44 protein-coding genes and 2 tRNA genes are annotated in these 57,671 nt (G+C 71.3%); 38 read left to right on the top strand and 8 right to left on the bottom strand.

Annotation, left to right across the window (positions count from 1 at the left end; translation table 11 throughout):
* Positions 1 to 47 precede the first annotated feature (47 nt).
* From ACFCXS_RS11390 to ACFCXS_RS11340, 11 genes are all read left to right on the top strand, one after another.
* On the top strand, positions 48 to 1,277 hold the full coding sequence (locus ACFCXS_RS11390; RefSeq protein WP_376643010.1) for a hypothetical protein: 1,230 nt from the start codon (positions 48 to 50) through the stop codon (positions 1,275 to 1,277).
* A gap of 48 nt (positions 1,278 to 1,325) precedes the next feature.
* The gene (locus ACFCXS_RS11385) at positions 1,326 to 2,108 is read left to right on the top strand and encodes a TIGR03936 family radical SAM-associated protein (protein ID WP_376643009.1); all 783 of its coding nucleotides are present in this window, start codon (positions 1,326 to 1,328) and stop codon (positions 2,106 to 2,108) included.
* A gap of 261 nt (positions 2,109 to 2,369) precedes the next feature.
* Positions 2,370 to 6,626, top strand: coding sequence for an Rne/Rng family ribonuclease (locus ACFCXS_RS11380; protein ID WP_376643008.1), 4,257 nt, complete (start codon positions 2,370 to 2,372; stop codon positions 6,624 to 6,626).
* 269 nt (positions 6,627 to 6,895) lie between these two features.
* Complete coding sequence (gene rplU, locus ACFCXS_RS11375; protein ID WP_031130898.1) at positions 6,896 to 7,216, top strand: 50S ribosomal protein L21; 321 nt, start codon at positions 6,896 to 6,898, stop codon at positions 7,214 to 7,216.
* Positions 7,217 to 7,230: 14 nt separating this feature from the next.
* Positions 7,231 to 7,485: a 50S ribosomal protein L27 gene (gene rpmA, locus ACFCXS_RS11370; RefSeq protein ID WP_031130899.1), complete on the top strand. Its 255-nt coding sequence runs from the start codon at positions 7,231 to 7,233 to the stop codon at positions 7,483 to 7,485.
* A gap of 124 nt (positions 7,486 to 7,609) precedes the next feature.
* A complete protein-coding gene (gene obgE / locus ACFCXS_RS11365) occupies positions 7,610 to 9,046 on the top strand; it encodes a GTPase ObgE (protein WP_376643007.1) in 1,437 nt (478 codons plus the stop codon).
* Between the two features lie 131 nt (positions 9,047 to 9,177).
* Positions 9,178 to 10,668 carry a VCBS repeat-containing protein gene (locus ACFCXS_RS11360; RefSeq protein ID WP_376643006.1) on the top strand — a complete coding sequence of 497 codons (1,491 nt, stop codon included), beginning with the start codon at positions 9,178 to 9,180 and terminating at the stop codon, positions 10,666 to 10,668.
* Between the two features lie 224 nt (positions 10,669 to 10,892).
* Complete coding sequence (locus ACFCXS_RS11355; RefSeq protein ID WP_376643005.1) at positions 10,893 to 12,443, top strand: alkaline phosphatase D family protein; 1,551 nt, start codon at positions 10,893 to 10,895, stop codon at positions 12,441 to 12,443.
* Between the two features lie 569 nt (positions 12,444 to 13,012).
* Positions 13,013 to 14,509, top strand: coding sequence for a bifunctional cytidylyltransferase/SDR family oxidoreductase (locus ACFCXS_RS11350; RefSeq protein ID WP_184846305.1), 1,497 nt, complete (start codon positions 13,013 to 13,015; stop codon positions 14,507 to 14,509).
* A gap of 175 nt (positions 14,510 to 14,684) precedes the next feature.
* Positions 14,685 to 16,793: a hypothetical protein gene (locus ACFCXS_RS11345; protein ID WP_376643004.1), complete on the top strand. Its 2,109-nt coding sequence runs from the start codon at positions 14,685 to 14,687 to the stop codon at positions 16,791 to 16,793.
* A 202-nt stretch (positions 16,794 to 16,995) separates the two neighbouring features.
* Positions 16,996 to 18,204, top strand: coding sequence for a glycosyltransferase family 2 protein (locus ACFCXS_RS11340; RefSeq protein WP_376643003.1), 1,209 nt, complete (start codon positions 16,996 to 16,998; stop codon positions 18,202 to 18,204).
* Between the two features lie 24 nt (positions 18,205 to 18,228).
* Here the strand turns inward: ACFCXS_RS11340 and ACFCXS_RS11335 are convergent, their stop codons facing one another.
* Positions 18,229 to 20,262, bottom strand: a complete 2,034-nt coding sequence (locus ACFCXS_RS11335) for a hypothetical protein (protein WP_376643002.1) — start codon at positions 20,260 to 20,262, stop codon at positions 18,229 to 18,231.
* A gap of 425 nt (positions 20,263 to 20,687) precedes the next feature.
* Here ACFCXS_RS11335 and proB point away from each other — a divergent pair, with 425 nt between their 5' ends.
* From proB to ACFCXS_RS11310, 5 genes are all read left to right on the top strand, one after another.
* Entirely contained in the window at positions 20,688 to 21,794 is a 1,107-nt protein-coding gene (gene proB, locus ACFCXS_RS11330) for a glutamate 5-kinase (RefSeq protein WP_376643034.1), read from the top strand.
* A gap of 134 nt (positions 21,795 to 21,928) precedes the next feature.
* The gene (locus ACFCXS_RS11325) at positions 21,929 to 22,387 is read left to right on the top strand and encodes a hypothetical protein (RefSeq protein ID WP_362233881.1); all 459 of its coding nucleotides are present in this window, start codon (positions 21,929 to 21,931) and stop codon (positions 22,385 to 22,387) included.
* A 72-nt stretch (positions 22,388 to 22,459) separates the two neighbouring features.
* Positions 22,460 to 23,746 carry a glutamate-5-semialdehyde dehydrogenase gene (locus ACFCXS_RS11320; protein WP_376643001.1) on the top strand — a complete coding sequence of 429 codons (1,287 nt, stop codon included), beginning with the start codon at positions 22,460 to 22,462 and terminating at the stop codon, positions 23,744 to 23,746.
* A 167-nt stretch (positions 23,747 to 23,913) separates the two neighbouring features.
* Positions 23,914 to 24,516, top strand: coding sequence for a hypothetical protein (locus ACFCXS_RS11315; protein ID WP_376643000.1), 603 nt, complete (start codon positions 23,914 to 23,916; stop codon positions 24,514 to 24,516).
* Between the two features lie 89 nt (positions 24,517 to 24,605).
* Positions 24,606 to 25,676 (top strand): hypothetical protein, encoded by a 1,071-nt coding sequence (locus ACFCXS_RS11310; RefSeq protein WP_376642999.1) that lies wholly within the window; start codon positions 24,606 to 24,608, stop codon positions 25,674 to 25,676.
* A gap of 363 nt (positions 25,677 to 26,039) precedes the next feature.
* Here the strand turns inward: ACFCXS_RS11310 and ACFCXS_RS11305 are convergent, their stop codons facing one another.
* Complete coding sequence (locus ACFCXS_RS11305) at positions 26,040 to 27,188, bottom strand: M48 family metallopeptidase (RefSeq protein ID WP_376642998.1); 1,149 nt, start codon at positions 27,186 to 27,188, stop codon at positions 26,040 to 26,042.
* Positions 27,189 to 27,311: 123 nt separating this feature from the next.
* Between ACFCXS_RS11305 and ACFCXS_RS11300 the strand changes: the two genes are divergently transcribed.
* The 10 genes from ACFCXS_RS11300 (at position 27,312) to ACFCXS_RS11255 (ending at position 32,578) form a co-directional block, all read left to right on the top strand.
* Positions 27,312 to 27,470, top strand: a complete 159-nt coding sequence (locus ACFCXS_RS11300) for a hypothetical protein (protein ID WP_189588933.1) — start codon at positions 27,312 to 27,314, stop codon at positions 27,468 to 27,470.
* Positions 27,471 to 27,634: 164 nt separating this feature from the next.
* Positions 27,635 to 27,799 (top strand): hypothetical protein, encoded by a 165-nt coding sequence (locus ACFCXS_RS11295; protein WP_003990192.1) that lies wholly within the window; start codon positions 27,635 to 27,637, stop codon positions 27,797 to 27,799.
* A gap of 85 nt (positions 27,800 to 27,884) precedes the next feature.
* Positions 27,885 to 28,628 (top strand): nicotinate-nucleotide adenylyltransferase, encoded by a 744-nt coding sequence (gene nadD / locus ACFCXS_RS11290; protein ID WP_376642997.1) that lies wholly within the window; start codon positions 27,885 to 27,887, stop codon positions 28,626 to 28,628.
* Positions 28,629 to 28,644: 16 nt separating this feature from the next.
* Entirely contained in the window at positions 28,645 to 30,363 is a 1,719-nt protein-coding gene (locus ACFCXS_RS11285) for a LytR C-terminal domain-containing protein (RefSeq protein WP_376642996.1), read from the top strand.
* Positions 30,364 to 30,468: 105 nt separating this feature from the next.
* Positions 30,469 to 30,915 (top strand): ribosome silencing factor, encoded by a 447-nt coding sequence (gene rsfS / locus ACFCXS_RS11280; RefSeq protein ID WP_053669099.1) that lies wholly within the window; start codon positions 30,469 to 30,471, stop codon positions 30,913 to 30,915.
* A complete protein-coding gene (locus ACFCXS_RS11275) occupies positions 30,912 to 31,580 on the top strand; it encodes a histidine phosphatase family protein (RefSeq protein WP_376642995.1) in 669 nt (222 codons plus the stop codon). The genes rsfS and ACFCXS_RS11275 overlap by 4 nt, the downstream gene beginning before the upstream one ends.
* A gap of 98 nt (positions 31,581 to 31,678) precedes the next feature.
* Positions 31,679 to 31,751 (top strand) — tRNA-Ala (locus tag ACFCXS_RS11270).
* A 200-nt stretch (positions 31,752 to 31,951) separates the two neighbouring features.
* Entirely contained in the window at positions 31,952 to 32,122 is a 171-nt protein-coding gene (locus tag ACFCXS_RS11265) for a hypothetical protein (protein ID WP_376642994.1), read from the top strand.
* 3 nt (positions 32,123 to 32,125) lie between these two features.
* Complete coding sequence (locus ACFCXS_RS11260) at positions 32,126 to 32,359, top strand: hypothetical protein (protein WP_006136074.1); 234 nt, start codon at positions 32,126 to 32,128, stop codon at positions 32,357 to 32,359.
* A gap of 146 nt (positions 32,360 to 32,505) precedes the next feature.
* A tRNA-Ala gene (locus tag ACFCXS_RS11255) sits at positions 32,506 to 32,578 on the top strand.
* A 157-nt stretch (positions 32,579 to 32,735) separates the two neighbouring features.
* Here the strand turns inward: ACFCXS_RS11255 and ACFCXS_RS11250 are convergent.
* Together ACFCXS_RS11250 and ACFCXS_RS11245 are read right to left on the bottom strand one after the other, a co-directional pair.
* On the bottom strand, positions 32,736 to 34,346 hold the full coding sequence (locus ACFCXS_RS11250; protein WP_376642993.1) for an NADH-ubiquinone oxidoreductase-F iron-sulfur binding region domain-containing protein: 1,611 nt from the start codon (positions 34,344 to 34,346) through the stop codon (positions 32,736 to 32,738).
* Positions 34,343 to 35,608, bottom strand: coding sequence for a cytochrome b/b6 domain-containing protein (locus ACFCXS_RS11245; RefSeq protein ID WP_376642992.1), 1,266 nt, complete (start codon positions 35,606 to 35,608; stop codon positions 34,343 to 34,345). Before ACFCXS_RS11245 ends, ACFCXS_RS11250 begins: the two co-directional genes overlap by 4 nt.
* Before the next feature lie 468 nt (positions 35,609 to 36,076).
* On the opposite strand from ACFCXS_RS11245, the gene leuS reads away from it, so the two are divergent.
* From leuS to holA, 9 genes are all read left to right on the top strand, one after another.
* Positions 36,077 to 38,956 carry a leucine--tRNA ligase gene (gene leuS, locus ACFCXS_RS11240; RefSeq protein ID WP_376642991.1) on the top strand — a complete coding sequence of 960 codons (2,880 nt, stop codon included), beginning with the start codon at positions 36,077 to 36,079 and terminating at the stop codon, positions 38,954 to 38,956.
* 135 nt (positions 38,957 to 39,091) lie between these two features.
* A complete protein-coding gene (locus tag ACFCXS_RS11235) occupies positions 39,092 to 39,877 on the top strand; it encodes a hypothetical protein (protein WP_376642990.1) in 786 nt (261 codons plus the stop codon).
* Positions 39,878 to 39,949: 72 nt separating this feature from the next.
* The gene (locus ACFCXS_RS11230) at positions 39,950 to 40,795 is read left to right on the top strand and encodes a DegV family protein (protein ID WP_376642989.1); all 846 of its coding nucleotides are present in this window, start codon (positions 39,950 to 39,952) and stop codon (positions 40,793 to 40,795) included.
* A 119-nt stretch (positions 40,796 to 40,914) separates the two neighbouring features.
* Positions 40,915 to 42,174: a helix-hairpin-helix domain-containing protein gene (locus ACFCXS_RS11225; protein ID WP_376642988.1), complete on the top strand. Its 1,260-nt coding sequence runs from the start codon at positions 40,915 to 40,917 to the stop codon at positions 42,172 to 42,174.
* Positions 42,171 to 44,786 carry a ComEC/Rec2 family competence protein gene (locus tag ACFCXS_RS11220; protein WP_376642987.1) on the top strand — a complete coding sequence of 872 codons (2,616 nt, stop codon included), beginning with the start codon at positions 42,171 to 42,173 and terminating at the stop codon, positions 44,784 to 44,786. The genes ACFCXS_RS11225 and ACFCXS_RS11220 overlap by 4 nt, the downstream gene beginning before the upstream one ends.
* Positions 44,787 to 44,790: 4 nt before the next feature.
* Positions 44,791 to 45,621: an arylamine N-acetyltransferase gene (locus tag ACFCXS_RS11215; RefSeq protein ID WP_376642986.1), complete on the top strand. Its 831-nt coding sequence runs from the start codon at positions 44,791 to 44,793 to the stop codon at positions 45,619 to 45,621.
* A 173-nt stretch (positions 45,622 to 45,794) separates the two neighbouring features.
* The gene (locus ACFCXS_RS11210) at positions 45,795 to 46,676 is read left to right on the top strand and encodes a YceI family protein (RefSeq protein WP_376642985.1); all 882 of its coding nucleotides are present in this window, start codon (positions 45,795 to 45,797) and stop codon (positions 46,674 to 46,676) included.
* A 38-nt stretch (positions 46,677 to 46,714) separates the two neighbouring features.
* Positions 46,715 to 46,960, top strand: a complete 246-nt coding sequence (locus ACFCXS_RS11205) for a hypothetical protein (protein WP_248500542.1) — start codon at positions 46,715 to 46,717, stop codon at positions 46,958 to 46,960.
* Positions 46,961 to 47,029: 69 nt separating this feature from the next.
* Positions 47,030 to 48,019 (top strand): DNA polymerase III subunit delta, encoded by a 990-nt coding sequence (gene holA / locus ACFCXS_RS11200; RefSeq protein ID WP_376642984.1) that lies wholly within the window; start codon positions 47,030 to 47,032, stop codon positions 48,017 to 48,019.
* Between the two features lie 79 nt (positions 48,020 to 48,098).
* On the opposite strand, the gene ACFCXS_RS11195 is transcribed toward holA, so the two are convergent.
* The gene (locus ACFCXS_RS11195; protein WP_376642983.1) at positions 48,099 to 48,524 is read right to left on the bottom strand and encodes a VOC family protein; all 426 of its coding nucleotides are present in this window, start codon (positions 48,522 to 48,524) and stop codon (positions 48,099 to 48,101) included.
* 100 nt (positions 48,525 to 48,624) lie between these two features.
* Here ACFCXS_RS11195 and ACFCXS_RS11190 point away from each other — a divergent pair, with 100 nt between their 5' ends.
* Positions 48,625 to 49,020 carry a nuclear transport factor 2 family protein gene (locus ACFCXS_RS11190; protein ID WP_376642982.1) on the top strand — a complete coding sequence of 132 codons (396 nt, stop codon included), beginning with the start codon at positions 48,625 to 48,627 and terminating at the stop codon, positions 49,018 to 49,020.
* A 263-nt stretch (positions 49,021 to 49,283) separates the two neighbouring features.
* Here ACFCXS_RS11190 and rpsT read toward each other — a convergent pair whose 3' ends face one another.
* Positions 49,284 to 49,550, bottom strand: a complete 267-nt coding sequence (rpsT, locus tag ACFCXS_RS11185) for a 30S ribosomal protein S20 (RefSeq protein ID WP_104780628.1) — start codon at positions 49,548 to 49,550, stop codon at positions 49,284 to 49,286.
* Positions 49,551 to 49,791: 241 nt separating this feature from the next.
* Here rpsT and lepA point away from each other — a divergent pair, with 241 nt between their 5' ends.
* Both lepA and ACFCXS_RS11175 read left to right on the top strand, forming a co-directional pair.
* Positions 49,792 to 51,660, top strand: a complete 1,869-nt coding sequence (gene lepA / locus ACFCXS_RS11180; RefSeq protein WP_376642981.1) for a translation elongation factor 4 — start codon at positions 49,792 to 49,794, stop codon at positions 51,658 to 51,660.
* Positions 51,661 to 52,040: 380 nt separating this feature from the next.
* Positions 52,041 to 53,912: an AMP-dependent synthetase/ligase gene (locus tag ACFCXS_RS11175; RefSeq protein WP_376642980.1), complete on the top strand. Its 1,872-nt coding sequence runs from the start codon at positions 52,041 to 52,043 to the stop codon at positions 53,910 to 53,912.
* A 65-nt stretch (positions 53,913 to 53,977) separates the two neighbouring features.
* Here the strand turns inward: ACFCXS_RS11175 and ACFCXS_RS11170 are convergent, their stop codons facing one another.
* Both ACFCXS_RS11170 and ACFCXS_RS11165 read right to left on the bottom strand, forming a co-directional pair.
* Positions 53,978 to 54,448, bottom strand: coding sequence for a two-component system response regulator (locus ACFCXS_RS11170; protein ID WP_376642979.1), 471 nt, complete (start codon positions 54,446 to 54,448; stop codon positions 53,978 to 53,980).
* The coding region (locus ACFCXS_RS11165) for a HAMP domain-containing protein (protein WP_376642978.1) at positions 54,445 to 57,671 on the bottom strand (3,227 nt) is incomplete at its 5' end. The genes ACFCXS_RS11165 and ACFCXS_RS11170, both read right to left, overlap by 4 nt.

The raw sequence follows: 57,671 nt of genomic DNA, 5'->3' as shown, positions 1-57,671 counted from the left end.
TGTGCAGTGCGGGATCCGGACGGGGCACTGAGAGCGTCAACGACGGTATGGATCTGGAGAAGCATCCCCGCGAAGGTTCCGAGACGCGGGTCGATCTGCACAAGCGGCCGGCCGAGCCGTCCGCACGGCGCGGGCCGCAGCCGCCCGCCCCGCACGAGCCGCAGGCGCCCGAGGGGTGCCTCGCCGTCGCCGTCCGGATCCCCGTACGGATCATCGTGCTCGTCCTGGTCGTCCCCGTGCGGATGCTGTGGGACGCGCTCGTCGTCACCGGGCGGTTCCTGAACGACGCCCTGCTCCGGCCGCTCGGCCGGGCACTCCTGTGGCTCGGGCGTGCGGTGTTCGTCTGGCCGTTCGTCGGGCTGTGGCGCTACGTCGTCGTCCCGGTGGGCAAGGCCGTCGGCCGGCTCGGCAACGTCCTGATCGTCGTGCCGCTGGTGTGGCTCCACCGCTGCGTGCTGACCCCGGTGGGGCACGCGATCGCATGGGCCGCCCGGGGCCTCGGGGCCGCGATCGGCTGGGTCGCGCGCGGGGCCGGAGCGGCGCTCGGCTGGGTGTACGCGCACCTCCTCACACCCGTCGGGCACGCGGTGACGTGGGTCCTGAAGGGGCTCGGCGCCGTGATCGCCGCGCTCGGCATCGGGGTCTGGACGGTCGTGTCCTGGCTGGTCAGGCACCTCGTCGTCGTTCCGGCCGTGTGGCTGTACACGTGGGTGCTCACGCCCGTCGGCCGCGCGGTCGCCTGGTGCGGCAAGGGGCTGTTCTGGCTGGTGAGCACGGCCGTCACCGGCGTCGGCGCGGCCCTGTACTGGATCGTCCGCATCCTGCTCGTCCTGCCCGTGCTCGCCCTCTGGCGGTGGGTCCTCACGCCGGTCGGACGCGCCCTCGCCGTCGTCGGGCGGGAGGTGTGGGACGCCCTCGGTCACGCCTGGCGCGTCGCCGGGCACATCTCGCTGGCCGTCGGACGGTTCCTCGGCACCCTCCTGCGGTGGATCTTCGTCGAGCCGGTGCGGTGGGTCCACCGCAGCGTCCTGACGCCCGTCGGGCACGTCGTCCGAGACACCGTCCTGCGGCCCGCCGCCGAGGCCGCCCGCAGTGTGCGGCGGGCCACCCGGCAGGCAGTGGCCGCCGCCCGGGAATCCGTACGCCAAGCCCGCGCCGACTTCCGGCGGATGCTCTTCGGCGAGCCGCGCCCGCCTCGGCTCGCCGACCGCGGGGAACCTTCGGGACGCGAGACACGTACTCTTGGTAGCAGTACGACCGCTCTCACGAAGGACTGAACGACACTGGGCAAGCGACAGCCCGAAGGCCCGCCGCCCGCACCCGCGGTGCAGCGCATCCGACTGCGCTACACCAAGCGCGGCCGCCTCCGGTTCACCAGCCACCGTGACTTCCAGCGCGCCTTCGAGCGTGCGTTGCGCCGTGCCGAGGTGCCGATGGCCTACTCGGCGGGCTTCACACCGCACCCGAAGGTGTCGTACGCCAATGCCGCACCCACCGGCACCGGCAGTGAGGCGGAGTACCTGGAGATCGCCCTCACCGCGCCCCGCGACCCGGAGCAGCTCAGGGCCCTTCTCGACGAGTCGCTGCCCACCGGGCTCGACATCACCGACGCGGTCGAGGCCCGCACCTCGGGACTCGCCGACCGGCTGACGGCTTCCGTATGGGAGCTCCGGCTGGACGGAGTGCCGCCGGAGGAGGCCCGCCGGGCGGCGGACGCCTTCAACGCGGCCGAGACCGTCGAGGTCCAGCGCCTCGCGAAGAACGGCGTCCGTACGTTCGACGCCCGCGCCGCCGTGGCGAGCCTCGAGGTCGGCGACCTCACGGAAACGCACAGTTCGCAGGCTGATAGGCCGACCGACCAGCCCTGTGCGATACTGCGGCTGGTTGTTCGGCACGTGACGCCTGCCGTACGACCCGACGACGTCCTGTCCGGTCTCCGCGCCGTGGCCGACCTGGCGCCGCCGGTCCCCGCAGCGGTGACCAGGCTGGCGCAGGGGCTGTTCGATGAAGAGACCGGCACGGTGACCGACCCGCTCGCGCCCGACCGCGAGGCAGTCGAGGCCCCCTCAACGGCCGAACCGACTGCCACCGCGACGGCGCCGGCGTAAGGAAGGTCCCGCGAAGGGACGGACGTCGTAGCGCCGCCCTCGGACTCGGGAGCCACCTGGGTCGGGCAGCGCACCCGACCAGAAGACTTTCGCCAGGCCGTACGCATTCGGCATACGGAACCGGCGAGACAGGACACAGAGAGCTCCCGTGCGGCGCCCGCGCCCCGGACGGCGGCGAACGCGCACAGCGCGCGCCGCGGACGTCACCGGCATCGCCGGACCAGGCGCGGCGCCCGGGAGCCTGACGGGAGACCAGCCCGCATGCTCGGACCGACCGAACCCACAGAGTCCTCCACGGGCTCCGACCAGAACACCCCCAGCGACACCCTGCCGCCCCGCCGGCGGCGCCGTGCCGCGTCCCGCCCGGCGGGCCCGCCCACCGGCCCCTCCTCCGACGCGCCGGTGGAGACCGTCGCGCCGGCCATACCGCCCGCCGATGCCGAGGACCTCGCGGCCGACGTCGTGGAGACCGACGAGGCAGAAGAAGCCGCTGCCGAGGCGGACAAGGCCGTCGAGAGCGACGTGGCTGCCGCGCCCGCCCCGCCCAAGCGGCGTCGCGCCGTGCGCCGTGCCTCGGCACCTGCCGGCGCTCCGGAAGCCGCTGAGGCCGCCGAGACCGTGGTCCCCGCGACTGCCGGTGCCCCCGCCGCCGACCGGACGGCCGAGCCGTCCGAGGCCGCAGCGCCCGCCGAGGTTTCCGAGAACACCGAGTCCGCCGAGGCCGCCGCGCCCAAGCGGGCCCGGCGTCGTGCCACCCGCACCGTGACCTCGCCCGCCGCCGCTCCCGCGGAGACGGTGGAGACGGCCGCGACGGCCACCGCACCGGCCGAGGCCGAGGCCGCGCAGCCGGCGGTCGTGACCGACGGCGCCGTCGAAGAGGCCGAGGCCACCGAAGAGGCTGCTCCGCGTCGGACTCGCCGACGTGCCTCGCGGCGGGCGTCCGCGCCTGCCGGAGCCCCTTCCGCCGCGGACGCGGTGGAGGGGAACGCCGAGGAGGCGAAGGCGCCTGTGACCGAGAACCCCACCTCCGAGACCGCCGCGTCCGAGGCCACCGCCGCCGACAGCGCCCGCGCCGCCGAGACCGCCCGCGCGTCCGAGACCGCTGCCGCCGAGCCCGCACGCGCTGCCGAGGCTCCCGCCGAAGCCGCCGCCGAGCAGGCCGAGGAGACCGGTCCGCGGCGCCGCCGCCGGGTCGTGCGCCGGGCCGCCGGTGGCTTCGCCGAGCCCGCCCAGCCCGCCAAGGGCGGCAGGGCCGCGAAGGCCGCCGCCCGGGTGTCCGCGGACGCCGCCGACAGCGAGAGCGAGTCGTCCTCGCGTCCGAGGCGGCCCGCCGTCGCGCTGTTCCAGGCGCCCGTCTTCACCGAGCCCCAGTTCCAGACGCCGGAGCGGGCCGCTGCGGCTGCCGCCGCCGAGGCGGCCGGGGCCGAGGAGCCCCAGGAGGCCGAGGAGTCCGCGCCGGCCGAGGCCCAGCGCGAGGAGCAGAGCGGCGGCTCGCGCCGCCGCCGGCGTCGCCGCGGTGCCGGTGACGAGCCCGAGACGCAGGCCCCCGCCCCCGAGACCGCCGCTGCCGACACCACCGCCGAGGAGGCGGAGGAGCCCGACGACGCCGAGGACCAGGCCGACGGCGACGAGCAGGACGATTCCGAGGGCACCGGCTCGCGCCGTCGCCGTCGCCGGGGCGGTCGCCGCCGCCGGCGTGGTGAGTCCGCCGACTCCGACGGCGAGGGCGGCGAGGGCTCGGACGCCGAGTCCGACCCTGCCGCCGCCCAGGACGCCGAGGACGGCGCCGAGGAGGACGACGAGGACGCCGAGGACGCCACCGACCGCGACGAGTCCGGCGGGGGCGGCTCCAGCAGCAGCCGCCGGCGTCGCCGTCGCCGTCGCCGTGCCGGGGACTCCGGCACCGACTCCGAGGCCTCCGACGACGACCCCGAGCGCACGGTCGTCAAGGTCCGCGAGCCCCGCCCCAAGGCGGAGCCGTCCGACGAGGTGCAGTCCATCAAGGGCTCGACCCGTCTGGAGGCCAAGAAGCAGCGCCGCCGCGAAGGCCGCGAGCAGGGCCGCCGGCGCGTCCCGATCATCACCGAGGCCGAGTTCCTGGCCCGCCGTGAGGCCGTCGAGCGCGTGATGGTCGTCCGTCAGCACGGCGACCGCACGCAGATCGGCGTCCTCGAGGACGACGTGCTCGTCGAGCACTACGTCAACAAGGAGCAGGCGACCTCCTACGTCGGCAACGTCTACCTCGGCAAGGTGCAGAACGTGCTGCCGTCGATGGAGGCCGCCTTCATCGACATCGGCAAGGGCCGCAACGCCGTCCTGTACGCCGGTGAGGTCAACTTCGAGGCGCTCGGCATGGCCCACGGGCCGCGCCGTATCGAATCCGCCCTGAAGTCCGGCCAGTCGGTGCTCGTCCAGGTGACGAAGGACCCGATCGGCCACAAGGGCGCCCGCCTCACCAGCCAGGTCTCCCTCCCGGGCCGCTACCTCGTGTACGTGCCCGAGGGCTCCATGACCGGTATCAGCCGCAAGCTGCCCGACACCGAGCGGTCCCGGCTGAAGACCATCCTCAAGAAGATCGTCCCCGAGGACGCGGGCGTCATCGTGCGCACCGCCGCCGAGGGCGCGAGCGAGGACGAGCTGCGCCGGGACGTCGAGCGGCTGCAGCAGCAGTGGGAGGACATCCAGAAGAAGGCCAAGAGCGGCAACGCCCCGACGCTGCTCTACGGCGAGCCGGACATGACCGTCCGGGTCGTGCGCGACATCTTCAACGAGGACTTCTCCAAGGTCGTCGTCAGCGGTGACGAGGCCTGGTCGACCATCCACGGGTACGTCTCGCACGTCGCGCCGGACCTCGCCGAGCGGCTGTCGAAGTGGACGTCCGAGGTCGACGTCTTCGCCACCTACCGGATCGACGAGCAGCTCGCCAAGGCCCTCGACCGCAAGGTGTGGCTGCCCAGCGGCGGTTCGCTGGTGATCGACCGGACCGAGGCGATGGTCGTGGTCGACGTCAACACCGGCAAGTTCACCGGCCAGGGCGGCAACCTCGAGGAGACCGTCACCAGGAACAACCTGGAGGCGGCCGAGGAGATCGTGCGCCAGCTGCGGCTGCGCGACCTCGGCGGCATCATCGTCATCGACTTCATCGACATGGTGCTGGAGTCCAACCGGGACCTGGTGCTGCGCCGCCTGCTGGAGTGCCTGGGCCGCGACCGTACGAAGCACCAGGTCGCGGAAGTGACCTCGCTGGGGCTCGTGCAGATGACCCGTAAGCGGGTCGGGCAGGGGCTGCTGGAGTCCTTCTCAGAGACCTGCGTCCACTGCAACGGGCGCGGTGTCATCGTGCACATGGAGCAGCCGACGGCCGCCGGGGGCGGCGGCAAGCGCAAGAAGCGCGCCCGTGCCGGTGCCGCCGATCAGCCGCACGTGCACGAGGCGGCCGTCGACACCGCCGAGACCGCCGAGCAGGAGGCGGAGACCGAGGCGGAGGTCGGAGCCGAGGCCGCCGAGCCGATCGCGCTGCCGGAGCCCGCGTTCGAGCCCGACGAGGAGCTGTACAGCAGCGCCGCCGAAGCGGAGGCCGCGGCCGGGCGTGGCCGCTCGCGTCGCCGGGCGAGCCGGCGGGCGTCGGCTCCGGCGGGCTCCCCGCGCGGTGAGGCCGGCGAGCCGAAGGCCGACCAGGGCAGGGACAGGACCCGGCGGGGCCGGGGCCGGGCCGAGCAGGCCGAGGCCGAGGTGCCGACGGCGCAGGACGTGACCGTCGAGCAGGAGGTCGCCCGTCCGGTGCAGCCGGAGCCGGCCGCCGAGGCGCAGGCCGAGCCGATGGCCGTGGAGGACCCGGTGGTCGAGGCCGGGCAGGCCGCCCGGGCGGACCGGGCTTCCGAGGCCGCTCCGGTCGAGGAAGCCGCGCCCAAGGGCCGTACCCGGCGTCGGGCCACCCGCAAGGTGTCCGCTCCGGCCGGCTCCCCGGCGGGGGCCGAGGCGACCGTGGTGACGGTCGCCGAGACCGCCCCGGTGGCCGACACCACCGACGCCGCTCAGGCGCCCGAGCAGGACGCGCAGCCCGAGGCCGCCGAGCCGGTCGCCGAGGCGTCCGCCGAGAGCGCCGCCCCGGCCCGTCCGCGGCGTCGTGCCGTGCGCAAGCCCACGGCGTCCACGGCGTCCGAGGAGACGGCCGTCGTGGTCGTCCCGTCGGCCGCGTCCGAGGAGGCCGCCACCGAGGCCGTGTCCGCGCAGGCCCCGCAGGCGCCTGCTTCGGACGGTGCCGTCACCGAGGAGGCCGCCGAGGAGTCGGCACCCGCCAAGAAGACGGCCCGCAAGACGGCCAAGAAGGCCACGGCGAAGAAGGCCGCCACGACCAAGAAGACGGCGGCGAAGAAGACCGCGGCGAAGAAGACGACGGCCAAGAAGGCGGCGAAGACCACCAAGACCGCCGCCAAGAAGACCGCGTCGAAGAAGACCGTGGCGGCGGAGCAGTCGGCGTCCGGGACCTCCGTCTCGGCCTCCACCGACGAGGGCTGACCGGCCTCGATGTCCCCGGGGGCGGGCGCGAACCCCGCGCACGCCCCCGGGGACGCGACCGGCGTGACCGGTCGCACAGGTGGCGGGCCCGGCTCGGTTTGACCCCTTCGGCCGCGGCCCCGTAACCTTGACCGTCGGCGTGTCGACTGACGCGTCACATCCCCGTAAACCTTCATCCTCCGGGCGCCGGGCGCCAGGAGAGGCTGCTCGCTGAGTCGGGCGGCTGGCCTGCGGGGGTGCCGTTTCCCGAGCGAGAGAGTGAGTTCCGCGTGTACGCCATCGTGCGCAGCGGTGGTCGCCAGCACAAGGTTGCTGTCGGCGACATCGTTGAGGTTGACAAGATTTCCACTGCCAAGGTTGGCGACTCGGTCGAGCTCTCGACCCTGCTCGTTGTCGACGGCGACGCCGTGACCAGCGACCCGTGGGTGCTGGCCGGCATCAAGGTCCAGGCCGAGGTCGTGGACCACCACAAGGGCCAGAAGATCGACATTCTGCGCTACAAGAACAAGACCGGCTACCGCCGTCGCCAGGGCCACCGCCAGCAGTACACGGCGATCAAGGTCACTGAGATCCCCGCGGCTGCGAAGTAAGGGACTGAGGAGAAATGGCACACAAGAAGGGCGCATCGTCCACTCGGAACGGTCGCGACTCCAATGCCCAGCGGCTCGGCGTGAAGCGCTTCGGCGGTCAGGTCGTCAACGCGGGTGAGATCCTGGTCCGTCAGCGTGGCACCCACTTCCACCCGGGCTCCGGCGTCGGCCGTGGCGGCGACGACACGCTGTTCGCTCTGGCCGCCGGTTCGGTGCAGTTCGGCACCCACCGTGGCCGCAAGGTCGTGAACATCGTTCCGGTCGCCTGATCGGAAGCTTTCGCGAGGCGGACCTCACTTCCCTCACGGGAAGCGGGTCCGCCTTTCGCGTGTTACGCAGAGAACAACCCCGTAGAACCTCGTACACATACGTACGCACCTGGAGGCACACACCATGACCACCTTCGTGGACCGCGTCGAGCTGCACGTCGCCGCGGGTAGCGGAGGCCACGGCTGTGCCTCCGTCCACCGTGAGAAGTTCAAGCCGCTGGGCGGGCCGGACGGCGGCAACGGCGGACGCGGCGGGGACGTGATCCTCACCGTGGACCAGTCGATCACCACGCTGCTCGACTACCACCACTCCCCGCACCGCAAGGCCACCAACGGCAAGCCCGGCGAGGGCGGCAACCGCTTCGGCAAGGACGGCCAGGACCTGGTCCTGCCGGTGCCGGACGGCACGGTGGTGCTGGACAAGGCGGGCAACGTCCTCGCCGACCTGGTCGGGCACGGCACGTCGTACGTCGCCGCGCAGGGCGGCCGGGGCGGACTCGGCAACGCGGCGCTCGCCTCCGCCCGGCGCAAGGCGCCCGGGTTCGCGCTGCTCGGCGAGCCGGGGGACCTGCGGGACGTCGTCCTGGAGCTGAAGACCGTCGCCGACGTGGCCCTCGTCGGCTACCCGAGCGCCGGCAAGTCGTCGCTGATCTCGGTACTGAGCGCCGCCAAGCCGAAGATCGCCGACTACCCCTTCACCACCCTCGTGCCCAACCTCGGTGTCGTCACGGCCGGTTCGACGGTCTACACGATCGCCGACGTGCCCGGGCTGATCCCCGGCGCCAGCCAGGGCAAGGGCCTGGGGCTGGAGTTCCTGCGGCACGTGGAGCGGTGCAGTGTGCTCGTGCACGTGCTGGACACCGCGACGCTGGAGTCGGAGCGTGACCCGGTCTCCGACCTCGACATCATCGAGGAGGAGCTGCGGCAGTACGGCGGGCTGGACAACCGGCCGCGGATCGTCGTCCTCAACAAGATCGACGTACCGGACGGCAAGGACCTGGCCGAGATGGTGCGGCCCGACCTGGAGGCGCGCGGCTACCGCGTGTTCGAGGTGTCGGCCGTGGCGCACATGGGCCTGAAGGAGCTGTCGTTCGCCCTCGCGGAGCTCGTGGCGAAGTCCCGGGCCGCGAAGCCGAAGGAAGAGGCAACCCGGATCGTGATCCGGCCCAAGGCCGTGGACGACACCGGCTTCACGGTGACGCGCGAGGCCGACGGCCTGTTCCGGGTGCGCGGCGAGAAGCCCGAACGCTGGGTGCGCCAGACCGACTTCAACAACGACGAGGCCGTCGGCTACCTCGCCGACCGGCTCAACCGGCTCGGTGTCGAGCAGGAGCTGGTCAAGGCGGGCGCCCGGGGCGGTGACGGCGTCGCCATCGGTCCCGAGGACAACGCGGTCGTCTTCGACTGGGAGCCGTCCATGACGGCCGGGGCGGAGATGCTCGGCCGGCGCGGTGAGGACCACCGGTTCGAGGGCGAGCGGCCCGCCGCGCAGCGCCGCAAGGACCGGCAGGCCGAGCGGGACGAGGCGCAGCAGGAGTTCGACGACTTCGAGCCGTTCTGAGTTAACAAAAAGCAAATTCGCAACGGACTTGGGTGCAACCAAGACGTTCTCCGGTGAGTCGTACAGGGCAGTGCGGGTGAGGATCTTGCTCCTCACCCGCACCCAACTGCCAGCGGAGCAACGGAGTTGACGTGCCACAGTCCATAGCCAGGCGCAGGGTCGGCCGAGCGGTCGGTGTCGCCATCGCGGTCGTCGCGGCCGTGACCACACCGGTGGCAGCCGCGCACGCCGCCCCCGCTGCCCCGTCCGTCGCCCAGAAGCTCCAGGACGACTTCAACGGCGACGGCTACCAGGACCTGGCCGTCGCCGCCTCGCGCGGCAAGGTCGACGGGCAGGCCCAGGCCGGGTACGTCGCCGTCGTGTACGGCTCGGCCAAGGGCATCGACCTGACGCACAAGCAGGTCATCAGCCAGAACACCCCGGGCATACCCGGCGCCGCGGAGACCAACGACGACTACGGCGACGGTCTCGCCGCCGGTGACCTGGACGGCGACGGCTACGCCGACCTGGTCGTGGGCGCCCCGGGCGAGAGCGTCGGAGACGTCATGGCGGCCGGCACGCTCGCCGTGCTGTGGGGCGGGAAGCAGGGCCTGTCCGGCGGTACGGCCGTCGCCACCGGCACCGAGGAGGACCGGGTCGACGCCGAGACCCCGGCGCTCGGCGACTTCGACGGCGACGGCCATCTGGACCTGGCCACCGGCAACCGTCTGCTGTCCGGGCCGTTCGACCGCACCACGGGAGCCGCGAAGAGCCGGACCCTGGCCATCGAGCCCGCGTACGTCACGGACGACGTGGCGGCCGGGGACGTCGACCACGACGGCATCACGGACCTGGTCGCGCTCATCCACGACGTCAGCGACGACGACATGCACGACCCCGACTACAGGCACCGGCGCGCGGTCTTCCTGCGGGGCAGCCGTGACGGCCTGAGCGCCGCCGCCCCGGTGAACAACCCCGACGGCACGCGCATGCGCGGCGGCGAGAGCCTCGGCGTCGGCGACGTGGACAAGGACGGGTACGCCGACCTCGTGATCGGCCGCCCGAACGACGGCTACGGCGAAGTCGACCTCGACGACCCGCTGCTGAAGGGCGGTCAGATCGGCGTGGTGCACGGCTCGGCCCACGGGCCCGACACCTCGCGTACGACGATCATCACGCAGGACACCCCTGGTGTGCCGGGAAGCTCGGAGTGGTCCGACGGTTTCGGCGGGAACATCTCCCTCGGCGACGTCAACGCCGACGGCTACGCGGACGTCTCCACCGGCAGCGCGAGCGAGGACCTCGGGGAGGTGTACGCGGCCGGCCAGGTCACCGTCCTGCGCGGCGGCAAGAAGGGGCTCACCGGGGAGGGCGCCTACAGCATGAACCAGAACACCGAGAACGTCCCGGGCACGGCCGAGCAGAACGACTTCTTCGGCGCCGGCACCAACCTGCTCGACGTCAACGGCGACGGCCGGGCCGAGCTGTTCGTCGGCGCCACCGGCGAGAACCGGGACGGCGGAGTCTGGGCGTTCCCCAACCCGGTGAACACCCCCACCGCGACCGGCTCGGTCAGCTTCGGCGCGGGCACCCTCGGCACGGTCAGGAGCGGCTCCTCCCTCGGCAGGGGGTTCGCCCGCTGACCTCAGGACCCCCTCCCGCAGCAGGCACCCGGCCCGGCTCCGGCACCGCTTGCTGATCACCTGTCAGACTCGCCCCGGCAACGGCTTGTTCCGATGCTGGCGGCGAGTCTCTCTTTGTCTGCTTAGTTGTCATGTACGTGAACCCCGACGTTCAGCGGGCGGACCGCCCGCGAGCGTGAAGCTTCCCCGTGTCCATGTGGCCAGCGAGGTAAGGGAGTCAGCCGATGACCGGAGCAGTATCCCCCGACCGACGCCGCTTTCTGACCGCGGGTGCCGCCGTGATCGGCGCCGCGGCCTCCGCCCAGCTGTGGCTCCCGGCCGCTGCCCGGGCGGCCGAGACGCCGTTGCCCGACGGTGTGTTCAGCCTCGGCGTCTCCTCGGGCGACCCGCTGCCGGACGGCATCGTGCTGTGGACCAGACTCGCTCCGGACCCGCTGAACGGCGGCGGCATGCCCGACCGGGTGGTGCCGGTGGAGTGGCAGCTCGCCGAGGACCCCCGGTTCAGAAAGCTCGCCCGACAGGGCACCGCGCAGGCCCGGCCCGAGTACGGGCACAGCGTTCACGTGGACGTACGCGGGCTGCGCGCGGACCGCACGTACTGGTACCGCTTCCGTACCAGCGGGCAGCTCTCGCCCGTCGGCCGCACCCGTACCGCGCCCCACCCCCACAGCTCCGGTGGCTCCCTGCGCATGGCCCTCGCCTCCTGCCAGAACTGGCAGCACGGCTACTTCACGCCATACGCGGACATGCTGGATCAGGATCCCGACGTCGTGGTGTTCGTCGGCGACTACATCTACGAGTCGACGCCCTCGGCGACCGGCGTACGGCGGCACGAGGGCACCGGTGAGCCGTTCAGCCTCGTCCAGTACCGCAACCGGTACGCCCAGTACCGCACCGACCCCGATCTCGCGGCGATGCACGCCAACGCGCCCTTCGTGGTGACCTTCGACGACCACGAGGTGGACAACGACTTCGCCGGTGAGATCCCGCAGGACCCGGACAAGCAGCCGCACGACGCGTTCGTGGCCCGGCTGACCGCGGCGTACCAGGCGTTCTACGAGCACATGCCGGTCCGTGCCACCGCCGTCCCGGACGGACCGCACATCCGGATGTACCGCCGCCTGGAGTTCGGCCGGCTGGCCCGGCTCAACGTCCTGGACACCCGCCAGTACCGCAGCGACCAGGCCACCAGCCAGGCCGGCGCCCAGGACCCCTCGCTCACCATGCTCGGCGCGCGGCAGAAGCAGTGGCTGCTGAACGGGCTGCAGGACTCGCCCGCCCGCTGGAACCTCATCGCCTCCCAGATCATGATGGCCGAGACGGATCTCCAGGTCGGCGAGGGCAAGCTCTGGTTCTACGACGCGTGGGACGGCTACCAGGCCGAACGCAACGCCTTCCTGGAGGAGTTCCGGCAGGTCCGCAACCCCGTGGTGCTCTCCGGGGACCGGCACCTGACGATGATCAGCGACCTCAAGGAGGACTACGCCGACCCGGACTCGAGGGTCGTCGGCGCCGAGTTCGTCGGCACCTCCGTCTCCAGCAACGGCGACCAGGACCAGGAGGCCTTCCGCAAGGAGTGGGACCCGCGGCGCCCGGACAACCCGCACTGGAAACTCCTCGACGCGCACCGCGGCTACCACCTCTTCGACGTCCGTCGTGACGGCATCGACGCCCAGGTCAGGGTGGTCGACACGGTGCGCCGCCCCACGGCGACGCCGAGCACGCTCGCCCGGCTGAGGGTCGAGTCGGGCCGGCCGGGCGTCGAGGTCGTCTGAACCCGGCCCGTGAGCCGCGTGAGCCCGGGACTCTTCTGAGTCCCGGGCTCTTCGCCGTACAGGGCGTGCGGGCCGGGTGAGAAGTCCGGCCCGGATTCGCGCCGTATTGCTCTTGCCGAGACCGAAATGCTGCGGAATCGCAACCAGGAATTCCGTGGCAATGAGCCGCGGGGAGAGCCGTATTCGCGGCCGGCCGTCATGAAGAACACGTGCAGCCGCGGGCGCCGGGAAGTGCAGATCCATCCACCGGGGCCCCGTGCCCGGCCCCGCGGGCGGCAGGGGCGGTACGCGGCGCGCCCCCAAAGCGCGTACCGTGCACTGGACATCGTCCGAGGAACCCGTGAAGGCTCCCGGTCACCGCCGTCCCGTGCGACTCCGCCGGGCTTGAGCTGCTGTGCAGTTACTCACAGCGCAATTTCCCGGGGCTCGCGCAACCGTCGCAATCACCAGTGGCGTCAGGTGAATGAGAGGTGGCGCGCACATATGCGGTGGAGGGCGCTCACCTTGCATCGCGGTGACCACAAGTGGGACCATTTCCGAGTTCCCTGTCGCCCCAAGGTAGGTCACCTGTGTCCCAGCACATAGCCAAGCCCCGTACCACCGCAGTGATCCTGGCCGGTGGCACCGGCCAGCGCGTGGGTCTGTCGATCCCCAAGCAGCTGCTGAAGATCGCCGGCAAGGCAGTCATCGAGCACACGCTGACCACCTTCGAGAACGCCGACTCGATCGACGACATCATCGTGCTGATGGCGCCGGGCTATGTGCCCGACATCGAGAAGATCGTCGCGAAGGCCGGATTCAAGAAGGTCTCGAAGGTCATCGAGGGCGGCTCCACGAGGAACGAGACCACCGAGCGCGCCATCGCCGCGCTGGGCGAGGGCCTGGCCGAGGGCGAGGACGCCAACGTCCTCTTCCACGACGCCGTGCGCCCCCTGCTCTCGCAGCGCGTCATCGACGACTGCGTGGTCGCCCTGGAGCGCTTCCAGGCCGTCGACGTGGCCATCCCGTCCGCGGACACCATCATCGTCACGCGCACGCACGGCGAGGACGGCGAGTTCATCACCGAGATCCCGGACCGCTCCCGGCTGCGCCGCGGCCAGACGCCGCAGGCGTTCAAGCTGTCCACGATCAAGCGGGCCTACGAGGTCGCCGCCGGCGACCCCAACTTCCAGGCGACCGACGACTGCTCCGTCGTGCTCAAGTACCTGCCGGACGTGCCGATCCACGTCGTCGCGGGTGACGAGTACAACATGAAGGTCACCCAGCCCGTCGACGTCTTCATCGCCGACAAGCTGTTCCAGCTGGCCTCCACGGCCGCGCCCGAGCAGGTCTCCGAGGAGGCCTACCGCGAGCTGCTGACCGGCAAGACCATGGTCGTCTTCGGCGGCAGCTACGGCATCGGCAAGGACATCGCCGAGCTCGCCGAGTCCTACGGTGCCAAGGTCTACGCCCTGGGCCGCTCCACCACCGGCACCCACGTGGAGAACCCGGAGGAGGTCGACGACGCCCTGTCCAAGGCGTACGCCGAGACCGGCCGCATCGACTACGTGGTCAACACCGCCGGCGTGCTGCGCATAGGCAAGCTCGCCGAGACCGACAACGCCACCATCGAGGAGGCGCTGAAGGTCAACTACCTGGCGCCGGTGCAGATCGCCCGCTCCTCGTACAAGTACCTGTCCGAGACCAAGGGCCAGCTGCTGCTCTACACCTCCAGCAGCTACACCCGGGGCCGCGCCGAGTACAGCCTGTACTCCTCCACCAAGGCCGCCATGGTGAACCTCACCCAGGCCCTGTCCGACGAGTGGGCCGGCGACGGCGTCCGCGTCAACTGCATCAACCCCGAGCGCACCGCCACGCCCATGCGTACCAAGGCGTTCGGCCAGGAGCCCTCGGGGTCCCTGCTGTCCTCCGAGGCCGTGGCCCGCACCTCCCTCGACGTGCTGCTCTCCGAGCTCACCGGCCATGTCATCGACGTCCGTCAGCAGGACCCGACGGCCGGGGCGGCCCGGGCCTCCGGCTTCGAGCAGGCCCTTGCCACGGTGCTGGACCGGCAGGACGGCGTGTAATAATTGGCGCCAAATAGACTTCAGTAATTCAGGCCTCTGCGCCCTCCTGTTTCATGGGTTTCCCTGTACAGGAGGTTTCGCAGGGGCCTGAATCCATACAGTCTCGCGAATATTCACAGACCAGCCGCATTCCCGAACCAAGACCGGCACACCCCTCCCAAGAGCAGGTTTCTCCGTGATATCCACCGCTATTCGCGTCGCCCGGGTGGGCAGCGCGGCCGAGCTGGCCGCGGCGGTCCTCATGGTGGCGGGCTTCCCCGCCCTCATGCTGGCCGCGCTCGTCCCGAGCGTTCCCGCCTTCGCGGCAGCGGCCGCCGTGACGTACCTGGCGGACCACTATCTGCACCGCAAGGGCAGCTACCTGATCAACCGCCTCGGCAAGGTGCGGGCGGGCCTGTCGATCCGTTTCCTGATACGGCAGCTGCTGCTCGTCCTGCTGCTGGCCCGGCTGTCCCTCGCGGACAACCTGATCTACTACGGGGCGATCGCCTGCTTCATCGCCTTCTACGGTCTGCAGGCCCCGCACGGCGCGCTGGTCCAGCTCATCCGCAACCGCCGCCGCATGCCGGTCGCCACCCGCAACGTCGACCTGGCCTCCCGCATCCGCATCCCGGACGCCCCGCCGCGCAAGCTGCTGCACCGCTCCGCCGAGAAGATGCTCCACCTCGACCTCGCGGCCGTCGTCGGCATCCTGCTCGCCGCCCAGGTGAAGTCGTCCCTGGTCGGCTTCATCGGCATCGGCATCACGGTGGCGCTGGCCACCCTGTACGTCCTGGCGCTCGTCCCGTTCGTACGCGGCCGGAAGATCCCGCCGAGGGCCGAGAAGGTCCTGGCCGCCGTCGACGACTGGCTGGCCGAGTACAAGCCGGAGACGGTCCTGTACTTCTCCGGTTCGAAGGACTCCGCCTACCAGGTCAACATGTGGCTCGACACCATGGAGAAGCTGGAGTCCAAGCCGCTGATCATCCTGCGTGAGCGGGCCATCCTGAACAATCTTGCGCCCACCACGGTCCCCGTCGTCTGCGTGCCCGGAGGGGTGCACCTGATGAACATGGACCTGTCCACGGTGCGCGTCGCGCTCTACGCGGCCAACGTCGGCAAGAACATCCACATGCTGCGCGTGCCCACCATCAAGCACGTCTTCATCGGCCACGGCGACAGCGACAAGCTCGCCAGCGTCAACCCGTACAGCAAGGTCTACGACGAGGTGTGGACGGCCGGCCGCGCGGGCCGCGACCGCTACGCCATCGCCGACGTCGGTGTCCGCGACGACGACATCGTCGAGGTCGGCCGCCCGCAGCTCGCGCCCATCCGGACCTGGCAGGGCGTGCCCGAGGGGCGCATCCCGACCGTGCTGTACGCCCCCACCTGGGAGGGCTGGGACGGCAACCCCGGCAACACCTCGGTCGTACTGGCCGGCGAGAACATCGTGCAGCAGCTGGTGCAGGCCGACCCGCCGGTCCGCGTCCTGTACAAGCCGCACCCCTTCACCGGCAACGTCAGCAAGGAGGCCGGCGCCGCGCACCGGCGGATCACCGCCCTGGTGCAGAAGGCCGCGGCCGAGCGGGCCATCAACACGCGGTTCGTCGCAGACACCGCCGCCCAAGCTCAGGCCAGGGCCGAGCTGGACCGGATCCAGGCGCGGCTCGCGCAGCTGTCCGGCTCCGGCGGCGACCGTGGCGACGAGGCCGTGGCCACCCGTGACGGGCTGGTCGACGTCGCCCGGCACGAGGAGGTCGCCCGGCTGCGCGCCGAGTGGAACGACGCCTACTGGCGGTCCTTCCCGTCCTGGGAGCACCGCGTCATCACGGGCGCCGAGCCGCGGCTGTACGACTGCTTCAACGTCTCCGACGCGATGGTCTCCGACATCTCCAGCGTGGTCTCCGACTTCATCGCGAGCGGCAAGCCGTACGCGGTCACGGACTCCGCCGAGGTGGGTGTCGAGGAGTTCAAGCGGAACAACACGGCGGTGCGTGCCGCGGTGATCCTGTCCAACAGCGCCGACGAGCTGGGCGAGCTGCTGGGCGCGGTCCGCGTCCCGGACGCCGACCCGCTGGCCGGGGACCGCAAGGAGCTCAAGCAGTACCTGCTGGGTCCGGACGAGCCGACCTCGCTGGAGCAGTTCAACACCGCCGTCGCGAACCTCGCCCTCAAGGCCGAGACGCGCAACGTCGGCCAGGCGTCGCGGGTGGCGGCCGCCGGCGCCGAGGCCGAGCTGGCGAACGCCGTGCCCGGGCAGCGGGTGTCCGCCGCCGGTGACACGGACGGTGTCGGCACGGGCTGAACCGCCGCCGCTGACCGACGAGTTCGGCCCCGAGGAGTTCTCCTCGGGGCCGAACTCTTTCGCTTTCCCGCAGCCTGTCGGCTCACTGTGTGACGTGTCCCACTAACACCTGTGTGCGAGGCAACCGCTTGCGTCGATCACCCGTCTATCAAGTAGCGAATGAGGCGATACGGGGGGAATATCCCATTGACTAGGGGGAAACGTGACCGTGACGCAGCCTGATGTGAGTGTGATCATCGGTGCGTACGAAGCGATGCCGTATCTGATCGAGTGCCTCTCGTCCGTCGAGGCACAGACCATCGATCCGACGCGCGTCGAGGTCATCGCGGTGGACGACGGTTCGACGGACGGGACGGGGGAGTACCTGGAGGAGTTCGCCGAGCGGGCTCCCATGCACGTGCTGGTGATCCGGCAGGAGAACTCCGGCGGCCCCAGCGGCCCGCGCAACGTGGGCCTGGGGAAGGCCACCGGGCGTTACGTGTTCTTCCTCGACGCCGACGACCGGCTGGGCCCCGAGGCCCTGGAGCGGATGGTCGCCATGGCCGACCGTGCCGGGACGGACGTGGTGCTCGGCAAGGTCGAGGGCGTCAACCGCTCGGCGCCGAAGTCCATGTGGGGCAGGACGGTGGAGCGGACGGACGTCTTCTCCTCCAACATCAAGTTCACGCTCAGCGCGCAGAAGCTGTTCCGCCGCGCGCTGCTCGACCGGCACGGCATGCGCTTCGACGAGTCGCTGTTCACCGGCGAGGACGCCCTGTTCACCATGGAGGCGTACCTGCGGGCCGACGGCGTGTCCGTGGTGGCCGACCACACCTGCTACTACCTGGTCGGCCGCGACGACGGCAAGCACGTGACCAAGAGCGGCAGTTACACGCTGCGCTTCGACTCCGCGCGGGCCCTGATGGACCTCATCGCCGAGCTCGTCCCCGCGGGCGGCCGGCGCGACCAGCTGATGGTCCGGCCCTTCCTCGTCACGCTGCTGCCGCAGTTCGGGCCCAAGTACCTGACGGACAGCGAGGAGGTACGGCGGCACAAGTTGGAGCTCGCCGGGCCGCTGATGGACACCTACTGGACCGAGGGCGTCGCACACCGCCTCAAGGTCCACGAGCGGCTGCGGCTGCACCTGGTCGCCGAGCGGCGTGCCGAACTGCTGCCGGACGTCGTGAAGTTCGTCAAGAGCAAGAAGCAGGCGGCGGCCCTCCTGGAGAGGAAGGGCCGCCGTGTGTACCTGGCCTACCCGCACTTCCGGGACCGCGCCGCCGGAGTCCCCGACTCGGTCTACCTCGCCGAGCCCCGGGAGGCCCGCGCCTTCCCGGGGTACCGCGAGGGCGGCGTCGACACTTTCATGCGGCGCGCCGTGCGCAAGGCCCGCCGGGTGCTGACGTCCCGGGAGGTACGCCACGCGGCATGACCGGCACGGGGCGTCCGGTGGCGCTCAGCGCTGTGCGGTCGGGATCGCGGTTCCGGTGCGCTGGCCGGGGACCGCGGCCAGTCGCTCCGTCACCCGTGCCCGGTGCTCCCGGGCCTCCGCGCTCAGCGCCCGCACGGCTTCGTTGAAGCGCTCCTGCGACGTGGGCTCGGCCGGGCCCAGCAGCCGCAGCTTCAGCTCGGCTCGGGCCTCGGCCAGACCGTCGAGCTGCGGGTGCCGGACCGTCTCCAGCAGGCTCGGCACCCCGGCGGCGTCCGGCGTCAGCACCGTGGCCGCCACCACCGTCGGGAACGCCGTACGGAAGTCCTCCTCGTCCAGCCCGCTGGTGTTGGCCACCGCGTACGGTTTCTCGCTCGCCAGGAAGTCGCTGATCACGCTCGACACATCGCTGATCAGCAGGTCGGCCACGTTGAAGCAGGAGTACAGCGCGGGCCGGGCGTCCGTGACGATCTGGTGCTCACCCGCCGGCAGCGAGGCCCAGTAAGCCTCCTCCCACGCGGCCGTCGCCCGTTTCACCGCCTCGGCGCGGCCCGGCTCCGGCGCCGACTGCACCAGCATCCGCTCCACGGTGTCGGCCCCGGAGCGGAAGACCGACGTGGTGAGCCGGTCCAGCTCGGCGGTGCGGCGGGCGAGTTCCGCTCCGTCGGCAGGGCGCGTCACCGCCCGCTCGCGGTTGGCCGCCCGGATCAACTCGCGGATCCGCAGATCGGCCGCGCCCGCGCGCGGATCCACCGAGCCCGTCAGCGGATGCGGCTTGTACAGCAGCCGCACGCCGGGGTCAGCGAGCAGCGCCCGCACCAGGTTCTCCCCGGCCGCGATCACCGACGTGTTGCCGGGGTTGCCGTCCCAGCCCTCCCAGGTCGGCGCGTACAGCACGGTCGTCCAGGGCCCGGCCGGCGGACCCGCGTAGGGCAGTATGCCGTCCAGCTGCGGGCGGCCCGTCTCCACCACGTCCTTGTCCTCGACCCCGACCTCGGCCAGCGCGTACCGCTCGCGCGCGGCGGGCCCGGCCACCCACACCTCGTCGTACGCCTTCGCGTACGGGTTGCAGGAGGACAGCTTGTCGCTCTCGCCGTGGTTGACGAAGGTGTGCCTGATGGTGGGGATGCGCAGCACCTGGGAGGTCTTGCCGGAGTTCGACGGGTGGATGAGGACCTGGAGCGTGGAGTGTTCCAGGCGCATCAGCGTCGACACCTTCGGCAGGCAGACGATCGGGATGTCCGTCGCCGCGATCTTCTGCACCATGAACCGCTCGCGCAGGATGATGACCGGCCTGCCCTCGATGCCGGCGAGCGGCGCCAGCCACATGTTCGCCTGGTAGGCCGAGGCGGCGCCGCCGGAGAAGTACAGGCCGGCGGTCGGCCGGTACGCGGCCAGCCACGCGTCGAACCACTCGAGCACCTTCTGCTCGTCCGCCGGGCGGCGGCCCGGCAGCAGCCGGAGCAGCAGCGCGCCGAGGCCGGTCAGGCCGAGGACGAGGGAGAGCGCGATGCCCGCCGCCGCGTACACCGGACGGTCGCCCGGCGTGCTGGCCAGCAGCCCGGCCGTCGCCGGCAGGCCGAACACCAACAGCCGTGGGCCGGGACGGCGCAGCAGCGCGGGCGGGGCCGGGGACAGCCGCAGGGCCGAGGCGTCGATGTTCCGGGTCAGCACCGGCAGGGTGCGGGTGCGGCGCACGAGCACGGAGACCGCCTGGATCGCGCAGTGCAGCACGTAGCAGACGAACAGCCCGGCCACCAGCGGGACGTACACCCTCTCCCGGTCCTGCTCGTCCAGCCGCAGCACGGCCACGACCAGCAACAGATCCCGTACGACCTGGCGCACGGTGACGTCGGCGTGCGACTTGGCGAACAGCGACAGCACCCCGCGCTGCCACTTGTACAGGACGCCTTCGGTGGCCAGGGAGGCGACCGTCGCGGCGATCAGCAGCGGAACCTGGGGCAGTAGCGCCGCGATCGCCTGTGCGGCGAACGCGGCGGCCAGGACGACGGTGACCAGCCCCTTGAGGAGGGCCTGCTGACGGGGGAGAGGTACGGGCACTGCGGTCACTCCAGGAGCGTCGGGTCGGCGCAGGTCGGCCGTCCGGGTTAACGCGCGGCGGCCTCCCGACGACACGCGCGTGTCGCCGGGGTGTGGGGGTGGGGGCCGTAAAGCGTGTCGTCGGACGGTAGCGGAAGATCCGGTTCCTGTCGTGGGGTGGGCCCGGAAGACGTGGAAGGTGGGCGTCCGGCAGGAGGAGAGGGCGAGCCGGCGGAGGGGAAGGGCGAGGGCCGTCGGCGCCGTCGACCTCGGCTCCGTCGCCGAGTGGCGCACCGGCCGAGGGCGGCGCGCTCCCGTGACGCGGACGGCACCGTCCGTAGCGTGGACCACCGCGGCACACGGTCCGGCCGTCCCGTAGATTTCCTGGTGAGGGAGCGAATCGACGCGAGGGGACGGACGGCGACGTGGCAGGGGCAAGGCAGGCCGTGGGCGAGGCCCGCAGGATCGTCGTCAAAGTCGGCTCCTCCTCGCTGACCACCGCCTCGGGCGGCCTGGACGCGGACCGGGTGGACGCGCTGGTCGACGTCCTCGCCAAGGTGCGCAGCGGCGGGGAGCGCGAGATCGTCCTGGTCTCCTCGGGCGCCATCGCCGCCGGCCTGGCCCCGCTGGGCCTGCGCCGCCGCCCCAGGGACCTCGCCCGGCAGCAGGCCGCAGCCAGCGTCGGCCAGGGCCTGCTGGTCGCCCGCTACACGGCCTCCTTCGCCCGCTACGGCGTCCGTGTCGGGCAGGTCCTGCTGACCTCCGACGACATGAGCCGCCGCTCGCACCACCGCAACGCCTCGCGCACCCTCGACAAGCTGCTCGCCATGGGTGCCTTCCCGATCGTCAACGAGAACGACACCGTCGCCACGGACGAGATCCGCTTCGGCGACAACGACCGCCTCGCCGCCCTCGTCGCCCACCTCGTCCACGCCGACCTGCTGGTCCTGCTGTCCGACGTGGACGGCGTCTACGACGGCGACCCGGCGAAAGCCGGCACCTCCCGCATCGGTGAGGTCCGCGCCCCTGCCGACCTCGCGGACGTCGAGATCGGCAGCAGCGGCAAGGCCGGCGTCGGCACCGGCGGCATGGTCACCAAGGTCGAGGCCGCCCGCATCGCGGCCGCCGCCGGTGTTCCCGTCGTCCTCACCAGCGCCGTCCACGCGGCCGACGCGCTGACCGGCCAGGACACCGGCACCTTCTTCCACCCCACCGGCAAGCGCTCCGCCGACCGGCTGCTGTGGCTCCAGCACGCTTCCACCCCGCAGGGCGCCCTGACCCTGGACGACGGTGCCGTGCAGGCCGTCGTGGACCGCCGCAAGTCGCTGCTGCCGGCCGGTATCGCCGCCGTCGAGGGCGAGTTCAGCGCCGGCGACCCGGTCGAGCTGCGGGACGGCACGGGGCACGCCGTGGCCCGGGGGCTCGTCAACTTCGACGCCAAGGAGATTCCCCGGCTGATCGGCCGCTCCACCCGGGAACTGGCCCGCGAACTCGGACCCGGGTACGAACGCGAGGTCGTACACAGGGACGACCTGGTGGTCCTGCACCCCTAATGTGTCGAAACGTCCGCCCCCGGTGGTGGACGTTCCGCAAAACCGCCACGCGATCCCTTGCGGCCTGCTCAACTTTGTCCCGGGGACCTAATCCGCAGCAGCGCCACTGTGCAAAGGAGGCCGTCGTGAGACGAGTGCGCCCTGGGACTCAGGGGTCCCGCGGTGGTGCCGGCTCCCGCGCGGCCGGTGAGGAGCGTGCCCTGACCAGCGTGGCGGCCGGGGACCGGTTCGAGGGCGAGGAACCCGTGGACACCCCACGCCTGTGGCACGTCACCCTCAGCGTCTCCGGCAAGGAGGCCCCGCTCCCCGAGGTCCGGCGGGCCCTGGAGCAGCTCGCCCACGACCATCCCTTCTTCCTGACCAGCCGGTACGCGGTCGACCACGCGGAGATCCGCTACTGGGAGGAGGCCCGCGACCTGCACGACGCGGCCGCCGTCGCCCTGCGCCTGTGGGGCGAGCACCGGCAGACCGCCGGGCTGCCGCCCTGGGAGATCGTCGGCCTGGAGGTCATCGACCGCGTGACCTACCACCAGCGCATCGCAGAGGGGTACGGTCCGCCCCCGGCGTCCCCGGTCGGCGTCCATCCGTTTTGACCCGTTCCACGACGTGTCTCGCGCTGTGGAACGAACGATGAACCGAGCCGCCCGGCGCACTACCCTTCCCTCATGACCACGCTCTCTCCGTACGACTCGATGTCCCCGGTCACCGAGGCCGCCTACCGAGCCAAGGCCGCCGCCGCGACCATCGCGCCGCTGCCCCGGGCCGAGAAGGACGACGCGCTGCTCGCCATCGCGGACGCGCTGGAGGTCCGGGCGAGCGAGATCGTCGAGGCCAACGCCGAGGACGTCGCCAGGGCCCGCGAGGCCGGCATCGACGAGGGCATGATCGACCGGCTCACGCTCACCCCCGAGCGGATCCGCGCCATCGCCTCCGACGTGCGCGACGTGGCGGCGCTGCCCGACCCGGTCGGCGAGGTCGTACGCGGCTCCACGCTCCCCAACGGCATCGACCTGCGCCAGGTGCGCGTGCCGCTCGGCGTCGTCGGGATCATCTACGAGGGCCGGCCGAACGTCACCGTCGACGCCGCCGCCCTCTGCCTGAAGTCCGGCAACGCGGTCCTGCTGCGTGGCTCCTCCTCGGCGTACCGGTCCAACACCGCCCTCGTACGCGTCCTGCGCGACGCCGTCGGCGGGGCCGGACTGCCCGCCGACGCCGTCCAGCTCGTCCCCGGCGAGAGCCGTGACAGCGTGCGCGAGCTGATGCGCGCCCGCGGCCTGGTCGACGTCCTCATCCCGCGCGGCGGCGCCTCCCTGATCAACACGGTCGTCCAGGAGTCCGTCGTCCCGGTCATCGAGACCGGCACCGGCAACTGCCACGTCTACGTCGACGCGCAGGCCGACCTCGACATGGCCGTCGAGATCCTGATCAACTCCAAGGCCCACCGGGTCAGCGTCTGCAACGCCGCCGAGACCCTCCTGGTCCACCAGGACATCGCCGCGGAGTTCCTGCCCCGCGCCCTGGACGCCCTCGCGGAGGCCGGGGTCACCGTGCACGCCGACGAGCGCGTGCAGGCCTACGCCAAGAACTCCAAGGCCACCGTCGTCGAGGCGACGGCCGAGGACTGGGAGACCGAGTACCTGTCGTACGACATCGCCGCCGCGGTGGTGGACTCGCTGGACAAGGCCGTCGAGCACATCCGGCTGTGGACCTCCGGCCACACCGAGGCCATCGTCACGACGTCCCAGCAGGCCGCCCGCCGCTTCACCCAGCTGGTCGACTCCACCACCGTCGCCGTGAACGCCTCCACCCGCTTCACCGACGGCGGCCAGTTCGGCTTCGGCGCCGAGATCGGCATCTCCACGCAGAAGCTGCACTCCCGCGGCCCCATGGGCCTGCCGGAGCTGACCAGCACGAAGTACATCGTCACCGGGGACGGGCACGTACGGCGCTGAGCCGTGCGCACCGGGGGAGTACCGGTATGCGCACCGTCGCATGCCCGTGCAGGGTCACCCGGGTGGCGCAGACGCGTACGGGAGGAGTGCCCGGCGGGCGCGCGCCCGCCGACGCCCCGTGGAAGCCGTCTCGACCGGCGGATGAATTTCCATACCGTCTGCCCAAATTGACCCCTCAGGTCTACTCTGGATCCGTGCCGGAGGACGTGGGGGGCACGCCGTTTCCGGACGGCCGGGAGCCCGACGACGACCACGACCGCGGGGTGTCGGACGAAGAGTTCGCCTCCGTGGTCTTCGACGAGGCCTTCGTCCGCGCGGCCGTGGTGCACGAGCCGACCGCGGTGGAGCGCCTCCTGGCCGCCGCACAGGCGAGAGCCGAGGCCTCCGAGGCCGAGGCGCGCCGCGCCCACACCAGGGGCGAGCGCTACGACGACCGGTACGGCCCGGACGGGCGGGGTGCGTTCGGTCATGATCCCGGCCTCGACGAGTTCGACGACCCCGACATCGTCGAGGACCACTACGGCGGCACCGGGCCGTACTCCAAACAGGTGCGCTGGCACCGCCCCGTCGCCTGGGTGCTAGCCCTCGTGATGGGCATCGGCATGGTCGCCCTGGCCTTCACGGCGGTCTACCGGGGTGCGTCCTCCGACCGTGAGGAGCCCGCGCCGCCGCCCGCCTCGACCGGGCTGGAACAGGGCAGCGCGGTGGCACCCTCGGCCTCCGCCGAGTACTCTCCGCCGGCCGTCTCGGTGATCCCCCACAGCCCCTGACCGGAACCCGCCCATCTTGGTGAGAACCTGTCAGAACTTGTGGAGCAGCCGGGCGTTTACCCGTGCTTCCGGCGACCTACCCTGAAGATATGGGCGGGCCTGGAAACCCACCTGAGGGGCCTGCGGAGGGCGCCCCCGGAGGTGGCGAGGACGAGTACCGATCCGTCGTGTTCGACGAGTCGTTCATCCGTGCTGCCCGGCTCCAGGAGTTCTCCGCGCAGGAGCGCATCGCCGACCACGCCCCCGCGGTCCGCCGCCGCCGGCCGCTGCGCAGGGGCCTGTCCCGGCAGGCGCTGGTCCTCGTCCTGCTGATCGCCGTCGCCTTCGGTACCGCGATCTACATGGGCGTACGGCATCCCTACCAGACCCCAGCCGCCCGGGAACCGGTCGAGCCCCTGCGGATGACCGTCATCCCGCTCGCCCCCGAGGGCAAGGTGCCCGGCACGGCGGACCCGGCCTACCTGTACGAGCACAGCCCCGCCGCACAGTTCCGGACCGGCGCGGAGGGGGTGCCGCTGCCCGCCTCGCGGCGCACCGCGCACTTCTCGGACAGTCAGGTCGTGAGCGCCCTGACCACCGCCAAGGACTACATCGTCCGCTCGGCCATGGACCCCGAGGTCCTCACGGGCGGCGAGGTCCGCGCCGTCCGCGTGCTGCTCGACCCGGACCAACTGGACCAGTTCGACCAGAGCTTCACCCGCCCCACCGCCGACGGACGCCACGCGCCCACCGGCTGGCTGGTGCGTTTCGACCCCTCGCGCGCCGAGCTCGCCGACCGGAGGGTCCGGGCCCAGGGCACGCTGCAGGCCGCCGAGACCGACGCGTCGACGCTGGAGGTCACCGCCGACCACACGTTCGTGTACGCGCTGCGGGCGGCCGGGAGCGGTGACAAGGACAAGGTGTCCCTGTTCACTCTCCGGCGCGAGCTGCACTTCCGCTTCGACCGCGACGATCTGCGGCTGCACCAGGCCCAGCTGCTGGTCTCCTACGTCCAGGCCGGGCCGCTTTCCTGCGCCGAGGACTCCACGAACCACCTCCGGCCCCTGCTGGCCGGGCAGACGGCCAAGGAGGGCGGCCCCGCCGGCACCGACCCCTACGCCACGGGCGGCGCGACGGCCCTGTGCGGCTCCCTGGCGAGGAGCGCGCAGCCGAAGGTGTGAGGGCCCCGGCCGGGCGTGAGAAGCCACCAGCCGGGCCGGGACGGCCCAGCCGGACCGGAGGAGGCCCGAGCCGGGTCGGAGGAGGCCCGAGCCGGGTCGGAGGAGGTCCGAGCCGGGTCGGAGGAGGTCCGAGCCGGGTCGGAGGAGGTCCGAGCCGGGTCGGAGGAGGTCCGAGCCGGGTCGGAGGAGGTCCGAGCCGGGTCGGAGAAGGCCCCAGCCGGGTCGGGAGGGCGCCGGCCGAGCCTTCACCGGGGCAGCCGGGCCCGGGAGAGGGCCGGAAGCGGGGGCGCGAGCGCACGAGCAGCCCCGTCACGCCGCCGGGAATCTGCGAGCGCACGAGCCCCGTCACGCCGGCCGGGAATCCTAGCGTTCGTCCCGCGGCGGCCGGTCGTCTTCCGAGGAGTCCGCCGGGCCCGAGGAGTCCGACGGGCCCGGCGCGTCTGTCGCGGGCCCCTGCGGCGGCTTCGGGGGCGCGGTCGTGAAGCCGTTGAAGCCGCGGCGGACCCGGTCGCCCAGGTCGCCGGCGCCGCCCGCGAGGTCCGTGACCAGCTTCATCAGCGGGTCCTTGGAGCTCTTCACGTGGGAGGTGTAGTGGTTCGCCGAATCCCGCCAGGAGTCCCGCACCGAGGTGTCCTTGTCCTCGTCACGCCGCGGGTAGTGGCCGTCCATGATCCGCTGGAAGTCCCGCGACTCCGCCCACTTCTTCAGCTCGGCCGCCCGCACGGTGGTGAAGGGGTGGGAGCGGGGCAGCACGTTGAGGATCTTCAGCACGGAGTCGCGCAGGTCGCCCCCGGCCTCGTACTCCTCGGCCTGGGCCAGGAACGCGTCCACGTTCATCTCGTGCAGGTGGTTGCCGCCCGCGATCTTCATCAGACCCCGCATCGAGGCCTTCAGGTCCTGCCCGACCAGCAGCCCCGCGCGGTCCGCGGACAGCTCCGACTTGCGGAACCACTCCCGCAGCCCGGTCACGATCGCCATGATCGCGAGATTGCCCAGGGGGATCCACGCGACCCGGACGGCCAGGCTCGTCAGGAACAGCAGGATCGTCCGGTAGACGGAGTGCCCGGACAACGCATGTCCCACCTCGTGCCCGACGACCGCCCGCATCTCCTCCTCGTCCAGCAGCTCGACGAGACCCGTCGTGACGACGATGATCGGCTCGTCCAGGCCGATGCACATGGCGTTCGGCTGCGGGTCCTGGTTCACGTACATCGGCGGGACCTTCTCCAGGTCCAGGATGTAGCAGGCGTCCCGCAGCATCACGTTCAGATGGGCGAACTGCTGGTCCGAGACCCGCACCGAGTCGGACAGGAACAGCAGCCGCAGACTGCGCTCGGGCAGCAGGCCGCTGAGCGCCTTGAACACCGTGTCGAAACCGCTCAGCTTGCGCAGCGCCACCAGGGCGGAGCGGTCGGCCGGGTGCTCGTAGGTGCGCGAGGAGATCCCGGGGAAGCGCCTGCGCTGCCTGCTCGGCACGTGCTCGTGCCCGTTGTGCTCGTGGCCGTCGGACATGTCTTCCCCCAGCGTCTGGTGTGACCTTTGCGGCCCTTTGTGCGGCCTTTTGCTTCCCCGAGGCAGAGCCCAGCCTAGGCGGAGTTACGGTGGTCGGGCAGTACAGCGAAGGAGACCACCGCCATGGAGCACCACCCCGCATCCGCCTGGCTCGCCGGGGCCGCGAACGCCGCCGGAGGGCAAGGTCCGGGGATGCTGCGGATCGTGCTGATCGTGATGATCCTGGGCTGTGCGCTGACCGCGTGGTTCCTGCTGCGTGGCTACAGACGGAAGGACGACTGAGGCCACACGAAGGTTCCCCGCCGGGCCCCGGGACCGGCCCCGGCGGCGGCACGCGTGACCGCCCGCGGTACCAACAAGCGGAGTCGGGGTGATCGCGGAACGGGCGCCCGCTTACGATGAGCCGACGTCTTTAACCCGCCCTCACGCGATAGGTCCTGCCGAAGATGAGCTTCCACAGCACCGCTGCCCAGTTGGTCACCCTCGCCGCCGAGGGCGAAGAGCACGGCGGAAACCACGAGAGCCTCAGCCCCTACCTCACCGGCGGCGGCGCGCTCTTCATCCTGCTGCTCCTGCTGTGGATCACCACCCGCTTCAACCGCGACCGCTGAGACCGGCAGGGCATCCCGCCGAGGACGCCCGGGGGACCACGGGGGCGGCCGGAGCCCTCAGGCAGGGCCGGTAGGGTCTGCACGCATGGGAGAGCAGGACATGCCTACCGGTCCGGCGAACGAGACGCCGCACGACCCGGCACGGGACACGGCGAGCGGAACCGAGCGACACTCGGAGCCCCGCCGTGCCTCCGCGGTGGCCGGCGGGACCGACGGCCCCGGAAAGAGCCCGTCGCGACCGGGCAAGCGCCGCCTCGGTGTCATGGGCGGCACCTTCGACCCGATCCACCACGGGCACCTGGTGGCGGCCAGCGAGGTCGCCGCGGCGTTCCACCTCGACGAAGTGGTCTTCGTGCCGACCGGCCAGCCCTGGCAGAAGACCCACCGCAGCGTCTCCCCGGCCGAGGACCGCTACCTGATGACGGTCATCGCCACCGCCGAGAACCCGCAGTTCTCCGTGAGCCGCATCGACATCGACCGCGGCGGCCCCACCTACACCGTGGACACCCTGCGCGACCTGCGCGCGCTCAACCCCGACACGGACCTGTTCTTCATCACCGGCGCCGACGCGCTCGCCCAGATCCTGACCTGGCGGGACAACGAGGAGCTGTTCTCCCTGGCGCACTTCATCGGGGCCACCCGGCCGGGCCACCACCTGGACGACTCCGGGCTCCCGGAGGGCGGTGTCTCGCTGGTGGAGGTTCCCGCCCTGGCCATCTCCTCCACCGACTGCCGCGCGAGAGTCGCCAAGGGCGATCCGATCTGGTACCTGGTGCCGGACGGCGTCGTGCGCTATATCGACAAGCGCGAGCTGTACCGCGGCGAGTGAGCCGAGAGGGGCACCGGTGAACGACCGATACGACGCGGGGGCCGCGGACCACGGCGCCGACCAGTACGAGCTCGTCGGCTACGACGAGTACGGCCGGCCGGTCTACCGGCAGGCCCCGACCCAGCAGCAGACGTACGACCCGTACGCCCAGCAGCAGCACCAGCAGCAGCACCAGGGCTACGGCTACGACCCGTACGCGCAGACGGAGCAGCCCCCGTCGGCGTACGGCTACGGCACGGGCGAGCCCGCCTCCGGCTACGGCTCCTACGATCCGTACGGCACCGCCCCGCAGCAGGGCCGGCCCGGGCAGGGCGCCCCGCACGACCCCTACGGGCAGGCCGCCGCCGGAGCCACCGGCCCGCAGCCCCGCGTCGCGGAGCAGCCGGCCCAGCAGACCGCCCACATCCCGCAGCAGGCCGGCCCGGCCCACGACCGGGACACTCCCGACGAACCGCAACGGGATTACCACACCGAGCAGTTCGCCTTCGTCGAGGAACCGGACGCGAACTCCGAAGACGTCATCGACTGGCTGAAGTTCACCGAGAACCGCACGGAACGCCGCGAGGAGGCCCGGCGCCGGGCCCGCAGCCGCATCGTCGCCCTGACGGTCGTCCTCGCGCTCGTCGCGGCCGGCGGCGTCGGCTGGCTCTGGTACGCGGGGAAGCTGCCCGGCCTCTCCTCCGAGGACTCCAAGACGGGCACCGCGACGGCCGCGGGCGCCCAGAAGCGCGACGTGATCGTCGTCCACCTGCACGACATCAAGGGCGGCGGCACCTCCACGGCCCTGCTCGTCGACAACACCACCACCCAGCGCGGCGCCACCGTCCTGCTGCCCAACTCCCTCGCCCTGACCAGCGACGACGGCACCACGACGACGCTCGCCAAGTCGGTCGAGGACGACGGCTCCGACGGCACCCGCGACGCGCTCGACACGGTCCTCGGCACCGACATCGAGGGCACCTGGCGCCTGGACTCGCCCTACCTGCAGAACCTCGTCGACCTGGTCGGCAACATCGACGTCGACACCGACACCGACGTCCCCGACCCCGCCGCCAAGAAGAAGGGCGAGGCCCCCCTGGTCAACAAGGGCCAGGACCAGACCCTCAGCGGCAAGATGGCGGTCGCCTACGCCACCTACCGCGCTCCCGGCGAGGCCCAGAACGCCCAGCTGGACCGGTTCGGGCAGGTCATGGAGGGCGTGCTGCGCAAGATGTCCTCCGACCCGCAGGCCGCGACGACCACCATCCAGACCCTCGCCCAGATCCTCGACCCGTCCCTCACCGACAAGGACCTCGGCACCTTCCTCGCCGGGCTCTCCGACCTCGCCAAGGGCGGCGACGTCAAGACCGACCTGCTGCCCGTCCGGAACGACGGCACGCTCAGCGCCCAGGCGAGCGCGGGGGTCGTCAGGAACGTCCTCGGCGGCACCGCCAAGAGCCCCGACAAGGACGCCGCCGTCAGCGTCTCCGTCCAGAACGCCACCGGCGTCAAGGACAACACCGAGAAGGCCCGCGTCGTGCTCCTCAACGGCGGCTTCACCTTCCTGGAGAGCGGCACCGGCACCGCCCGGGCCACCTCCGAGGTCGTGTACGCCGACGCGGCCGACAAAGCCGATGCCGCCGAGGTCGCCAAGACCCTGGGCCTGCCCGCGGCCTCCGTCACCAAGGGCAAGATCTCCGCGAGTGCCGACGTCTCCGTGGTCCTCGGCCAGGACTACAAGCCGTCGGCCGGCTAGCCGCAGGGAGCGCGCTCCCCATGTGATTCCCGTTATCGCGTGGGGGGCCCGCGGCGGTCCGTGAGACCCTTGGGTGTCAAGAGTCCGCCGACCGAAAGCCTTGCAGTGACCGTGACCGACCGCTCTCACGAGCTGATCAACACCGCCGCCCAGGCGGCCGCCGACAAGCTGGCCCACGACATCGTCGCCTACGACGTCAGTGACGTGCTGTCCATCACGGACGCCTTCCTGCTGGCCTCCGCGCCCAACGACCGCCAGGTCAAGGCGATCGTCGACGCGATCGAGGAGCGCCTCTCGAAGGAACTCGACGCGAAGCCGGTGCGCCGCGAGGGCGACCGAGAGGCCCGCTGGGTGCTGCTCGACTACGTCGACATCGTCGTCCACGTCCAGCACAGCGAGGAGCGCGTCTTCTACGCCCTGGAGCGGCTGTGGAAGGACTGCCCCGAGCTCGACCTGCCCGAGGAGGCCAAGGCCACCCGTGGCAAGGCCGAGGAGCACGCCAAGCTGCGAGCGGCCGAGGAGGAGGCCGAACTGGACGGTGACTGGCGTTGACCGCCCCCAACGAGGCGTCCGCCGCGAAGGGCCGTGGCCGTCGCATCATCCTCTGGCGGCACGGCCAGACCTCGTGGAACGTGGAGCGCCGCTTCCAGGGCAGCACGGACGTCGAGCTGACCGGGACCGGCGTCGACCAGGCCCGCCGCGCCGCCCGGCTGCTCGCCTCCCTGAAGCCGGACGCCATGGTCGCTTCCGACCTGCGGCGCGCGGCGGCCACCGCCGCCGAGCTCGCCACGCTCACCGGCCTCGACGTCACCCACGACGAGGGGCTGCGGGAGACCTACGCGGGCGTCTGGCAGGGCCTGACGCACGAGGAGATCATCGCCCGGTACGGCGAGGAGTACGCCGCCTGGAAGCGCGGCGAGCCGGTGCGCCGGGGTGGCGGCGAACTGGAGACCGAGGTCGCCGACCGTGCGGCCCCGGTGGTGCTCCGGCACGCCGAGAAGCTCCCCGAGGACGGCACGCTCGTCGTGGTCAGCCACGGCGGCACGATCCGCACCACCATCGGCCGCCTGCTGGGTCTCGACCCCCGCAACTGGGAGAGCCTCGGCGGACTCTCCAACTGCTGCTGGTCCGTGCTCGGCGAAGGGGCCCGCGGCTGGCGTCTGCTGGAACACAACGCCGGCACCCTGCCGGAACCCGTGCTCGGCGACGACGACTGACCCCCGGATTTCACTTTCCGGCAGGTCGCAGGCTAAAGTTCTTCTTGTTCGCCCCGCCAGCGGGGCAACAGAACAACATGCGGTTCCACCGCGTGTGAGGGGCTATAGCTCAGTTGGTAGAGCGCCTGCATGGCATGCAGGAGGTCAGGAGTTCAATTCTCCTTAGCTCCACGTCAAGATCCCGTTCCCGGTGTGGGGGCGGGATTTTTCGTGCTCCGGCTTGAGTCACTCGGGCTTGCTGAGGCGTATACCTCTACGGCCCCGCCGGGTGGCGTGTCCGGACTGGTACTGAGGCGTCGCTGACCGTATTGGTCCGGCCGTGGCAGAATCAAACGGCCGGAAGGGGGCGCGGCCCGACGGGAGGAGTAGCGATGCCTGCGAGCATCCTCGAGGAGGTCGACCACCTCCTCGAAGCGTTCACACGGGACATGTCCACCCGACTGAGCTGCCCTTCCTGCGGTTCGGGGCACGTGGCCCAGATGCTCGGCGACAACGGCGGGATTTCCTACGTGTGCACGGCCTGCGGCCACAGCTGGAGCTGATCGATGGGTGCACACAGGCGGAAGTGCGACTGGTGCGGCAGCGGGACGCCGATCGTCCGCGACATGGAGCCGATCAATCCCGACTACCAGTACTGGTGCGAGGAATGCGCGCGGGCGCTGATCATAAAAGGCGACCCGATCGAGACGTACCGGGAGTTGGAGGGCGAGCCGATCTACGGCCGGCTGCTGGAGGAGCACTGCACGCTCAAGCGGTTCTATTCGTTCGTCACGGCCTGACGCCCGAAGTCCCGAAGCCTCGATGTCCCGAAGCCTCGGGGGCGGCGAAACGGTCATATCGGGCAAGGTGAAACCGATTTGGTGTTGGGCCCGCAGGACCAGTAATGTTGGCGTCGCCGCCGGGGAAACCGGGCGGAACGCAGCAAGGGGCTATAGCTCAGTTGGTAGAGCGCCTGCATGGCATGCAGGAGGTCAGGAGTTCAATTCTCCTTAGCTCCACAGCAGATGAGAAGGCGGGCCATCCGATCGGATGGCCCGCCTTCTTGTCGTGCTCGCTGGGCTTGTCGTGCTCGTTGGGTTGGTCGTGCTGGGCGTGCTCGTCGTGCGTACGCGAACGGCGGGCTCCCCCTGGAGGGAAGCCCGCCGTGGGGTCCGCTCAGCGGCCGAGAGCGCGGCGGCCGCGGCCCTGGGAGAGGACCGGGAGGTTGCGGGACGGCGCGCCCGGCGCGCCCGACTCCTCGAGGCGCAGCGCCAGCGCCGGACAGCGGCGCACCGCGCGTAGAGCCTTGGCCTCGGCGTACCGCGGTACCTGCGCCTGCGCCACGGTCGGGAAGCCGTCGGCGCCCAGCTGGAACACCTCCGGGAGGATGTCCGCGCACAGGCCGTGGCCCCGGCACAGCGTCCAGTCGACGTAGATCTTCTGGCGGCTCGGGCCGTTCTCCTCGGACTCGCCGCCGCCCGGGATGCCCGTCGGGGCCCTGCCGCCCTCGAAGAGCGGCAGAACGCCCTCCACGGGCCGTCCGCAGCCGTTGCCCAGGACATGGGCGGCCAGGTCGTCCGTGAACGCCTTGATGGTCGACTCCAGGAACATCGCCGAGCCGTCCGGGTGCGAACACGCGCCGCGCCGCTTCACGTTCTTGGCGACCTGCTTGAGCGCCTCCAGGGCGGCCGGGCCGCCGCCGTTGAGGATGTCCTCCAGACCGCGCGCGGCGGCCGGCAGACCGAGGTAGCAGGGGCCGCACTGGCCCGCGCTCTCCTCGGCCAGCCACTGCGCCACCCGCAGCGACTCGCCCAGCGGGCAGGTGTCCTGAGTGATCGGCAGAATCGCGCCGGCGCCGAGCGCGCCGCCCACCGCGTCCAGCGAGTTGCGGGAGACGATCGCCTCGTTGACGGTCGCCGCGTCGATCCACTTGCCGTGGTAGCCGCCGGTGAGCACGCCCTGCGGTACCGGCGGCGCGCCGGCGAGCTGCAGGACGTAGCGCAACGGCACGCCCGTCGGGACCTCGATCACCATGGGGCGGGCGACCGCGCCGGAGACCGTGAGCATCACGGTGCCCGGCTCGTCGTACAGGCCGGTGTTGCCGTAGCGCTCGGGGCCGATGCGGGCGGCGATCGCCAGCTGGGCGAAGGTCTCGGCGTTGGAGAGCAGGGTGGGTGCGCCGCCGACGCCGTTCTGCGAGGCGCTGACCTTGCGGCCGGGCGGGACGGCCGGGCCGCCGTCGATCGAGCGGATCAGCGACGCGGCGGCACCGGTGACCATGCGGACCGGATTGCGCTGGACCCGCGCGCGCAGTGCCGAGCGGCGGCCGTTGCTGAGGCCGCGTTCGGCGAGCGCGGCCTCCATGGAGCGCTGGGTCGACTCACGGGTGACCCCCACCACGAGCGTGCGGGCACCCAGGGCCTCGGCGCACAGCAGGGCGCCGTCCAGGATGAGATGCGGGGCACGGTTGATCAGCACCGTGTCCTTGCGGCAGGCCGGCTCGTCCTCGCTGCCGTTCACGACGACGACCGGCCGGACGCCGCGCTTGATCGCCGCTTCGGCGACCGAGCGCAGCTTCTTGTGGAAGGGGAAGCCCGCGCCGCCGCGGCCCTTCAGGTTGATGCGTTCGGAGAGCTGCGCGAGCTGCTCACCGCCCATCGGCTCGAGCGGCCCGTGCACCTTGAGGTGCATGGGCAGATCGAGCCGATCGACAAGGTCGAAGCCCGACGTGAGCTGGGGAAGTCCGACCACGCGGACTTCGGGTACGTCGGGCAGGGCCTCGTTCACTTAAAGCCTCCGGAAGGCGTGTTCCAAGGTTCGCCCGATCCCGGTGCGTCGAAGTCGTAGGAAGCACCGGGATTTGTGTCAGTGGCGGGACCGCTGTTGTACGTGTCGTTCGGGTAGTACGTGTCGAAGGCGGCGTTCGTCTCACCCGTGTCGTACACGTCACTCGATCCGTAACCGGCGGTGCCTGGATTGCCGTAGCCCGGGATGCTTTGTCCGGTGTCCTGCAGGGGGTCGTAGGGCGGGATGTTGAAGCCCGTGTCCTGGAGCGGGTCGTAGGCGGACGGCGGGGCCTCGCCGACCGGTGGCGGGGACGGGATCGGCCAGTTGCCCGAGGTGCTGGAGGGGCCGTCCACGGTCGGGATGGTCTCGGTGGGCTGCATGTCCAGCGGCAGCTGCATGCTGGTGGTCGGCCCGGGTGCGAAGGCCTGGCGGCCCTGGGGCGGGCCCGAGACGGCCCGGTAGGCCGCGGCGAAGCCGTTCGCCGGTTCCTTGGCCGCGGGGCGTTCCGCCTTCTCGTAGAGCGGCCCCGACGGGGACGCCGCGCCGCGCGCGGAGGCGCCCCGGCCCTCCTGGTCGGGGAACGCGAAGCCGCTTCCCGCCCGGGCCCGGCTCTCCTCCAGATCCCTGCGCCCCTGGCTCTCGCCGGGGCCGATCATCGAGGCGATCTTGTCGGCGACCTGGCGCTTGACCTGGCGTGGAGCGGCGCGCAGGGCGAGCGCTCCGGCCACGCCGGCCAGGGACAGGCAGTACAGGATGACGAAGATCGGCTTGGCCGCGCGACCCGCGTAGAGCCCGTGGACCAGGGCGGCGCACCAGGCCGGGTAGGCCAGCATGTGCATGGCTCGCCAGCGGGCCGCCACGGGCGCCGGGGACGCGAAGCGGTTGCGCAGCACGCCGGTGATGCCCACGAAGATCATGAGCATGCCCGCCAGGGTGCCCAGGCCGATCAGGAAGGACCGGCCCGTGACCAGCTCGTCCTCGGTGAACAGCAGCCCGAAGGGGATCACCGCGGCGATCCACGAGGTGTGGGCAAGCGCCAGCTTCACGCCGATGTGCACCAGCAGGAAGACGATCGAGGCGACGGCCGTGGTCCGGTGCACGGCCTGCGCCAGGATGCGGCGGCGGGTGTCGAGCAGGACCCGGTCCTGGGCGACCAGCCCCCAGATCACCGAGCACGTCAGGCACACGAGGGACAGCACGCCCGCACCGAAGTTGAGGAACTCGGCGAACGAGTCGTCTGCCGTGGAGTCGTAGGGGTTCACGACAAGCCTCCCCACGTCCCGGTGAACGGGTGCAGGGAGGTGTTACTGCGATGAGGGTTCATGGGGGCAACTCCGAGCGGTTCGGGAAAGCAGCGGTCCCGGGCCGAACTCTAAGCGGAGTCATACCGATCAGTACGAGGTTTGAGTTATTGCGTTGTTATCAAAGGACAATATGGCTGTAGTGATGTCCCTTAGCTGCTGTTACGCGAAGTAACTATTGACCATGGTTCAGCTTTTGGGGGCGCGGACGGCCACCCGAAAGCTCGTCGCGGCACGCTGAGGGCCTGCGGTACCCTAGCGCCATGCGTGCCGTACGCCTTCTGCTTAGCGGGCCGCGCTGATCAGTCCCGGCCACCGGAGAAGTCGAGTGGCCGGCATCGGCGCGGCGTCCCCTCCTGTGTGAGGGGATTTTTCGTTTCTCGAACCAGACAGCCGCAGGCAGAGACGATCGATGGAGCTTTGAGGATCATGAGCGAGACGAACCCCGCCGCCACCTCCGAGGTGGCGGCGCCGCACCGCTACACGGCCGCCATGGCTGCCGAGATCGAGGCACGCTGGCAGGACTTCTGGGACGCCGACGGCACCTACGCCGCGCCCAACCCCAAGGGTGACCTGGCCGGGGACCGGGAGATCGTCGCTCGCCCCAAGAAGTTCATCATGGACATGTTCCCGTACCCCTCCGGTGCGGGCCTGCACGTCGGCCACCCCCTGGGCTACATCGCCACGGACGTCTTCGCCCGCTTCCAGCGGATGACCGGCCACAACGTCCTGCACACCCTGGGCTTCGACGCCTTCGGCCTGCCCGCCGAGCAGTACGCGGTGCAGACCGGCACGCACCCGCGCGTGTCCACCGAGGCCAACATGGAGAACATGAAGTCCCAGCTGCGCCGGCTGGGCCTGGGCCACGACAAGCGCCGGTCGTTCGCCACGATCGACCCGGACTACTACAAGTGGACCCAGTGGATCTTCCTGCAGATCTTCAACTCCTGGTACGACCACGACGCCCGCCGGGCCCGCCCGATCGCCGAGCTGGTCGCCGAGTTCGAGTCCGGTGAGCGGCCCGTACCGGGGCACACGCGCGCGTGGAGCGAGCTGAGCGCCGCCGAGAAGGCCGACGTCCTGGGCGAGTTCCGGCTGGCCTACGCCTCCGACGCGCCGGTCAACTGGTGCCCCGGCCTGGGCACCGTGCTGGCCAACGAGGAGGTCACCGCCGAGGGCCGCTCCGAGCGCGGCAACTTCCCGGTCTTCAAGGCCAAGCTGCGCCAGTGGAACATGCGCATCACGGCCTACGCCGACCGGCTGCTGGAGGACCTGGACGCGCTGGACTGGCCCGAGGCCATCAAGCTGCAGCAGCGCAACTGGATCGGCCGCTCCGAGGGCGCCCGCGTCGACTTCCCCATCGACGGCGAGCGCATCACCGTCTTCACCACCCGCCCCGACACCCTGTTCGGCGCCACCTACATGGTGCTGGCGCCCGAGCACCCGCTGGTCGAGAAGTTCACCCCGGCCGCCTGGCCGGAGGGCACCCACGAGGTGTGGACCGGCGGCCACGCGTCCCCCGGTGAGGCCGTCGCCGCCTACCGCGCGCAGGCCGCCTCGAAGTCCGACGTCGAGCGGCAGGCCGAGGCCAAGGACAAGACCGGCGTCTTCATCGGCGCGTACGCGACCAACCCGGTCAACGGCGAGCAGGTCCCGGTCTTCATCGCCGACTACGTGCTGATGGGCTACGGCACCGGCGCGATCATGGCCGTGCCGGCCGGCGACCAGCGCGACTTCGAGTTCGCGCGCGCCTTCGAGCTGCCGGTCCACTGCATCGTCGAGCCGACCGACGGCCGCGGCACGGACACCTCGACCTGGGAGAACGCCTTCTCGTCGTACGACGCGAAGATCATCAACTCCTCGAACGACCAGGTGAGCCTGGACGGCCTGGGCGTCGCCGAGGCCAAGGCACGCATCACCGAATGGCTGGAGAGCAGGGGCGTCGGCGAGGGCACCGTCAACTTCCGGCTGCGCGACTGGCTGTTCAGCCGCCAGCGCTACTGGGGCGAGCCCTTTCCGATCGTCTACGACGAGGACGGCATCGCCCACGCGCTGCCCGAGTCGATGCTGCCCCTGGAGCTGCCCGAGGTCGAGGACTACTCACCGCGCACCTTCGACGCGGACGACGCCGACACCCAGCCCGAGACCCCGCTGTCGCGCAACGAGGACTGGGTCAACGTCACCCTGGACCTGGGCGACGGCCGCGGCCCGCGCGCGTACCGGCGTGAGACCAACACCATGCCCAACTGGGCCGGTTCCTGCTGGTACGAGCTGCGCTACCTGGACCCGCACAACTCCGAGAAGCTGGTCGACCCCGAGATCGAGCAGTACTGGATGGGCCCGCGCGAGGGGCAGCCGCACGGCGGTGTCGACCTGTACGTCGGTGGCGCCGAGCACGCCGTGCTGCACCTGCTGTACGCGCGCTTCTGGTCCAAGGTCCTGTTCGACCTGGGGCACGTCTCGTCCGCCGAGCCGTTCCACAAGCTGTTCAACCAGGGCATGATCCAGGCCTACGTCTACCGCGACAGCCGCGGCATCGCCGTGCCGGCCGCCGAGGTGGAGGAGCGCGACGGTGCCTACTGGTACCAGGGCGAGAAGGTCTCCCGGCTGCTGGGCAAGATGGGCAAGTCCCTGAAGAACGCCGTCACTCCGGACGAGATCTGCGCCGAGTACGGGGCCGACACGCTGCGCCTGTACGAGATGGCCATGGGCCCGCTGGACGTCTCCCGCCCCTGGGACACGCGCGCGGTGGTCGGCCAGTTCCGGCTGCTGCAGCGGCTGTGGCGCAACATCGTCGACGAGGCGACCGGCGAGGTGACCGTCGTCGACGCCGAGCCCGACGAGGAGACGCTGCGCGCCCTGCACAAGGCGATCGACGGGGTCGGCGGCGACCTGGAGGGCATGCGGTTCAACACCGCCATCGCCAAGGTCACCGAGCTGAACAACCACCTGACCAAGGCGGGCGGCGTCGTGCCCCGCTCGGTCGCCGAACCGCTGGTGCTGATGGTGGCGCCGCTGGCCCCGCACATCGCCGAGGAACTGTGGCGCAGGCTGGGGCACGCCGACTCGGTGGTGCACCGGGACTTCCCGGTGGCCGACCCGGCGTACGTCGTCGACGAGACGGTGACCTGTGTCGTGCAGATCAAGGGCAAGGTCAAGGCGCGGCTGGAGGTCGCGCCGTCGATCTCCGACGACGAGCTGGAGAAGGTCGCGCTGGCCGACGAGAAGGTCGTCGCCGCGCTGGGCGGCGCCGGGATCCGGAAGGTGATCGTGCGCGCGCCGAAGCTGGTGAACATCGTTCCGGCCTAGCCGCCAGGCGTACGGCTGCTCTCGGGGTGGTCCCCTACGGGCAGGTTCGGGGTTTTTCTGGAACTCCGGACCTGCCCGTTGCGTTTACCGTGGAAGAGCGACGCGAGGCGCCGTGACGTCTGAGGAGGAGCCCTTGTGGAAGCAGTGATCGCAGTCTTCGCCCTGCTCTTCGTGCTCTTTCTCGGGCTCGGGGCGTACGCCACCGTGAAGGCGGTCGGCGCCGCCAAGCGTGGTGTGGACCGCGGCATCACCCAGGCCCGCCGCACGGTCGAGGACCACACACTGCGCGCCAAGTCCTTCGCCCAGCCCGGCGCCCCGGGGGAAATCGCCCAGCTCCGGCTGAAGCTGCGGACCTCGATGCGCGCCACCCAGGACGCCTTGCACGCGGCCGTCGCCGAGGACGAGTCCCTGAAGGAGTCCGTCGGCCTCTTCGAACGACTCAGCGCGCACGGACACGAGCTGGACGGCGAGCTCAAGCGTCTGGAGTCCGAGCCGGACCGCGCCGCGCTCAGCGAGCGGCTGCCCGGGCTGCGCGAGCGCACCGAACGCATCACGCACTCCGCGGACTCGCTGCGCTGGGCGGCCCGCGACCGGGCCCGCCGCTTCGCCGACGACGACCTGGACACCCTCAGCGCCCAGATCGACCTGGAGTCCGGCGCACTGCGGCACTGGACGGAGCCGGAGCCGGAGCCGCGGTCCGCGCAGCAGCCGGCGCCCTCCCGGCGGCCTGGCTCGCCGCCGCCCGCGACCTCGCCCTGGCCCGCGGCGCCCGCCGCCGACGCCGGCACGGCCGGGCAGACCTGGTCGGACAGCGCGCAGCCGGGCCCGGCGCGGGAACCGGCACGGCCCGCCATCACTCCGCCGGGACCACGCCTGACCCACCCCTGGCAGAAGAAGCCCCGTCCCGAGAGCACCACTTGAACCGGCCACCCGCACCGCAGGGTGCAGGGCCCGGGCTGCCACACGAGCGCTACGGCAGGTAACCTCCAGCTCATGTCCCGCCATGTCGCGATCGTCACCGATTCAACGGCCTACCTGCCGACCCGGACGATGGAGCGTCACGGCATCACAGCGGTACCGCTGACGGTGGTCCTCGGTGACCGGGCGCTGGAGGAGGGCACCGAGATCTCGACCCGCGCCCTCGCCCAGGCTTTGCAGAAGCGGCGCTCCGTGACGACGTCGCGGCCCGCTCCCGCGGTCTTCGAGGAGACCTACCGCAAGGTCGCCGAGTCCGGCGCCACCGGCATCGTCTCCCTCCATCTCTCCGCCGAACTGTCCGGCACCCACGACGCGGCGCTCGTGGCCGCACGGCAGGCGCCGGTGCCGGTGCGGGTGGTGGACACCGGCATGATCGCCATGGCGCTCGGTTTCTGCGCGCTGTCCGCGGCGGAGGCCGCGGAGTCGGGCGGGACGGTCGACGAGGCCGTCGCGGCAGCGGAGAAGAGAGCCGCGGGCACCTCCGCCTACTTCTACGTCGACACCCTCGACTACCTGCGGCGGGGCGGCCGTATCGGTGCCGCGCAGGCGCTGCTGGGCTCGGCGCTCGCGGTGAAGCCGCTGCTGCAACTGGCCGACGGCCGTATCGAACCCTTGGAGAAGGTGCGGACCGCGTCCAAGGCGATCGCCCGCCTCGAGGAGATCGCGGCCGACCGTGCGGGCAGCGCACCGGTGGATGTCGCAGTCCACCATCTCGCCGCCCCGGACCGGGCGTCGGCTCTCGCCGACCGATTGCGGACACGGGTGTCAGGGCTGGCCGATCTGTATGTCAGCGAGGTCGGGGCGGTGATCGGGGCGCACACGGGGCCCGGGCTGCTGGGAGTCGTGATTTCGCCCCGGTGAACGTTGCTGCGGGAGTCCGGCCGCTCGTGTGAGTGACGGAGTTGTCCACAACCGGGGCCCTGTCCCCGGGAATTGACCAAGATCATCGCGGGTCGGGCGAAGTGGCCGATCCTCGTCGCATGGCACTTCGATCACGTTCACGCACAGCGACCGCGACCAGTGGGCCGGGCCGTGGGCCGGCGTCCGACGGGCGCGTCCGTCATCACCGCCGCCCGCCGGTCGCACGCGGGCGGGCCCGGCAGCGTCATGCCTCGGCGGAGGAACTGCAGCGGCGCGCGGGGGTGCTGTTCGGCGAACCCGGAAGGCCCGCAGGGTCTCCCGGGCGGGCCGAGCCGGTCGAACCGGCCGGGGAGCGGCGGGAGTCGGGGCAGGGGCCGCCGGGCTCCGCCGGCCTCGACGAGAATGCGCGAGGGCGTGGTGGCCGCGCGGCGGTCGCGGAGCCGGTGACCGGTTTCCCCGAGGCGTACGGCGGACTCCCTCAGCCGGGGAGCGCTTTCCCCGAGGCGTACGGCGGACTCCCTCAGCCGGAGAGCGCTTTCCCCGAACGGGAGGGCGAGGACGTCCGCGCGGGTGCGGGCGACTGGCGGGAGCGGGCCGGTCTGGCGCTGCGGGAGCGCATGCCGCTGTGGATGCAGTCCAGGTGCGGTCTGGAGCGGCGGAGTGTGCTGGCCCTGACGGTGGTGCTCGTCGTCGCGGCGGCATTCGCCGTGCAGCACTTCTGGACGGGACGGACCCAGTCCGTGCGGCCACCGGAGGTGGTGCGGGCGGCGATGCCGTACGGCGAGCGGCAGGAGAGCGGGCCGGCCGGACAGCAGGGCGGCCCCGGTGCCGCCGGTGCTTCCTCCGGTGCGGGTGCGTCTTCCGCGGCTTCGTCCGGGTCCGCGAAGGCGGGGGCGGGAGAGATCGTCGTGGACGTCGGCGGCAAGGTCCGGGAGCCGGGGATCCACCGGCTGCCGCCCGGCTCGCGGGTGGCGGACGCGCTGCACGCGGCGGGCGGGGTGAAGCCGGGCACGGACACCGACGGGCTCAACCGCGCCCGGTTCCTCGTGGACGGCGAGCAGGTGATCGTCGGGGGACCGGCTGCCGCAGGCGGACCAGGGGTGGGCGGTACGCCTCCCGGCGGCCCGCCCGGTGCCGCGGCCGGGGGCGCGGCGGGTGGGGCGGCGGGTGGGGCGGCCGCACCGGCGGCCCCGGTCTCCCTCAACACGGCCACCGCCGACCAGCTCGACACGCTGCCGGGCGTCGGCCCGGTGCTGGCGCAGCACATCATCGACTACCGCACGCAGCACGGCGGTTTCCGCTCCGTGGACGAGCTGCGCGAGGTGAACGGCATCGGCGACCGCCGCTTCGCCGACCTGCGCGACCTCGTACGGCCATGAGGAGCCTCCCCGGCCCGCCCGGGCAGGACGAGGCCGTGGCCGGGCTCGATCCCGCGCGGTCGTCCGTGCACGCGTCCTCCGGCACACGTCTGGGCACGGCCCGCCCACGCCAGGAGGGCCCGACGGACCTGCGGCTCGTGCCGCCCGCCCTCGCGGCCTGGGGCACGGCGGCGCTGGTGCTTGACGCCTCGCCCCAGTGGACCGTCGGCATCGTGATCGGCTGTCTGGTGACCGTCGGAGCGCTGTCCTTCGCCCGGAGGCGCCGGGCCGCAGCATGGCCGCGCGCCACGCTCGCCGCCCTGCTGCTGTGCGTCGCCGGGGCCGCCGCCTCGGCCGGGCTGCACGGGGCGGATCTGCGCCGGGGGCCCGTGCCCGGCCTGGCGCGGGAGTTCGCGACGGTGACCGCCGAGGTCGAGCTCACGTCCGATCCCCGGCTCACCCGGCCGAAGGTCAGCGGCGACCACATGGCTCCGACGGCCGTGCTGATCGACGCCGACGTGCTGCGCGTCCACGAGGCGGGCGGCACGTCGGTGACCACACGGACACCGGTGCTGATGATCGTGGACGTGGGCGCGGCACCACGCGGCCGGCCGGCCGGCGGGCGGCAGCGGTCGCCATGGCTCGGGCTGCTGCCGTCGACGCGGCTGCGGGTCGATGCGCGGCTGGCGCCCGCGATGACGGGCGGCGACCGGGTCGCGGCAGTGCTGCGCGTGCGGGAACCGGGCGAACCGGACGTGGTGCGAGGGCCCTCGGGACCACAGCGGCTCGCCGGGCGACTGCGCGCCGGGCTGCGGGAGGCGACCGACGGGCTGCCCGCGGACGCCAGGGCGCTGCTGCCGGGCCTGGTGGTCGGGGACACCTCGCGGATCACACCCGAGCTGGAGGAGGCCTTCAAGGAGACCGATCTCACGCACACCCTGGCCGTCTCCGGGGCCAACTTCACGATCCTCCTCGCGCTGCTGCTCGGGCCGCCGGGCCTGGCGCAGCACGTCGAGCGGCGGGGGCTCGCGCCCCGGCTGGGTGTGTCACTGCGCGGGACGGCCGTGCTCGGCGGTGTGCTCTCACTCGGGTTCGTCGTGGTGTGCAGACCGGATCCGAGTGTGGTGCGGGCCGCCGCCTGCGGAGCCGTGGCCCTGCTCGCCCTGGCGACCGGCCGCCGCAGGTCGATGATCCCGGCGCTGGCGACGGCCGTACTGCTGCTGGTGCTGTACGACCCGTGGCTGGCGCGCAGTTACGGGTTCCTGCTCTCCGTCGTCGCGACCGGGGCCCTGCTCACGCTCGCGCCGCGCTGGAGCGCCGGGCTGCGACGGCGGGGGGTGCCGCCGAGGTGGTCCGAGGCCCTGGGTGCCGCCGCAGCCGCGCAGGCCCTGTGCGCGCCCGTCGTCGCCGTGCTGTCGGCGCGGGTGAGTCTGGTGGCGGTGCCGTGCAATCTGCTCGCGGAGTTCGCGATCGCGCCGGCGACCGTGCTGGGGTTCGCGGCGCTGGCCACGGCGCCGGTGGCGATGCCGGTGGCCAAGGCCCTGGCGTGGTGCGCGCACTGGCCCGCCGGGTGGATCGCGGGGATCGCCCGGACCGGGGCGGCACTGCCGGGCGGGGGAGTGGACTGGCCGGGCAGCTGGACGGGCGCGGCGCTGCTGCTGGCCGTGATCCTCGCCCTGGTGCTCGTCGGACGACGGGTGCTCGGGCATCCCTGGTGGTGCGGGGTCTGCGGAGTGCTGCTGCTTCTGGTGGTGGTGCAGCCGCCACCCCTGACCCGGGTGGTGACGGGCTGGCCGCCGCCGGGGTGGCGGCTGGTGATGTGTGACGTGGGGCAGGGTGACGCCCTGGTGCTGGCGGCGGGCGAGGGGGCCGGAGTGGTGGTGGACACGGGGCCCGATCCGCGGCTCGTCGACCACTGTCTGCGCTCACTGGGCATCAACAGGATCCCGCTCGTCGTGCTCACCCACTTCCACGCCGATCACGTGGCGGGTCTGCCCGGGGTGCTGCGTGGCCGGGCGGTGGGCGCGATCGAGACGACGGGGCTGGAGGAGCCCGCCGAGCAGGCCGCGTTCGTGCGGAGACTGGCGGCGGCGCGGAGGATTCCCGTGACGCGGGCGGCGGTCGGGGAGCAGCGGCGCACGGGGGAGTTGTCCTGGCAGGTGGTCTGGCCGCCCCCGAGACCGCCCCTGGACTCGCCGCCGGAATCGTTGCCGGGGGCGCCTGCGAGAGTGCTTCCGGGGATGCTTCCGGCCCACCCCGTGCCGGAGGGGCCGAACGACGCCAGCGTCGCCCTGCTGGTCCGCTCGGCCGGACTGCGTCTGCTCCTCCTCGGGGACCTGGAGCCCCCGGCGCAGAGGGCCCTGGCGCGCTCGCCGGCGGCCGAGGTGCTGGAGGGTGTGGACGTGCTGAAGGTCGCCCACCACGGCTCGGCCTATCAGGACCCGGGCCTCATACGCCGGGCGGCCCCGCGACTGGCCCTCATCTCCTGCGGCGAGGACAACTCGTACGGGCACCCGGCACCGGGCACGGTGGCGGCGCTGCGTGCCGGGGGCGCGGCGGTGCTGCGGACGGACCGGGACGGCGCGCTCGCGGTCACAGGAGGCGGCGGCGAGCTGAGGGTGGCGCGAGACTGAGGGCATGAACTCAAGCCAGGTTGATGCCTATCTGCGCCGGCTGGGAGCCGAGCACCCGGCGTGGCCCACCGTCGACGCGCTGCGCGAACTGCACCTGCGGCACCTGCGGGCCGTGCCGTTCGAGAACCTCTCGATCCATCTGGGCGAGGAGATCGTGCTGGAGGAGAAGCGGCTGCTGGACAAGGTGGTGGGCGCGCGGCGGGGTGGGTTCTGCTACGAACTCAACGGTTCCTTCGCTGCGTTGCTCGCGGCACTCGGGTACGACGTGGCACTGCTGGGGGCGCGGGTGTACGGGGACGAGGGGCGGCTCGGGATCCCGTACGACCATCTGGCGCTGAGGGTGCGGACGGTGGACGGGGGTGACTGGCTGGCCGATGTCGGGTTCGGGGCGCACAGCCACCTGCCGCTGGCGTTCGGAGACCGGGGGGAGCAGGAGGACCCGGCAGGCACGTTCCGGATCGTCGAGGCCGGGCTGGACGCGGCCGGGGTGCGCGGTGGGCACGGCACGGTGGAGGCCGCGGACCTGGACGTGTTCCGGGACGGCAGAGCGCAGTACCGCCTGGAGGTGCGTCCTCGGGCGCTCGGCGACTTCGTGGCCGGGGCGTGGTGGCACAGCACGTCGCCGGTGTCGCATTTCACGCGGTCGCTGGTGTGTTCGCTGGTGACGGAGGAGGGAGGGCGGATCACGCTCAGCGGGCGCCGGCTCACGGTGACCGCGGCCGACGGCACGCGGGAGGAGAGGGAGCTGGGCACGGACGAGGAGGTGCTCGGGGTGTACCGGGAGCGGTTCGGGATCGAGCTCGACAGGGTGCCGGTGTCGCGAAATCCTGCGTAGGAGTCAATTCCGGCCACACGGGGCTACTCAACCGTAGTACCAGCACATCTGCTGGATTCCCGTGATGTGGTCCCGTGTTGCCTCGAAAGCCTCATGGGTGGTCGAATGCATCTTCGGCACGTGTGATCAACAGTGATCAACAGGCGATTTCGAGTCACTCAGAGGAGCCGTGGATGATCGGCCGCTGGCGGGCAAGCCGCACCGACCGGGTGCACCGGACGAGTCCCCTGGCGGCGGTGCCGACACCGCCGAGCGCGGGGGTCCTGGCCTGCCGGGTGCTGGACCCGGTCAACGAGCCGGTCCGGCACGCGGAGTTCGCGGTCACGGACTCCGTGGGGCGGCCGGTCGTCAGCGGCGGAGCGGATCCGTACGGGTCGTTCGTGACGACGGTGCCCGCGGGGGAGTACCGGCTCGCGGTGTCGGCGGAGGGTTACACGCCCTACCGGGCGACGACGCAGGTCGCCGAGAACGCGCTCGCGTCCCTGGGGGACGTGACGCTGCAGGTGGCCCGGCCGCCGGAGCTTCCCGACGCCGGTGACTGGGAGATCGAGTCGGCGCACTCCTCGATCGCTTTCACCGCGCGGCACATCGGACTGGCCCGCATCCACGGGCAGTTCAAGTCGTTCGCCGGGGTGATACGGGTCGCCGATCCGGTGGAGCGGTCGGCGATGCACGTGGTGATCGACGCGGCGTCCATCGACACCAACATGCGGATGCGTGACGACCATCTGCGCTCGGCGGACTTTTTGGACATCGAGAGGTTCCCGACGCTGGAGTTCTACAGCGACCGGTTCGTGCACAAGGGCGGCAACCGTTGGGCCGTGACGGGGGCGCTGTCGCTGCACGGCGTGACACGGACGGTCACGCTGGACACGGAGTACCTGGGGCTGGGCAACGGCATGGAGGGCGAGGTGCGGGCGGCCTGCCGGGCCACGACCGAACTGCACCGGGACGACTTCACGGTGAGCTGGCAGACCATGCTGGCGCGCGGCATCGCGGTGGTGGGGCCGAGCATCAGGGTCGACCTCGATGTGCAGATCGTCCACAAGGGCTGAGCGATCCGGCCACGAGGCGGTGTCGGACAATGTCCGGCGTGAGTGATGTGCGACATGTGCTGGTGCTGCCCGACCGTGATGCCGCGGAAGAGGTGGTGGAGGCGCTGCGGGAGCGGTTCGGGGTCGTGGAGGAACCGCAGCTGGTGCGGGACGCGCTGGCCGGCGAGGACGACGCCGAGGACGCGCAGTGGCTGGTCGTCCTGCGCGACGAGGACGAGCGGCTGGATCCCGGGGAGCTGGACCGGCTGGCCGGTGAGTGGGAGGGCTGGCGGGAGGAACCGTAGGCATCCGGTACGCAGTGGCGCGTGGGATGCCGGGGGCCGCTGTCAGTGGCGCGTGGGATGCTTGGGGCGATGGCCAGGAAGACTGCGAATGACGACCTCCTCGCCCCAGTGACGCTCGCCGTGGGCCAGGAGGAGCTGCTCCTCGACCGTGCCGTGCAGGAAGTGGTGGCAGCGGCGAAGGCCGCCGACGCCGACACGGACGTACGGGACCTGACCCCGGACCAGTTGCAGCCCGGCACGCTCGCCGAGCTGACCAGCCCGTCGCTCTTCGCGGAGCGCAAGGTCGTGGTCGTACGCAACGCGCAGGATCTGTCGGCCGACACGGTCAAGGACGTGAAGGCGTACCTCGGGGCACCGGCCGAGGAGATCACCCTCGTGCTGCTGCATGCCGGCGGGGCGAAGGGCAAGGGGCTGCTCGACGCGGCGCGCAAGGCCGGGGCCCGTGAGGTGGCCTGCCCGAAGATGACGAAGCCGGCGGACCGGCTGGCGTTCGTGCGGGGCGAGTTCAGGACGACGGGGAGGTCCGCCACACCGGAGGCGTGCCAGGCGCTCGTCGACGCGATCGGCAGTGATCTGCGGGAGCTGGCCTCGGCTGTGTCGCAACTGGTCGCGGACGTCGAGGGGACGATCGACGAGGCGGTCGTCGGGCGGTACTACACGGGGCGGGCCGAGGCGTCGAGCTTCACGGTCGCCGACCGGGCGGTCGAGGGGCGTGCCGCGGAGGCCCTGGAGGCGTTGCGCTGGTCGCTGGCGACGGGGGTCGCGCCGGTGCTCATCACGAGCGCTCTCGCGCAGGGCGTCCGGGCGATCGGGAAGCTGTCGTCCGCGCGCGGGGGGCGCCCCGCGGACCTCGCGCGGGAGCTGGGCATGCCGCCGTGGAAGATCGACCGGGTGCGGCAGCAGATGCGGGGCTGGACCCCGGACGGGGTGTCGGTCGCGCTGCGGGCCGTGGCCGAGGCGGACGCGGGGGTGAAGGGCGGGGGCGACGATCCCGAGTACGCCCTGGAGAAGGCCGTGGTCACCATCGCCCGAGCGGCGCGCTCCCGAGGCCGGGGCTAACCGTGAGAAGGTCGAGCGGCTCGCCCCGGGGCCGGGGCTGGTCGGCAGGAGACCGCGGCTCGCTCCCGGGGCCCAGGCGTCAGAAGACCGGCTCCCCCATGCCCAGCAGGTTGCCCTCGCTGTCGTGGAACCAGGCGCCGCGTTCGCCCCGGGCGCCCTTGCTCGGGTAGTTCCCCTCGATCTCGGCGATGCCGCCCCGTGTGCGGAACCCGGGGGCGTCGACCTCCTCGAAGACCACCCCGCGGCGCTTCAGCGCGGCGACGGCCGCGTCGAGGTCCACGACCTCCAACGCCATCTGCGTGAAGGTGCCGGGGGAGGCTCCCGTCGAGCGGAACAGGACGAACTCCGCGCCGCCGCACCGGTAGAGCAGTCCGCCGGGGCGTTCGTCCACGGGATCCAGTCCCAGTTTCTCCGAGTAGAAGCGCCGCGCCCGCTCCAGGTCCTGGGCGGGGAGCCTGGTCGCGGCGCGGACCGGAACCGGTGCCTCGGTGTCGTGTGCGTCCATCTCTCCACTGTGCCGTGATCGAGTCGCCCTCTTCCTGCCGAAGAGGAGAATCAGATGTGTCAGCCGTACGTCGCCGAGCGATGGAGAGGTGGCGAGGGTCATGGCTGAACACCCGCACGCTGCGCTGGTCCGCAAGGGATTCGAGGCCTTCTCGCGCGGTGACATGGACACCCTGCGGGAACTGATCGCCAAGGACGCGACGCATCACGTGCCCGGCAGTCACCCGCTCTCGGGTGACTTCAAGGGCCAGGACGCGATCATGGACATGTACCGGCGGCTCGGCGAGGAGACCGCCGGGTCGATGCGTCTGGAGATGCTCGGGATCGCCGTCGACGGACGGGGCCACGCGGTCGGCATGTGCAGGTTCACAGCCGAGCGGCAGGGCAGGAAGCTGGACGACACGGGCTGCATCGTCTTCCGGATCGTCGGAGACAAGGTCACCGACCTCGACGAATGCGTCGAGGACATCGACAAGAACAACGAGTTCTGGTCCTAGGACACGGACCGGGCAGGTACTCCGCTCCGGGTCCTGGGACACGGACCGGGCAGGTACTCCGCTCCGGTACACCGGCGGTACCGCGGGAGACAGCCCGAAGGCCCCGCCGGCCGTCCTGGGGAAGGACGGAAGGCGGGGCCTTCGGTTCGAGCTGCTGGATCCGCGCCCGCGTGGCGAACGCAGGCCGCGCGCGGATCCGGGGGTGCCGGACGGGAGCGGATGAGAGAGGGCCCGCTCGATTCCCTCCGGCGTCACATCAGATGTCAGCCCTTGAGCGCGTCGACCTTCGAAGCAAGCGCCGACTTCTTGTTGGCGGCCTGGTTCTTGTGGATGACGCCCTTCGAGACGGCCTTGTCGAGCTGACGCGCGGCGACGCGCTGGTACTCGGTGGCCTTCTCGGCGTCACCCGCGGCAGCAGCCTCACGGGCCTTGCGGATCGCGGTCTTGAGGGAGGACTTGACGGCCTTGTTGCGCAGCCGCGCCTTCTCGTTGGTCTTGATCCGCTTGATCTGGGACTTGATGTTCGCCACGAATGAGCCTTCTCAGGTTCTGGCACGAGGCCGCACGGTGACCGCACGATTCCCGTACCGGGTGATTTCTTGGGGTCGTACCTCCTGCGAGAGGGCACGAGGCACAGCCACTCAGGCTACCAGCGGCCCCTCTCGCGGCCCAAACCCGTCCATGGTCCCCACCCGTGGGACCATGGAGGCTACGTATCGATCCGACCCGAGACCGCAGACACTGCGGACGCCTCAAGAATCAGGACCCTGCGTGCCCGCGATCCCCAGCCACGTGCCCGAGCCGAGCCGTACCGACCCGGCTCTGATCCGCAACTTCTGCATCATCGCGCACATCGACCACGGCAAGTCCACGCTCGCCGACCGGATGCTCCAGCTGACCGGAGTGGTCGAGCAGCGGCAGATGCGCGCCCAGTACCTCGACCGCATGGACATCGAGCGCGAGCGTGGCATCACGATCAAGTCACAGGCGGTGCGTCTGCCGTGGGCTCCCACCCACGACAAGAACGACACGCACATCCTCAACATGATCGACACCCCCGGGCACGTCGACTTCACCTACGAGGTCTCCCGGTCGCTCGCCGCGTGCGAGGGGACCATCCTCCTGGTCGACGCCGCCCAGGGCATCGAGGCGCAGACCCTCGCCAACCTCTACCTGGCGATGGAGAACGACCTCAAGATCATCCCGGTGCTGAACAAGATCGACCTGCCGGCGGCGCAGCCCGAGAAGTTCTCCGAGGAGCTCGCCAACCTGGTCGGGTGCGACCCCGACGACGTGCTCAAGGTGTCCGCCAAGACGGGTCTGGGCGTCGAGGCGCTGCTCGACAAGGTCGTCGCGGAGATCCCCCCGCCGGTCGGTGTCGCGGACGCGCCCGCCCGCGCGATGATCTTCGACTCGGTCTACGACTCCTACCGCGGTGTCGTGACGTACGTCCGTGTCATCGACGGCCAGCTCAACAAGCGCGAGCGCATCCGGATGATGTCCACCGGCGCCACGCACGAGCTGCTGGAGATCGGCACCAACTCGCCCGAGATGCTGTCGGCCGACGGCCTCGGCGTCGGCGAGGTGGGCTACCTCATCACCGGCGTGAAGGACGTCCGCCAGTCCAAGGTCGGTGACACCGTCACCAGCCAGCACAAGGGCGCCGAGGAGGCGCTCGGCGGCTACAAGGACCCCAAGCCGATGGTGTTCTCCGGCCTCTACCCGCTGGACGGCTCGGACTACCCGGAGCTGCGCGAGGCCCTGGACAAGCTCCAGCTCAACGATGCCGCGCTGGTCTACGAGCCGGAGACCTCCGCGGCCCTCGGCTTTGGTTTCCGCGTCGGCTTCCTCGGCCTGCTGCACCTGGACGTGATCCGCGAGCGGCTGGAGCGCGAGTTCGGGCTCGACCTGATCGCCACCGCGCCGAACGTGGTCTACCGCGTCCTCATGGAGGACGGCACCGAGCACACCGTCACCAACCCGAGCGAGTTCCCCGAGGGCAAGATCTCGGAGGTCTACGAGCCGGTCGTGCGGGCCACCATCCTGGCGCCCAGCGAGTTCATCGGCTCGATCATGGAGCTGTGCCAGACCCGGCGCGGCACCCTGCTCGGCATGGACTACCTCTCCGAGGACCGGGTCGAGATCCGCTACACCCTGCCGCTCGCGGAGATCGTCTTCGACTTCTTCGACCAGCTGAAGTCCAAGACCCGCGGCTACGCCTCGCTCGACTACGAGCCCACCGGCGAGCAGACCTCCAGCCTGGTCAAGGTCGACATCCTGCTGCACGGCGACAAGGTCGACGCCTTCTCGGCGATCACCCACAAGGACGCCGCGTACGCCTACGGTGTCCGGCTCGTCGCCAAGCTGCGCGAGCTCATCCCGCGGCAGGCCTTCGAGGTGCCCATCCAGGCCGCCATCGGCTCCCGGGTCATCGCCCGCGAGACCATCCGCGCCATCCGCAAGGACGTCCTCGCCAAGTGCTACGGCGGTGACATCTCCCGTAAGCGGAAGCTGCTGGAGAAGCAGAAGGAGGGCAAGAAGCGGATGAAGATGGTGGGTTCCGTGGAGGTTCCGCAGGAGGCCTTCATCGCCGTCCTGTCGAGTGATGACAGCGCGGGGTCGGGCAAGGGCAAAAAGTGACCTCGGTTTGAGAGCTAAGGGCCCGTCGCGCATGAGTTGCGGCGGGCCCTTGGTGAGCGAGTAGCTCTCTGTACGAATTGAACCCTCCCCCACCGAAGCGTGGGGATTCCTGGCTCACGCTGCTCAGCCGCTCGGCGAACGGTTGAGTCTTCCGCGATCAACACCAGCCGGGTTGGAACCAGCCCGGTTGAGGCAGCGTACCCGGTGGGCAGGTGGAGAATCCGGGGATTCGCGAGATCGCATGCCGTGGCCTCTTACGCAGGGGCCGGTCGCCCTTTACTCTGATCCCTGCTCGATAGTTACTCGCGAGTTAAACAAGGGCTCGCGAGTGAACCCAGCCGCACCTGAGCCAGCCGCACGCCGCGGGCCCGGAGGATGTCGTGAGCGACACACAGACCCTGATCGAGAACCGTCCGCCGTCCGTGGCGGGCCTCTTCCTGGAGCGCGTGGCGGCCACGCCGGATGCCGAGGCCTATCGGTATCCGGTCCCGTCGGCGGGCCAGGGGCCGGACGAGTGGAAGTCACTGACCTGGGCGCAGTCCGCCGAGCGGGTCTACGCCATCGCCGCGGGACTGATCGAGCTGGGCGTGCAGCCGGAGCAGCGCGTCGCCCTCGCCGCCGGCACCCGGCTGGAGTGGATCCTCGCCGACCTCGGCATCATGTGCGCCGGAGCGGCCACGACCACGGTGTACCCGCAGACCAACGCCGACGAGTCGGCGTACATCCTGTCGGACTCCGAGAGCCGGGTGCTGATCGCGGAGAACGCCGAGCAGCTGGCCAAGGCCCGGGAGAAGCGCGCCGAGCTGCCCGAGCTGACGCATGTCGTGGTGATCGACGGGGCCGGTGTCGAGACCGCCGACTGGATCCTCACCCTGGACGAGCTGGAGAAGCGCGGCGCGGCCCGGCTGGAGAAGGACCCCGACCTGATCAAGGAGCGGGTCGGCGCGATCGCCAAGGACCAGCTGGCCACCCTCATCTACACCTCCGGAACCACGGGCCGCCCCAAGGGCGTGCGCCTGCCGCACGACAACTGGTCGTACATGGCGAAGGCGATCGCCGCGACCGGGCTGGTCAGCGGCGAGGACGTGCAGTACCTGTGGCTGCCCCTCGCCCACGTCTTCGGCAAGGTGCTGACCTCCGGGCAGATCGAGGTCGGGCACGTCACCGCCGTGGACGGCCGGGTCGACAAGATCATCGAGAATCTGCCGGTGGTGCAGCCGACGTACATGGCGGCCGTGCCGCGCATCTTCGAGAAGGTGTACAACGGCGTGGCCGCGAAGGCCCGCGCCGGCGGCGGCGCCAAGTACAAGATCTTCCAGTGGGCCGCCGAGGTGGCCCGCGAGTACGCCAAGGTCTCCCAGGACAACTTCCGGAGGACCGGCACCGCGTCCGTGCCGTTCGGTCTCGGCGCGAAGCACAAGGTCGCCGACGCGCTGGTGTTCGCCAAGATCAAGGAGGCGTTCGGCGGGAACCTGCGGGCCTGCGTCTCCGGTTCGGCGGCGCTGGCACCCGAGATCGGGTACTTCTTCTCCGGCGCCGGCATCCACATCCTGGAGGGCTACGGCCTGACCGAGTCCTCGGCCGCGTCCTTCGTGAACCCGGGGGAGGCCTACCGCACCGGCACGGTCGGCAAGCCGCTGCCCGGCACGGAGGTGCGGATCGCCGACGACGGGGAGATCCTGCTGCGCGGCCCGGGCATCATGGAGGGCTACCACAAGCTGCCCGAGAAGACCGCCGAGGTGCTGGAGTCGGACGGCTGGTTCCACACCGGGGACATCGGGGAGCTGTCGCCCGACGGGTACCTGCGCATCACCGACCGCAAGAAGGACCTCATCAAGACCTCGGGCGGCAAGTACATCGCCCCGGCGGAGGTCGAGGGACAGTTCAAGGCGGTGTGCCCGTACGTGTCCAACATCCTGGTGCACGGGGCCGACCGGAACTTCTGCACGGCGCTCATCGCGCTCGACGAGGTCGCCATCGCCGAGTGGGCCAAGGACAACGGGCTGGAGGGCAAGTCGTACGCGGAGATCGTGGCGGCGCCGCAGACCGTGGAGATGGTCGACGGCTATGTGAAGCAGCTCAACGAGGGGCTTCAGCGGTGGCAGACCATCAAGAAGTTCCGGCTGCTGCCGCGTGACCTCGACGTCGAGCACGGGGAGATCACGCCGAGTCTGAAGCTGAAGCGGCCTGTTGTGGAGCGGGAGTACAAGCACCTGATCGAGGAGATGTACGACGGGTCCCGCGAGGCGTAGGGGGCCGTGGGGGCTGTGGGGCGGCTGCGGGCCCGTTGTGGCTTGTCGCGCAGTTCCCCGCGCCCCTAAGGGGCGTCACCCACGCGGCGTTTCAAGTCCTGGATCTCCGTCCTGAGGCGTTCCACCTCTCTTCCCTTGCGGTAGAGGTCCAGGAAGACGCTGACCTTGGCCCTGAGCACCCACGGGTCGAAGGGCTTGGTCACGTAGTCGGCGGCGCCGGTCGCGTAGCCGCGGAAGGCGTAGCCGGCGTCGTCGTCCGCGCCGGTGAGGAAGATGATCGGGACGTCCCGGGTCTGGTCGAGGCGTTTGATGTGGGCGGCCGTCTCGAAGCCGTCCATGCCGGGCATGCGGATGTCGAGCAGAACCAGGGCGATGGGCTGCCGCAGCAGGGCCTTCATCGCCTCCTCGCCCGAACGGGCGCGCAGCAGCGGCTCGTTGAGGGAGGCGAGGACGGCCTCCAGGGCGGTCAGGTTGTCCTCCATGTCGTCGACCAGGAGGATTCCGGCGCGTTCGGGGTGGGTGGGCGTGCCGCTCATGCCTCTTCTCCCGTGCCCTCGGGGTCCAGCAGTGCGCACACGACCGTCAGCAGGCCGTCGATGTCCACCGGCTTGGGTACGTAGTCGTTGGCCCCGCGGGCGATGGACTTCTCCCGGTCGCCGGGCATCGCCTTGGCGGTCAGTGCCACGATCGGCAGGCCCGACCAGCGGGGTGTGCGGCGGATCGCGGAGATGGTCTCGTAGCCGTCCATCTCCGGCATCATGATGTCCATCAGGACCAGTTCGACGTCCGCGCTGCGCTCCAGCGTCTCGATGCCCTCGCGGCCGTTCTCCGCGTAGAGCACGGTCATGCCGACCCGGCCCAGGACATGGGTGAGGGCGAAGACGTTGCGGATGTCGTCGTCGACGATCAGCACCCGCCGCCCGGCGAGGATCCGGCCCGGCCGGCCGGACGTCCACGCCTCCAGCTTCGTCGGCGACGGCCAGGCGTCGTCCGTGTCGTGCGTGACCGGGAAGGACCCGCTGCCCGGCCGGAGGGGCAGCGGCAGGTCGGCGCGGTCCTCGGGCACCGGTGCGGGCGCGGTGTGTTCCTCCTGCACGGGTGCCGGCTCGGTGTGTTCCGCGGGCACGGGTGCGGGCTCGGTGTGTCCGGGGCTGACGACCGGCACGTACAGGGTGAACCTGGAGCCCTTCCCGGGTTCGCTCTCCGCGACGATCCGGCCGCCGAGCAGGCCCGCGATCTCCCGGCTGATGGACAGGCCGAGGCCGGTCCCGCCGTACTTGCGGTTGGTGGTGCCGTCGGCCTGCTGGAACGCTTCGAAGATCACCGGGAGTTTCTCCGACGCGATCCCGATGCCGGTGTCGGACACGGCGAACGCGATGACGTCGTCGGTGCCCCGGACTCCCGCGCCCTCGGTCTCTTCCCCGCTCTCGGCTTCGCCCGGGCGCGTGGACCCCCATGCGGGCGGGGACCCCCTTCGGCGCTCGGCGTCCTGCACCCGGTCCACCCGCAGCTCGACCCTGCCGGACGCGGTGAACTTGATCGCGTTGGAGAGGAGGTTGCGGAGGATCTGCTGGAGCCGCTGTTCGTCCGAGTACATCTCGCGCGGTACGCCCTCGCCGACCGCCACTTCGAAGGCCAGCCCCCGGTCCAGGGTGAGCGGGCGGAACGTGGCGTGGACGTAGTCGAGCAGCTTGATGAGCGGGAGCCGCTTGGGGCGTACGTCCATCCGGCCGGCCTCGATCTTCGACAGGTCCAGGATGTCGTTGATCAGCTGCAGGAGGTCCGAGCCCGAGCGGTGGATGGTCGTGGCGAACTGCACCTCCTGGTCGGAGAGACGGCCGTCCGGGTTGTCGGAGAGCAGCCGGGCCAGGATCAGCAGCGAGTTCAGCGGCGTACGCAGCTCGTGGGACATGTTGGCCAGGAACTCCGACTTGTACTGCGAGGAGGTGGCCAGCAGGGCGGCCTTCTCCTCCAGTTCGGCGTTGGAGCGCTGCAACTCGCCCTGCTGTTTCTGAAGTTCGTCCGAGCGCTCCTGGAGCTGCATGGCCAGGCGCTGGGACTCGCCGAGCAGGGACTCCGTGCGGGAGTTGGCGATGATCGTGTTGATGGCGACGCCGATGGTGTTGACGAACTGGTCGAAGAACGCCAGGTGGACGTCGGAGAAGCGGGAGAACGAGGCGAGTTCGATGACACCGAGCAGCTTGTCCTCGAAGAGGATCGGGATGATGACGATGGTGGTCGGGGCCGCTTCGCCCAGACCACTGTTGATCTTGATGTAGTCGGGCGGGGCGCCTTCCACCAGGATCCGCTTCTTCTCCCGGGCCGCCTGCGCGACCAGGCCGTGCACCGGCAGACCGCCGGTCTCCACGGTCGCGTCCTGGGCGGCGCCGTACCCGGCGATGAAGGCGAGCCCCTTGGCCGGGGCCGCCGCCCCGTCCTCGTCCGGGTCGGCCAGGTAGAACGCGCCGTACTGGGCGTTCACCAGCGGGGTCAGCTCGCGGAGTATCAGGTCGGCGACCTCCATCAGGTCCCGGTGGCCCTGCATCAGGGCGGCGAGCCGGGCCAGGTTGGACTCCAGCCAGTCCTTCGCGCGGGTCGTCTCGCGCAGGTTGGCCACCATCAGGTTGATGTTGTCCTTCAGCTCGGCGACCTCGCCCTGTGTCTCCACGGTGATCGAGCGGGACATGTCGCCCTGGGCCACCGCGGAGGCGACCTCGGCGATGGCGCGGACCTGGGTGGTGAGGTTGGACGCGAGTTCGTTGACGTTCGTCGTCAGGCGCTTCCAGGTGCCGTAGACGCCCTCGACGCGGGCCTGGCCGCCCAGTCGGCCCTCGGAGCCGACCTCGCGGGCGACGCGTGTGACCTCGGAGGAGAAGGAGGACAGGGTGTCGACCATGGTGTTGATCGTGGTCTTCAGCTCGAGGATCTCGCCGCGCGCGTCCACGTCGATCTTCCGGGACAGGTCGCCCTGCGCCACGGCCGTCGCGACCTGGGCGATGTTGCGCACCTGGGAGGTGAGGTTGTCGGCCATGTAGTTGACGTTGTCCGTCAGGTCCCGCCAGACGCCGGACACGCCCAGCACCTGGGCCCGGCCGCCGAGCCGCCCGTCGGTGCCGACCTCGCGGGCGACCCGTGTCACCTCGTCGGCGAAGGCGCGCAGCTGCTCCACCATCGTGTTGACGGTGTCCTTGAGTTCGAGGATCTCGCCGCGCGCGTCGACCGTGATCTTCTTCGAGAGGTCGCCGTTGGCGACGGCCGTCGTCACCTGGGCGATGTTGCGGACCTGCGAAGTCAGGTTCAGTGCCATGAAGTTGACGTTGTCGGTGAGGTCCTTCCAGACGCCCGACACGCCCCGCACCTGCGCCTGGCCGCCGAGGTTGCCTTCCGTGCCGACCTCGCGGGCGACGCGGGTGACTTCGTCGGCGAAGGCGGAGAGCTGGTCGACCATCGTGTTGATCGTGGACTTCAGCTCCAGGATCTCGCCCTTGGCCTCCACGGTGATCTTCTTGCCCAGGTCGCCCTGGGCGACGGCGGTGGAGACGAGCGCGATGTTGCGCACCTGGGAGGTGAGGTTGTCCGCCATGAAGTTGACGTTGTCGGTGAGGTCCTTCCAGACGCCCGACACGCCCCGCACCTGGGCCCGGCCGCCGAGGTTGCCCTCGGTGCCGACCTCGCGGGCGACGCGGGTGACTTCGTCGGCGAAGGCGGAGAGCTGGTCGACCATCGTGTTGATCGTGGACTTCAGCTCCAGGATCTCGC

Source organism: Streptomyces sp. NPDC056373, from assembly GCF_042262425.1.
In the GTDB taxonomy this organism is placed as follows: Bacteria; Actinomycetota; Actinomycetes; order Streptomycetales; family Streptomycetaceae; genus Streptomyces.
The sequence above is the reverse complement of the archived record's forward strand: the minus strand, read 5'-3'. Positions and strand labels throughout refer to the sequence as shown.

Coding starts and splice junctions, on each gene's coding strand:
- ACFCXS_RS11390 (WP_376643010.1), top strand. CDS start 48: ATGGATCTGGAGAAGCATCCCCGCGAAGGTTCCGAGACGCGGGTCGAT.
- ACFCXS_RS11380 (WP_376643008.1), top strand. CDS start 2,370: ATGCTCGGACCGACCGAACCCACAGAGTCCTCCACGGGCTCCGACCAG.
- rpmA (WP_031130899.1), top strand. CDS start 7,231: ATGGCACACAAGAAGGGCGCATCGTCCACTCGGAACGGTCGCGACTCC.
- obgE (WP_376643007.1), top strand. CDS start 7,610: ATGACCACCTTCGTGGACCGCGTCGAGCTGCACGTCGCCGCGGGTAGC.
- ACFCXS_RS11355 (WP_376643005.1), top strand. CDS start 10,893: ATGACCGGAGCAGTATCCCCCGACCGACGCCGCTTTCTGACCGCGGGT.
- ACFCXS_RS11320 (WP_376643001.1), top strand. CDS start 22,460: ATGACCACGCTCTCTCCGTACGACTCGATGTCCCCGGTCACCGAGGCC.
- ACFCXS_RS11310 (WP_376642999.1), top strand. CDS start 24,606: ATGGGCGGGCCTGGAAACCCACCTGAGGGGCCTGCGGAGGGCGCCCCC.
- ACFCXS_RS11305 (WP_376642998.1), bottom strand. CDS start 27,188: ATGTCCGACGGCCACGAGCACAACGGGCACGAGCACGTGCCGAGCAGG.
- ACFCXS_RS11300 (WP_189588933.1), top strand. CDS start 27,312: ATGGAGCACCACCCCGCATCCGCCTGGCTCGCCGGGGCCGCGAACGCC.
- ACFCXS_RS11295 (WP_003990192.1), top strand. CDS start 27,635: ATGAGCTTCCACAGCACCGCTGCCCAGTTGGTCACCCTCGCCGCCGAG.
- nadD (WP_376642997.1), top strand. CDS start 27,885: ATGGGAGAGCAGGACATGCCTACCGGTCCGGCGAACGAGACGCCGCAC.
- ACFCXS_RS11265 (WP_376642994.1), top strand. CDS start 31,952: ATGCCTGCGAGCATCCTCGAGGAGGTCGACCACCTCCTCGAAGCGTTC.
- ACFCXS_RS11260 (WP_006136074.1), top strand. CDS start 32,126: ATGGGTGCACACAGGCGGAAGTGCGACTGGTGCGGCAGCGGGACGCCG.
- leuS (WP_376642991.1), top strand. CDS start 36,077: ATGAGCGAGACGAACCCCGCCGCCACCTCCGAGGTGGCGGCGCCGCAC.
- ACFCXS_RS11230 (WP_376642989.1), top strand. CDS start 39,950: ATGTCCCGCCATGTCGCGATCGTCACCGATTCAACGGCCTACCTGCCG.
- ACFCXS_RS11225 (WP_376642988.1), top strand. CDS start 40,915: ATGGCACTTCGATCACGTTCACGCACAGCGACCGCGACCAGTGGGCCG.
- ACFCXS_RS11220 (WP_376642987.1), top strand. CDS start 42,171: ATGAGGAGCCTCCCCGGCCCGCCCGGGCAGGACGAGGCCGTGGCCGGG.
- ACFCXS_RS11215 (WP_376642986.1), top strand. CDS start 44,791: ATGAACTCAAGCCAGGTTGATGCCTATCTGCGCCGGCTGGGAGCCGAG.
- ACFCXS_RS11210 (WP_376642985.1), top strand. CDS start 45,795: ATGATCGGCCGCTGGCGGGCAAGCCGCACCGACCGGGTGCACCGGACG.
- holA (WP_376642984.1), top strand. CDS start 47,030: ATGGCCAGGAAGACTGCGAATGACGACCTCCTCGCCCCAGTGACGCTC.
- ACFCXS_RS11195 (WP_376642983.1), bottom strand. CDS start 48,524: ATGGACGCACACGACACCGAGGCACCGGTTCCGGTCCGCGCCGCGACC.
- ACFCXS_RS11190 (WP_376642982.1), top strand. CDS start 48,625: ATGGCTGAACACCCGCACGCTGCGCTGGTCCGCAAGGGATTCGAGGCC.
- ACFCXS_RS11170 (WP_376642979.1), bottom strand. CDS start 54,448: ATGAGCGGCACGCCCACCCACCCCGAACGCGCCGGAATCCTCCTGGTC.